This is a genomic window from Reyranella sp. (assembly GCF_050185545.1).
In the GTDB taxonomy this organism is placed as follows: Bacteria; Pseudomonadota; Alphaproteobacteria; order Reyranellales; family Reyranellaceae; genus Reyranella.
Window position 1 is genome coordinate 17447 of record NZ_JBFWZI010000027.1, and the last position, 40971, is coordinate 58417.

The following is a 40971-nucleotide window of genomic DNA, read 5'->3' on the forward strand; positions in this document are numbered from 1 at the left end:
CGGCCTGCGTACCCGCATGGAGGATTTCCTCTATCTCGAGGCCGACCTGCTCGACGAGTGGCGCATTGAGGAATGGTTCGCGATGTTCGCCCCGGGCGCCACCTACGAGGTACCGCCGACCGGCGACCCCGACGAGACCGACCCGGCAACGTCGCTGTTCTACATCGCCGACGACTATGTCCGTCTGCGCGAGCGCATCGAGCGCCTGAAGAAGAAGGAAGCGCACTCGGAGTTCCCGCGCTCGCGGCAGCGCCACATGATCAGCAACGTGCGCATCACCGACATGGAAGCGGGCGTGGCCGAGGTGAGCTGCAATTTCGTCACCTACCGGGCCAAGCGTGGCGTCGTCGACACCTACTACGGCAAGCACCGTTATCGCATCGACTGCACCGGCCGGCCGTGGAAGATCAAGGCCAAGCGCTCGATCCTCGACATGGACATGCTCTATCCCGGCAAGCTCACGATCATCATTTGAGGTTTCGGTGTCCTCCCCAGCGCCGCCGGGAAGGAGAGTCGACGCCTGTCATGTTCCTCCCCCGACTACGGGGGAGGAAAGCGCGCCCCTTGAACCGTGGCCCCCGCGTCACGTAAGACGGACCGATGAAGATTGACCGCCCTGTCCGGTCCGAGCGGGCCACGCCGCCAGTCGACGAACCCGGGAAGGACAAGCAGACCAAGGCCGACAAGACCAGGGCGCGCCTGATCCAGGTCGCCAAGCGGCTGATCCAGGAGGACGGATCGGATCGCGTCACGCTGCGCCGCATCGCCGCCGGCGCCAAGATGGAGGCGGGCAGCATCTACTATCACTTCGACTCGCGCGACGAGATCATCCGCGCGGTGCTGGAAAGCGGTGTCGGCGATGCCCGCAAGGCGGTGATGCAGGCGATCGACGAGGCCGGGCCAGCGAGCTCGCCGCTCGACCGACTGCGCGCCGCGCTGCGCGCCCACCTCGCCTACACGCTGCAGGAGCATTTCTCGTCGCGCTTGAAGGCGATCCGTCGACTCCCGAAGCGGCTGCGCGACCATCACATGAAGCAGGAGCGCGAATATGCCGCCATCTTCGCCGACCTGCTCGCGGAGGCGCACAAGAAAGGCCTCCTGCGATCCGGCTTCAACCTTTCGGTGGTGCGCATGCTGACCATGGGCGCGCTCACCTGGGTCGCTGAATGGTACAGCCCGGACGGCCCGCTCTCTCCCGACGACGTCGCCGACGAACTGATGCGGCTGCTTGCCGGCGGCCTCATCAAGCCGGGCGCCGGCCCGATGAAGTGACAAGGCTCAGCTCGGCGGCGCGATCAGGAAGGCCTTGGAGGAGTTGAAGATCCAGGTCTCGACCAGCCCGGTGACCTGAGGCTTGCGGCCGAGCTCGCTCAGCGCACCGGCCAGACACATCCAGTTCAGGATCTCCTGCTGGCCGCTGTCCTCGACGGCAGCGCCCGGGCAGTTGCGCCAGGTCTGCCAGTCGGCGCTGCGCAGCGCCTCGAACATGCGCTTGTCGGCCGGCGTGTCGGGATAGAGGAAATGGTTCTTGGCCGTGAGGAAGGCGTGCGACCAGCCCGACGAGGCGAGCAGCGCCACCCGCCACGGCGAAGCGGCGAGGATGCGCGCTGTCGCGGCGCCGAGGTCGAACAGGCGGCGCGGCGTGGGCGCCGGCGGATCGAGGTCGGCCTCGCCGATCTCGCGGTCGAACACCGGCAGGCCGCCGCGCTGGGCGAGCACGCGCCGGCCATAGCAGTTGATGGCTACAGGTACGATCGGATAGCCGAAGCCGCGGCGGGCATAGTCGAGATAGAGGATCGCGTTGGTGAAGGCATGGCCCAGCGGATGGTGCAGGGGCTTGTAGGCATAGGCCGCATCGAAGCCCTCCTCGATCAGGGCACTCGCCAGGTGCTTGGCCGCCTGCCGATGGCCCGGCAGGTCGTAGGTCTTGTCGGTCTCACCCCAGACATTGTTCGGCGGCACGCCGAACGTGAAGCGGTCGTAGGCGCTGACGCAGTAGGGCGGCACGACGTCTTCCTTGAAGTTCTCGTACTGGTCGTCGCCCCAGATCAGCACGAAGTCGGGATTGAACGCGTCGAGCGCCGCCCGCGTCCTCTCCATCCAGGCGACCAGGTCGGCGCGATGGCGGGCGGCCGACGAGGCGCCCTCGTCGTTGCCCCATTCGGCCCGCATCGCCTCGGGCCAGCCGGCCGGCGTCCTGAGCGCCTCCGGCAGGCGCGGGTTGGCGAGCATGCGCTTCAGGATCCACGCCATGCGCTCGTCGGCGCCCCACAGCGGCGGATAATGCGAAATACCGAGAGCCAGGATTTCAGCCATGGTGTTTTCCTAACACTTGACAGAATTTCGCCGAGCTTCGGCCGGCCCGCCGCTGGCGTCAACCGCTTGGGCACCGATGCGTCCGGTGACTGCTCAGGTGCAGCGTACCACGACGGAAGCCGGTCCGCGCACCGTGCTGGCATCGCCGCGGGTCGGCATGTTGTCCATCGCCAGAACGCTGTAATTGCCATGGCTCTGGCGGCACATCGCGATGGCGCGATTCTGGCAATCGCCCGGCATGCTGCAATTGATCTGGATGGCCTGCTTGCCGTCCGACCAGGTGACGATCTTGGCGTCCGTTCGCGTCATCGGATCGTTGCCCGGCGTGGACTTGGCGTCGCCGCACGCCGCCGTCAACCCGGCAACGGCAAGTCCCAGAATCCAGCGCAGCGTCGATCGCGACATCGTATGTCTCTCCCCCATTGCCCGATCACCGTCGGGTGCATCGAGAGTACAGGCCGGCGCCCGATGCGTATAGTCTCGACCGGCTACCTGGTGTTGAGCCTGAAATCGCGCCACGACAGCAGCCCCGTGGCGTTCTCGAGCATCATGCCGTCGAGCTGCTTCTTGAACTCGGCGGCGCTCGGCCGCCAGATCATGGTGCCCTCTCCAGTCGCGCCTTCCAGCCGCGCCGTGCCGCCGGCGAGCTTGAAGGTGCCGCGGCAGCCCAGAAGCTCGTAGCCCTGGCAATCCCATTTGCCCCAGGCGGTGGCGCCGTCGGTAGCGGTGAAGGTGCAGGCGCCGTTGCCGCTCACCTTGTGGCTCGCCTGGTCGATCTTCGCCGAGGCGGCGCAGGCGACGCGGCCACTGTGGATCGGCCCCTCTTCGGTCTCGACGAAGAACGACCCGGCCAGCGTGCCAACCAGGACCACCTGCTTCTCGGCGGCGCGCACGATCGAACCGTTCGCTGCCACCACGGCGAAGGCGTTGAAGGTCTGCGGCTCGTCCTGGGCGAGCGCCGCCGCCGCGGGCACCAGCAGGGTGAGCAGCGCTGCATGAATCGTGTTCCTCATGGTGGTCCCGCTCACTTGAAGTCGACGATCACGGCGTCGGCGCCAAGCGACACGGCGAGCCCCTGTCGGCGCGCCCACAAGGACAGGATCACGCCGTGCGGATTCTCGAGCCACAACTGGCCGCCGCCCTGGTCGCCGAGGGCGGCGCCGTAGCGCGCCGAGCCATAGGCACCCGGAAACTGGTTGAGCTGGTGCAGGTTGAAGACATCGCCCGTTGCCTGGAGCTTCGACACGCCGAAGCCGCCAATGCCCAGGCCGCCGATCGAGAAGCGATAGCTGCGGCCCTGGTAGTGCAGCGTGCCGCCGCCGATCCCGCCGCTGCCGATGAAGGCAACCTGCACCTGCTCGATGTCCACGGTGCCCGACTTGACGCGCTGCTGCGCCCGCACCGGCAGACCGGTCAAGGCAGCGCCGGTGCCGGCGGCAGCCAGCAGGCGCCGCCGGCTCGTTCCCTTGATCAAGACCCGCCCTCCCGGTCAGCGCTCGACGACTGCCGTCGTCTCGATCTCGACCAGCAGGCCGGGCACTGCGAGCGCGCTCACCGCCACCAGGGTCGACGAGATGACCGAGCCGCGCAGCGCCTTGGCCAAGGCCTTGGTGACCGCGCCCATGTCGCGGATGTCGGTGACGAAGATGGTCATGCGCGTGACGTCGGCCAACCGCGCCCCGGCCGCCTTCAGCGCAGCCTCGATCTTGCGCATGGTGATGGTCGTCTGCTGGGCCGCGTCCTTGCCCTGCACCCGCCCCTTGGCGTCGAGCGACGTCGTGCCCGACACGAACACGAACGACCCACTGCGCACCGCCCGCACGTAGAACGGCACCACCTCGGTGCCGTCCGGAAACAGATTCTTCGCCATCGCTTTGCTCCTTTTTCGTCTCCTCCCCAGCTCTGCTGGGGAGGTGTCCGCGCCTAAAGGCTTTTGGCCGCTCTGCGGCCAAAATGCCGATGCGGACAGAGGAGTCATGGTCTTCCGGACCGCGGGCGTCTCGCCCGCTCATGAAGAGAGCGGGCGAGACGCCCGCGGTCCGCATGAGCCATGATCCCTCCGTCGCCGTAAGACGGCGACACCTCCCCAGCGGAGCTGGGGGGAGAATGATTGCGGCGCCCTGACTAGCACGCGCCGGCATGCGTAGTACAAAGTCGCATGTGGAGAGGGAGCCCCTATGTCGCTCGATCGCTATCGCACCGCCATTGTTACCGGCGCCAGTCGTGGCATCGGCGCGGCGACGGTCCGGCAGCTGTGCATCGGCGGGCTCGAGGTCTATGCCGTGGCGCGCTCGGCCGACGATCTCAGCGACCTCGCGCGCGAGACCGGCTGCCGGCCGCTGGCGCTCGACGTCTCGCACCGTGACGCCGTGCTGAGCGCGCTGAGCGGCCTCGACGCCGACATCCTGATCAGCAATGCCTCGGCGCCAGTGCACGCCGCCGCCTCATGGCAGACCGCGCCGGACGACATCGACCTGCTGCTCGACGTCAATCTCAAGGGCACGCTCAACTGCCTCGCCGCGACCGTGCCCGGCATGAAGGCGCGCGGGCGTGGCCATATCGTGCTGATGGGCTCTATCGCCGCCGCCCGACCGATTCCCGGCATGCCGGTCTATGCCATGACCAAGGCGGCGCTCAACAATCTCGGCCAGACGCTGCGGCTCGACCTGCATGCCTCGGGCGTGCGGGTGAGCGAGATCGCGCCAGGCCGGGTCGAGACCGGCGCCCATGTCGCCCTGCTCGACGATCCAGACGAGGGTCGGCGGCGCTTCTACGAAGGCTTCGAATGCCTGCAGCCCGACGACATCGCCGAGGCGATCATGTTCGTGCTGGGCGCCCCGCAGCGCATGGATGTGAGCTACATGGAGATCGTCCCGACCGACCAGTCCTACGGCGGCTCGCAGTTCCACCGCCGCGGTGGCCGGTAGAGCGGTATCCGATCCCGACGGTGCGGTCCCGGACAGCACCATCCAGACGAGCCGGATGCGGTCGATCGCGATCGGACATAAGCTGGACCCGATTCCAGAAAGCCTGGAGCACGATCTCCCGCCCGGCCGACTGCAGTCGGACGGAACGGGCACCAGGCGCGTCGCTTGCATACCCCGAGTTCACCATGAGCCCGACCAACCTTGCCGCTATCCTCGATCCTGCAGCACCGGACGACCGTCCGCTGATCATCCAGCTCTCTCCCGAGGGCAACGAGCAGCTGCGGCTCGCCTACGGCGAGGGCCGGGCGCGCATTGCCGCCCTGGCGCGCGGCCTGCTGAAGCGCGGGCTCGCGCGCGGCCAGGCCGTCGCCATCGTCGCCGCCAACAGCGCCGACTACCTGCTGCTCTACATGGCGACGATGGCGGCCGGCCTGGTCTCGGTCTGCGTCAACCACAAGCTGCCGCGCGAGACGGTGGCGCACATCATGAAGGACTCGGCCGTGGCGCTCGCCGTCGCCGATGCCGAGCGTGCGCCGCTCGTCGCCCCGCTGGTGCCGACCGTGCCGATCGAGCAGCTCGGCTCGCTGCTCGATCCCGGCCCGTTCGTGCCGCTCGACATGGCGTTCGGGGAAACCGCCATGGTTCTCTACACCTCAGGGTCGACCGGCCTGCCCAAGGGCGTGCCGCTCAGCCACGGCGGTTACCTCTGGGCGACCGGCGCCACGCCCGAGCAGCGACCCGGCATCGAGGGCAGGAAGGCGATCATCGCCGCCCCGCTGTTCCACATGAACGGCCTGTTCAGCGCCAAGCTGGTCATGATCAACGGCGGCACCATCGTTCTGATGACCGCCTTCACCGCGGCGGGCTACATCCGCGCCATCGACCGGCTGCGCATCGACATGGTCACCTCGGTGCCGACCATGCTGGCCCTAGTCATGCGCGAGACCGCGGCGCTAGCGAACGCCGACCTCTCCTGCGTCAGCGTGGCCGTGACCGGCTCGGCGCCGTCGACGCCCGAGTTCTTCGAGCAGATGCACCGGCTGTTCCCCAACGCCGACACCGCCAACAGCTGGGGCACCACCGAATCGGGACCGATCGCCTTCGGCCCGCACCCCCAGGGCATCGCCAGGCCGATGGGCGCACTGGGCTATCCGCGTAAGGGCATCGAGGTGAAGCTCGTCGGCGACGATCCCGACCAGGGCGTGCTGCACATCCGCACGCCGGCGCTGATGACCGGCTATCTCAACCGCGAGGCCGACACGAAGAAGCGCCTGATCGACGGCTGGTACGACACCGGCGACGTCATGCGGCGTGACGCCAACGGCTTCGTCTTCTTCGTCGGCCGCGCCGACGACATGTTCCAGTGCGGCGGCGAGAACGTCTACCCCGGCGAGGTCGAGAAGCTCCTGGGCCAGCACGCCGACGTGGCCCAGGTCTGCGTCGTGCCGGTGGCCGACGAGATCAAGTACCAGCTCCCCGTGGCGTTCGTCGTGCCGAGGCCCGGAACGTCGCCGAGCGAGGACGCACTGCGCCGCTTCGCCCTCGACAACGGACCGGCCTACGCCCATCCGCGCGCCGTCTGGTTCGTCGACGAGCTGCCGCTCGCCGGCACCAACAAGATCGACCGCAAGGCGCTGATCGACCGTGCCGCCGCCACCTATGCCCGGGATACTGCGAAGCGGGTGTAGTACGCCCGAGACTTACCGCGACCCGCAAATCAGGCCAATCGCCGCCTGCCCAAAACTGTAAGTGAATGAAGAGCTTTTGGCGGACCCGGCGAGATTCGAACTCACGACCTCTGCCTTCCGAGCCCGAAAAGACGGTTTTCGCCACAGTTTCTTTTCGTACGCTAACACGCGCTAAGGCACTGTCGCGGTTGATCTTTTCTGGATGGGCGCACCGAAGCCAGTAACCTGTGATGACCCTGAACCGGGAGCGGCATTGCCGCCGGAGTATGTCACATGGCGAGGCTCAGCAAGCGTGCTGTCCATCAGGCCCTGGCAGGCGAGCAGGACTATTTCATCTGGGACGACGAACTGCGCGGCTTCGGGCTACGCATCTTCAAGTCAGGGAAGCGCAGCTACCTGGTACAGAATCGCGCCAAGGGTCGCACGCGACGGGGTTTGGGGTACCTATAGCGAAGCACTCATCACGCGCGATCGAACCTCATGATGTCTTCGCGGAAGGAGGACAGGAGACGGTGCGTGGCTCCCGAGACCTTGCGGCGGCTGTGGCCGGCGCCGTCCTGTGCCGCCGTGACAAGGGCATGAGCCCGCTCCGCTTCGACCAGCAGGCGTGCGAGCGTACGTCTCTTCGCCTCGTCGGTCTCCCCTGCCAGCATGGACTGGCAGTGCGCTATGTTCTGACGCCAGATGAATTGGTCGAAGCTATCGGTCATCGCGGGAAGTTCGACACGCTCCACGCCGTGCAAGCAGCAAGCCTACCAATTCGGCGAGCGCTGCTGAAGATGGAGCGCATCGCGTACCGCTGCGCGGTCGGCGCACGACCGCTCAGGAACCGCAGCGCGGCCTACCTCGAGACCTGCAGGTCACGCAGCCATGCAAGTCTCGTGATCGCCTGGCCGGCAAAAGATTGGACGCGCAGTGCGGTAGACTCGTCCTTGGTCGCCTCGGCAACGCCGAGATACCCCTCGACCAAGCGCTCGGCCACTGCTGCGATGTCGAGCGTGCCGCCGGTCTCTCGTCGTGGTTCTGGACCGACGGCGAGCTCACGAGACATGGCGTCAGCCTGAACCGCGAGAGCCTCGGCGCGTTCGCGATCGGGGCCGGCGAGCCGGGTCGCCAAGGCAGCAAGTTGCCCGGCCATCCACCGCTCGAGAAAAGCGGCCTCGGCCAGCCGATCGTCGATGGAAAGGGCGGCATCGGGAAGATGTCGACGGCGTTCGGCATGATAGGCCTCCCGACGGGCCTGCCGGAGCAGCGACACGTGGTGCAATTCTTCGCGAGCCATGCTTTCTGCCGCGGCCCGAAGCTCCGGCGTCGGCGCTTCGGAGGCAACGTAGCTCCAGAAAGTGAAGGCACGCTCCTCGTTGCGCACGGCCATCGACAAGACGCGATAGGCGGTGGCGGTCTTCGATGCGGCGAGCTCCGCGCCTTCCTCGTCTAAAATTTCCGGCAGAACCCATTTGATCGCCGCGGAGTCGGGAGGCTTGCCGATGCGCTGCTGAGCCCAGCGCAGCACGCCGGCCTCGTGTCGACGTTCCTCCTCGGCTAGCCGTTCGAACAGTTCGGCGAGTTGCGGCGTGCGATCTGCCCGGGCGCGAATCGCCAGTTCGGCGTAACGCTTGGCCGCTTCGTGCTCGAGCGCCTGTGCAATGGCGCATATCTCTTCAATCGAGAGAACCGGTGCGCCCGGCGGTGTCTTCAGAAGCGACAACTTCCCTCCGCATTGACGACCGGACCAAGAGTGAGAAAAGTGTCAATATCGGTCGTGGCAAAACTTTGGCCGAGCCAAGGCGTTGCCGCCAAGGGCGAAGCGGAGGATTTGTTTTGCCTGGAGGAATGCATCCAGCATGGCGCGGGCTGGTCGCGCTGCTCTGTGCGACCGTGCTCGCGGCTTTCCTCTGCGCCAGTGCGAACGCGGCTGGCCGGGTGCAGGAGTTCCTGTCCAAGGCGCAGCCCTCCGAGATGGTGCCTGATGCCGACCGCTTCGGCGCTCCGCAGGGCGATCCTCCACTGGTCCCTGTATACAAAGGCGACGAGTTACGCGGATACGTTTACCTGAACTCGGACTTCACCAATGCCGTCGGCTACTCGGGCAAGCCGATCCATCTGCTGGTCGGCATCGATCCCAAGGGCGTGGTCAGGGGATTGAAGCTGGTCTCCCACAGCGAGCCAATCGTGCTCGTGGGCATTCCCGAGCGTCGCGTGATCGACGCGATCAACAGCCTCGTTGGCAAGGAATTCGGGCCGGTCGCGTCCGGTGCCGAGCGGCCGCCGCAGGTGGACATCGTGAGCGGAGCCACGGTGACGGTGCTGGTGATGGGCGACAGCGTTGTGCGCTCTGCCGTGCGCCTGATTCGCAGCGGCCGGCTGGGCGGCACGGCCGGCACCACGACAACGGCGGCGGCACAGGCCGCGAGATCGCTCGATCTTCAGCAAGACGAGATACGTGATTGGCAGAGCCTGGTAGGCGACGGGTCTGTGCGACGGCTGCATCTCACTGTGGGCGACGTCAACGATGCCTTCTCCAAGGCGGGCAGTGCCGCGGCCGCGCAGAATGCCGAATCGTCGGACGCGGACGATACCTTCATCGATCTCTACGTTGCCCCGGTCTCGGTGCCGTCCATCGGCCGGGCGATGCTGGGCGAAGACGCCTACCGGCAGCTCGCGCAACGCCTGAAGCCGGGCCAGCAGGCAATCGTGGTGGCCGGCAACGGCCTCTATTCGTTCAAGGGCTCGGGCTATGTGCGCGGCGGCATCTTCGACCGCATCGAGCTGATCCAGGAAGGCGCCGGTGTCCGCTTTCGCGACCGCAACCACACCCGCCTGGGGGACCTGGCCGCCGACGGCGCGCCCGAGTTCCGCGAAATCGCGCTGTTCGTCGTGCCCGACGATTTCTCGCTCGACCTTGCCGAGCCGTGGCAGCTTCAGCTGCTGGTGCAACGGAGCGTGGGCGCTCGCGACAAGGCCTTCATCGCCTTCGATCTCGGCTACACTCTGCCGGAGCGGTACTTCAAGCGCGACCCGCGCGCCGGACCGGCATCGCCATCGCCCGCGCCATCCGATGCGGCGCCCGCTCTCTCCGACCTCGAAGAGCCGCTCTGGCAGCGAATGTGGAGGAGCAATGCGGTGTCGATCGGCGTCACGGCCGCCGCACTGATGGTGCTTACCGCCATTTTCTTCTTCCAGAGCGCGCTGGTGCGGCGCCCTGCGGTCTACACGTGGGTGCGGCGCGGCTACCTCGCCTTCACCCTGGTGTGGCTGGGCTGGTTCGCCAACGCACAGCTCTCCGTGGTCAATGTCGTCACTTTCACCAATGCGTTGATCACCGACTTCAGCTGGGAATTCTTCCTCGCCGCGCCGCTGATCTTCGTCCTATGGGCAGCGGTTGCCGGCGGTCTGCTGTTTTGGGGGCGCGGTCCGTTCTGCGGCTGGCTCTGCCCGTTCGGCGCTTTGCAGGAACTGCTGAACAATCTCGCGCAGTGGCTCAAGGTACCCCAATACAGGGTGCCATGGGGCGTGCACGAGCGCCTTTGGCCCGTCAAATACATCATCTTCCTTGGCCTCTTCGGCCTCTCCCTGTACTCGCTTCCCATGGCAGAGCGGTTCGCCGAGGTCGAACCGTTCAAGACGGCGATCATCCTCAAGTTCTGGCGCTACTGGCCCTTCGTCCTGTATGCTGTTGCGCTGCTGGTTGCAGGCCTGTTTGTCGAACGCTTTTTCTGCCGCTATCTTTGTCCTCTTGGTGCGGCGCTCGCAATCCCAGGCCGCATCAGAATGTTCGAATGGCTGAAGCGCTGGCCCGAATGCGGCTCGCCTTGCCAGCGCTGCGCCAAGGAATGCCCGGTGCAGTCGATCCACCCCGAAGGTCAGATCAACGTCAACGAATGCATCTACTGCATGCATTGCCAGGAGCTTTACCACGACCCCAACCGTTGCCTGCATAACGTGCAGCTTCGCCTCAAGCGCGAGAAGCGCGCCGCCATACGGGCCTCGTCTGCGCCGGCGCGATCGGGTCTCACCGAAACCAGTGCGTAAGGAGAAAAGTCCATGACCAACAGGAAGCAGACGACACCTCGCCGCCGCGACGTCCTTAAGGCCAGCGCCATTGCCGGCGCCGCGGGAGCCGCCGGAGGCTTGGGGACCGCCCGGATGTTCGAGGCGGGGCAGGCGCAGGCACAGACACGGCCGCCGCAGCAACAGCAGCGCCAACAACAAGGCCGGCCGGGCGCGCAGAAGTACGAAGTGAAGCCGGGCGAACTCGACGAGTACTATGTCTTTTTTTCCAGCGGCCAGACCGGCGAGCTGCGCATCGTGGGCCTCCCCTCCATGCGCGAGCTGATGCGCGTGCCCGTCTTCAATCGCGACAGCGCCACGGGCTGGGGCCAGACCAACGAGAGCCTGAAGGTGCTGACCGAAGGTCTGACGCCTGAGGCCCGTGAGTTCCTCAAGGACAGGGGCGGCATATACACCAACGGCGACCTGCACCACCCGCACCCTTCCTTCACGGACGGGACGTACGACGGCCGCTACGTGTTCGCCAACGACAAGTCGAACAGCCGGGTCTGCCGCATCCGGCTCGACGTCATGAAATGCGACAAGATCATCCAGATTCCGAACCAGGCTACCGTGCATGGCCTGCGCGTGCAGAAGTTCCCCAAAACCGGATACGTCTTCTGCAACGGAGAGGACCGTGTGCCTGTCCCCAACGACGGCAAGATCCTCGACGATCCGAAGAAATATGTCGGCATGTTCACGGCGGTCGACGGCGAGACCATGAAGGTCGCCTGGCAGATCCAGGTCGACGGCAACCTCGACAACGTCGATGCCGACTATCAGGGCAAGTACGCCTGGTCGACCTGCTACAACTCCGAGGAAGGCGTGACGCTCGCCGAGATGATGGCCAAGGAACAGGACTGGGTCGTCGTCTTCAACCTCAAGCGCATCGAAGAGGCGGTGAAGAAGGGCGACGTGCAGATGATCGGCGGCGTGCCGGTGCTGAACGGCCGCGCCGGCTCGGCTTTCACGCGCTACATCCCGATTCCCAACAGTCCGCACGGCATCAACACGGCGCCTGACGGCATCCACTTCGTCGCCAACGGCAAGCTTTCGCCGACCTGTACGGTGTTCGATGCGCGCAAGCTGGACGACCTCTTCGACGACAAGATCAAGCCGCGCGACGTCGTCGTCGCCGAGCCGGAGCTGGGGCTTGGCCCTCTCCACACGGCGTTCGACGGCAAGGGCAATGCGTTCACGACGCTGTTCCTCGACAGCCAGGTCGTCAAATGGAACATCGAGCGGGCCAAGCAAGCCTATCGCGGCCAGAAGGTCGACCCCATCATCCAGAAGCTCGACGTGCACTATCAGCCCGGACACAACCACAGCTCGATGGGGCAGACGAAGGAGGCGGACGGCAGGTGGCTGCTGTCGCTGAACAAGTTCTCCAAGGACCGCTTCCTGAACGTCGGGCCGCTGAAGCCCGAGAACGACCAGCTGATCGACATCTCCGGCGACAAGATGGTGATCGTCCATGATGGCCCGAGCTTTGCCGAGCCGCACGACGCGACCATCGTCCATCGCTCGAAGATCAATCCCCTCCACATCTGGAAGCGGGACGATCCGTTCTTTGCCGACGCCGTGCAGCAGGCCAAGGCGGACGGCGTCAAGCTGGAGGTCGACAACAAGCTCGTGCGCGACGGCAACAAGGTCCGCGTCTACATGACGTCGGCGGCCCCGGCGTTCGGTCTCGAGAGCTTCACGGTGAAGCAGGACGACGAGGTCACCGTCTATGTGACCAACGTCGACGACGTCGAGGACCTCACGCACGGCTTCTGCGTCGTGAACTACGGCGTCAACATGGAGATCGGGCCACAGCAGACCTCTTCGGTGACCTTCAAGACGTCGCGCGCAGGCGTCTACTGGTACTACTGCACATGGTTCTGCCACGCCATGCACATGGAGATGCAGGGGCGCATGCTGGTGGAACCGAAGAGCGCCTGAGCCCATGCGGCTTCGGTCCGTGTTGTGGCTGGCGATGCTGGCGGCGGGGCTGGCGGGCCCGGCCCTTGCCGAACGGATCGTCGTGCCTGCGGGCCGATCCGACCTGCAGCAGGCGATCGACGGCGCAGCAGAGGGCGACACCATCGTGCTCCAGGCCGGCGAGCATCGTGGCCCGCTGCGGCTGCCCCGCAGGATGGTGCTCGAGGGCGAGCCCGGTGCCGTGCTGCGCGGCTCGGGCGTCGGTAGCGTCGTCACCCTGACCGCCCCCGACAGCGTCGTTCGCGGGCTGACGATCCGCGATTCCGGCCGCGACCTCGAGAAGATGGACTCCGGCGTGTTCATCGCCAAGACCGCTGTCCGCTCCGTCGTCGAGCACAACAGGATCGAGGGGAACCTGTATGGTGCTTACATCCACGGGGCCGACGGCGCGATCGTGCGACGGAATGAAATCGTCGGCATACGGGAAGGCCGCATGAATGAGGCGGGCAACGGCGTGTCGGTGTGGGACGCCCCCGGTGCCCAAGTGCTGGAAAACGACGTCAGGTTCGGTCGCGACGGCATTTTCTCCATCGCCAGCCGCAAGAACGTGTTCAGCGGCAACCGCCTCCGCGACCTGCGGTTTGCCGTCCACTACATGTACACCAACGAAGGCGAGGTCTCTCACAACGTCTCCATCGGCAATGCCGTGGGATATGCCGTGATGTTCTCGCATCGGCTGATCATCCGCGGCAACGTGTCGGACGGCGACCGCGACCGTGGCTTCCTCTTCAATTTCGCCAACGGCTCGCAAATCGCCGGCAACCTGGTCGTCGGGCGCCTTCAGCCGGCCGAGCGATGGACGCGTGCCGGCCAGCACGACAGGGAAGCGCGGGAGCACGGCATGCTGGACGACCGGGCGTCGACGGCGTCTGCAACGGGCATGCGCATCGGGCCGGAAAAGTGCGTCTTCATCTACAACACCAACAATAACCGGTTCCGCGACAACTGGTTCGAGGGATGTGACATCGGCATCCACTTCACCGCCGGATCCGAGGGCAACGAGCTGGTGGGCAACGCCTTCGTACGCAACCGCAACCAGGTGAAGTATGTCGGCTCTCGATATCTCGACTGGTCGAAGAACGGCCGCGGCAACTACTGGAGCGACAATGCTGCATTCGACCTGAACGGCGACGGCATAGCCGATACGGCCTACAGGCCGAACGATCTCGTCGATCGTGTGCTGTGGACCGTGCCTCAGGCCAAGGTGCTGGCCAACAGCCCTGCCGTGCAGGTGGTCCGGTGGGCGCAGACGCATTTCCCGGCTTTGCTGCCGGGCGGCGTGATCGACAGCCATCCGTTGATCGCGCCGCCCACGCGTCCCATGGCGGCCGAGGCCCGCCAGTGAACGCGAACGTCGAGCTACGGGACGTCTCCAAGCACTACGGCCGCATCGAGGCCGTACGCGGCGTTTCCTTCGACCTGCCCGCGGGCGAAACGATCGCACTCGTCGGCCACAACGGCGCCGGGAAGACGACCTTGCTCAAGCTGATGCTCGGCCTGATCCGCCCGACGGCCGGTACGGTGCAGGTGCTCGGCGAGGCCCCCGCGCGCGGCGAATTCGAGGCACGGCGACGGCTCGGTTACTTGCCCGAGAACGTAGCGTTCAACCCCGCCCTCACAGGCCGCGAGATCCTGTCCTTTTACGCTCGCCTGAAGCGCGAGCCGACGGCCCCGACATTGAGGCTGCTGGAAAAGGTTGGGCTGGAAGGCGCCTCGCATCGCCGGGTCGGCACCTACTCCAAGGGCATGCGGCAGCGACTCGGCCTCGCCCAGGCCCTGATCGGCGAACCGCAGCTCCTGCTGCTCGACGAGCCGACGACGGGCCTGGATCCGGCCTTGCGGCTCGGCTTCTACGAAATCGTGCAGGAGCTGCGCGATCGGGGCGCCACGGTCGTGCTGTCCTCGCACGCGCTGACGGAACTCGAGGAGCGCGCCGATCGTGTGATCATCATGAATCGCGGCATGATGGTCGCCGACGGCTCGCTCGACGAGTTGCGGCGCCTGGCGCGTCTGCCGTCGCGCATCAGGCTTACCATTCCTGCGGCATCTATGGATGCGGCCCGCGAATGGATGGGCAAGAAGGAAGGCTGGCGGGACGTCGGCGCCGGTGTCGTCGAATTCGACGCCTATCACGACCGCAAGCTCGCCCTGCTTCGGCGGGCGACGCAGGAGGGCACGCCCGTCCAGGACGTCGACGTCGTTCCTCCGACACTCGACGAGCTCTATGCTCACTTCCTGCGCGGCCAGGAGGCGGCAGAATGAGGAACCTCCTGATCATAGCCGGCAAGGAGATCCAGGAGGCGCTGCGCAATCGCTGGGTGCTGGCGACGACGCTGCTGCTGGCAGCGCTCGCCCTGTCGCTGACCTTCCTCGGCAGCGCGCCGACGGGAACGGTCGGCGCGGGCGCCCTCGACGTGGTGGTCGTCAGCCTCTCCAGCCTGACCATCTTCCTGGTGCCCCTCATCGCTCTCCTGATCTCGCACGATGCCATCGTCGGCGACATCGAGCGCGGCACGCTGCTGCTGCTGCTGAGTTATCCCGTCGGCCGCGGCCAGGTGCTGCTGGGGAAATTCGCCGGCCACCTCGCCATCCTCGCCTTCGCGACGGTGCTGGGTTACGGCGCGGCGGCCGTCGCCCTCGCCGCCAGCGGCGCCGAGGTCGATGGCGCGAGCTGGGTTGCGTTCGCCGCCATGGTGGGATCGTCGATCCTCCTGGGGGCCGCCTTCGTCGCCATCGGCTATCTGGTGAGCGCCCTGGTGCAGCAGCGAGGCATGGCTGCCGGCATCGCCGTCGGGGTCTGGCTGCTGCTGGTGCTGATCTATGACATGGCCCTGCTCGGCCTGCTGGTTGCCGACCAGGGAATGACGATAACCGGCGGTGTGCTCAATGCCCTGCTGCTGCTCAATCCGGCAGACGTCTATCGCATGCTCAACCTGACCGGCTCGGCCAATGTCAGCGCCTTCTCCGGCATGGCGGGCCTGGCCGACAGCGTGACGTTGGCGCCCGTCCACCTGTTGGCGGCGCTCGCGGCCTGGACCGTCGTGCCGCTGGCGATCGCCGCCTTCATCCTGTCGCGGAGAGAACTATGAACAAGCCTGCCTTGCTTGCGCTGTTCGCGGTGCTCGCGATTGCGGGCTGCAAGAAGGAGGCGGACCAGGCGTCCGTCGCGCCGCAGGCGCTGACGGCCGACGCGGTCGGCTACTATTGTGGCATGAACCTGGTGGAGCATGTCGGCCCCAAGGGCCAGATCCTGCTGGCCAGCCGCAAGGAACCGGTGTGGTTCTCCTCGGCACGAGACGCGCTGTCCTTCAGCATGCTGCCGGAAGAGCCGAAGGACATTCGCGCCATCTACGTCTCCGACATGGCGAAGGCCACAAGCTGGGAAGATCCGGGTGCCGCCAACTGGGTCGAAGCCCGCAAGGCCTTTTTCGTCATTGGCAGCGACTTGAAGGGCGGCATGGGCGCGCCAGAGACCATCCCTTTCTCCGACCGTGCGGCAGCCGAAAGATTTGCCGGCGAGCATGGCGGGCGTGTCGTCGCCTTCAGCGAAGTGCCGCGCGACTATGTGCTGACGGCGGCCGAGCCGTCGTTGCACAGACATTGAGGAGAAAGCCAATGGTCCCGATCAATCGGCGGCGCTTCATCGGCATCGTTGCCGGCGCGAGCGCGAGCCAACTTTCGCTGGCCCGCGCCGACCTGGCCGTTCGGGAGGCCGCCACCTGGCGTGGAGCTATTCTCGGCGCGCCGTCGTTACTGCGAATCCATCACCCCGATCCTCTGGTGGCGGAGAGGCTCATCAGCCTGTCGGTCGGCGAAGCGCAGCGGCTGGAACGCATCTTCAGCCTCTATCGGCCGGACTCGGCGCTGGCCGAGCTCAATCGGCGGGGCGCGCTCGCGGCGCCGCCGGCCGAGTTGGTGCGGCTCCTGTCGGATTGTCGGCGTTATCACGAATTGACGCACGGCGTCTTCGATCCGTCGGTTCAGCCGCTATGGAAGATTCACGTCGAGCATTTCTCCCGGAGCGGGGCCGGCACCGCGGGCCCGTCGTCGGAGGCTCTCGCGGCGGCCTTGGCCAAGGTGGGATTCGCCCATGTCCAGTTCAGCCGCGATCGCGTGGCCTTTTCCAAGCCCGGCATGTCCCTGACCCTCAACGGCATTGCCCAGGGTTTCATTACGGATCGCGTGGTTGACATTCTCCGTGAGCGCGGGATCGACCATAGCCTGGTCGACATGGGCGAGATCCGCGCCATCGGTCCCCGGCCGGACGGCGGACCGTGGCGGGTCGGCATCCCCGGCGACGAGGCAGCAGTGGACCTTGTCGACAAGGCCGTGGCAACATCGAGCGGCTGCGGCTTTGCGTTCGACCCCGAGGGCCGGTTCAACCATCTGTTCGATCCGGTCACGGGACGTTCGCCCGATCCTGGCCGCAGTGTGACCGTGATCATGTCGACGGCTGCAGAAGCCGATGCGCTGTCGACCGCGATGAGCTTGATGCCGGACGAGGCCGTTCGGCAGCTTTTGGAGGATCTTCCCCATGGCCACGCGTACGTCGGGCGGGCGGATCACCGCGGGAACCACCGTGGAAAGCCGTCGTTCCCGCTCGAATAGCAGCAATGGAGCGGTTCATGCGCCTCATATCGACCACTCTTGCGGCTCTGGTGACCGTCGCGACAGCAGCCGGCGCACAGGATGTCGCCAGCGGCGAAAAGGTGTTCGCCCAGTGCAAGAGTTGCCACCAGCTCGGCGAGACGGCGAAGAACGCGGTCGGCCCCGTCCTGAATGGACTGTTCGGGCGCAAGGCGGGCACAGTCGAAGGCTTCAAGTACTCCGATGCCAACAAGAACTCGGGCATCACGTGGGACGAGCCGACCTTCGTCGAGTACATCAAGAATCCGAAGGCGAAGGTTCCCGGAACCAAGATGATCTATCCTGGCCTCAAGGACGATCAGAAGATCAAGGATCTGGTCGCCTACCTAAAGCAATTCGATTCGAAGGGCCACCGGGCGGCCAAGGCGGAGTAACAGCTCACATCTTTCCTCCGTCTGTCGCGGATGTGGGCGGAGTCGACAATTGCCCGCAGATGAATCGAGAAGCGCTCAGGGCTGTTCGAGCCCGACGACATCGGGCTGTGACACGATTGGCATGATTGCCAACGGAAAGTAAAACAAATGCGAAGATCAATAGTGATGGCATTGACCTTGGCGCCACTCGCTTCTCCGACGGCCGCGCAAGATCTGTCGGTCGGACGCAGCTTGGCCACACGCTGGTGCATGGCGTGCCATGTTGTCGAGCCGGAACAGACCATGGCCACCGACAACGCACCCAGCTTCCGCGCAATCGCGAGCCGGCCGGGCACTACGCCGGAAACGCTGGACCGTTACCTGTCGAGAAGTCATACCCTGATGCCCGATTTTATGCTGAGTTTGCAGGAGCGTAACGCTCTGGTCGCCTACATCTTGAGCCTGCGCTAGCGCAGCCGCCTTGGTCCATGCAAGAACGTCACTCATTTGTCGTTGGAGCGCAAACCGGCTTGACGGCTACACTTGATCGGTAAGCAAAGCGCAATACGTCGCTACCCAAAGCGCCGCCGAACGGCCAGTCCGCTCGCTTGAGTATTCGCATCGCATACTGGGCAATCAGGCCAAACCGCGGCGGCGAGGAAATGCTCGGCAAGCTAGCGCTGCTTGGCGGCCAGAGCACGAGCCATGACGTCGCCTCTGTCTTGTCTCGAAAGATTCTCAGCGAGCGGATCGATCCAGCTGCGTCCGCGAAGTGAGCTGCTTCCAAATGATTTGCAGAGGATACGACAATCGCCAGAGGTCCGACTGGACCTCGCCCCTGCATGGCATAGTTACGGACCCAAGCGTCAATCGCCTTGAGTTCATCGACTGACATTGTTGCCTTAGCAGCAGTTGCATCGAAAAGCTTGGCATACGGCATAGCCCCAGCCGCGGCTATGTTCTCGAGGTATCCAAGGACATCCGCAGCAGACAGGCCTTCTTCGACGAAGGCCGCGACGCGTCGCGTGCCATGGTCGATGTTCAAGTGCACGGGCATTCTTATGGCGAAGGATAGGCCACCAAAGTTAAACTGTAAGCAAGTACTCGACGGGGTGCCAGTGCCTGCAACTCAGGCACAAAATGGCCATCAGAAATTCGTCGCACGTCGGTTGGCGTGGACGTAGCAACCTTCGGGCGACCGGCGTAAGTCCGGCGTTTTGCGCGCTGCCGCGCCATTGATGCCAAGATGGCGTGGTGCGCTGGACTCGCTAGCCATGATCTGCTCGGCAAGTGCGCGCGGAGTCCTCGCCGACTGCAAGTGGATACTTCCTTGCGGCGATCAGCGACTTGATCTGTATCAAGGCAGCTGGGCAGGTCCGCAATCAACCTGTTACCGGTTAACTTCCTTCCAACTTTGGCGTCTTGGGAGGCCTTGGAAAAGGAGGGATCATGACGACGCTCCAGGAGCTGCAGCAAACGATTTCGCGTTTCGTGAAGGGAGGGCGCAAGCGTCGGCAGTTGAAGCGTGAGCTCGCGCAACTCGCTGCCATGGGCGAACTTGACGCCGTCCTGGCTGACGTTGGCCTTGTGCGCTCGCAGGTCCAGCCCCTCATCGCAGGATCTGCCGACCCCAATGAGCGGCTGGACAAGATGCTCGACCGGCTGGGCATCGACGTCGCCCGGTTGCCTGTCGAATCTCTGCGGGACATGGCGTGGGCCTGCATGAACTGTCGGACCAAACGCCATTGCCGCCAATGGTTGTCCGACAACAAGGGGCCGGACTTCCACAGCTTCTGTCCGAATGCTGCAGAGTTCGACAACGCCTTGTGGAGGCAGCACCCGGAACTGGCTTCGTCGAGGGCTTCGCCCGCGGGTTGCGACCCGCGCGAACTTACCTTCTACCCGCGCACCGACGAGCTGCGACGGATGCAGGCCGACGCCCGTCGGCGTGAAGTCCGCGTTCTGCTCGACTCCGCCATGTAGGACCGAATGAAGGAGGACTTCAAAGATCAGGACTTAGCACGGTAGAGGATAAGGCCAACCATGGCGCCAGAACGCCGACGATGCGGCGTTCGGCAACTGCTCGGAGGCGGGACCAGCGAACCGTTGTAAGCAAAAGCGAACATCAATATCAGCGTTAGCCAGGACGAGAGGCCGGCGGTGAAGCCGATGGCGAGCCCGACCGCGGCAGACAGCAGCATCACCACCGTGATAGCGCGGTAGCGACCGAGCTTGAGCGCCAGCTCGTTGCCGAGAATGCTGACCGGCGCGGCAAGGGCGGTGAACAGCGCGCTCACCACAAGGGCGCCCAACGGCGCGCCGCCGCTCGCGGCGACAAGGCCCCAGAAGGCAACCAGGCACGTACGCACGCCGTAGAGTTCGAAGCAGTGCCAGCCATAGCCGAAAGAGTGGCCGAGCACGGCTTGGTTCCTGAGCGCGGGCACGAGATGAAGCAGCGGGCCGCACGGGGCGCCGGCGCGACCGGCGTCAGCGACCCCGCGATGAAGGTCATGATCAGCGGAGGCAGGCCGGTGAGGATAAGGGCACAGCGCCAGCCCGCGGCCTCCGCGGTGAGCTGGCAGGCGAGGAAGGAGATGCCCACGCCGAAGGAGAAAGCCGCAGTGTAGACGGTGATGCTGCGCGAACTCTCCCCCGGGTCGAGCCGATCGGTCAGCAACTTCAGTCCTGGCACGTAGGGCCGGCGAAGCCCAGCCCTGTCAGGCCCCCAGAGGAGCATCGCCGTGCCGGTCGCATTCAGCAGCGAGCCGATGCTGAGGGTGGTGAAGATCGGGGCTGCGAGCACATAGCCTATGGCATAGGCACTCGCCATCAAGCCCGCCTCGCCGTAGGCTGAGGCCCCATTCGGGAATGAGGAACGCCGGCATGGTCGACGGCTCGGCGACGTGCGGCAGTAGCCCGCCGATCTGCCTCACCGGTACCTTGCCTAATGGAATGTCGCGGCGGTAGGTCAACGGCATCCATGCATCGCGACGACACGACTTCGTCGCGTGCGAGACATGAGCGCAATACGACGTGGCCCGCTTCGCGACGCTGCAATACGCGTCCTACTGCTTCCGCAGTGCTTCCGCGGCCCAATCCGAGCATCGAGAGAACAAAGGGCGCTCTCGCCAAGTACCTAGAAAACCTGCGATAAAATGGCGGACCCGGCGAGATTCGAACTCACGACCTCTGCCTTCGGAGGGCAGCGCTCTATCCAGCTGAGCTACGGGTCCAACGTGGCGGAACATACCGGAGCGGCGCGGCGGGCGCAATGCGGCCGCCTCGCGGCCGCGCGCCCACTCTACGCCTCTCGATGACCGGGGGGGAATGCTCCCCCGGCGTCAATGGCCGTCCCTTCGTGGGCGTCTCGGCCATCGTATCGCAGCGACACAAATTACCCTACGTCGCAGTTTGCTCATGAGGCGCATGCGACGGAGGCGCGTCGCCGCGATGCATATGCCTTCCGTTGACCGACCGAATGCTCCGCACTGGTCCCATTCGTTCCTGCCCCTTCACCAATTTCGCCTACTCTAAAAGCAAGGACGGCGCTGGCGCGTTTGCGTCAGGGAAGGTGGCGTGACCCCGTGTGTTGCCGTCGAGAAGACAACAGACCGCGGCCGGTTCCGGCAGCGGCGGGGGCGCGGGGTGTCATGAATCAGGCTGCCTCACCGGGCAACGGCCGGGCATTTCCGTCGCCGGTCGGGGCTCGACCCGCTCGTCGCCATCGGTCTCGGCGTCGCGCATCTCTTCTTTCTCATTTCCGGCGTCGTCGACTACCGCAACCTTCAAACCCTGCGCGACAATCATCTGAAAGCCGCCCACTCCGAGGACGTCCTCGCCGTCCTCAACGAGTTACTGTCCGATCTGCAGGATGCCGAGGCCGGGCAACGGGGCTCCTGATCACCAACAACGACCGGTCTCTCGGGCACTACAACGCCGCCCTCGCCCAGCTGACGAGCGACAACCCCACCCAGCAGGCCAAGATTCCGCGCCTCAGACAGCTGGTTTGCGCCAAGCTCGCCGAGTTCAATGACACGATCGAGCTGCGCCAAACCCAAGGCTTCGACGCGGCACTGGCAGTCGTGATCTCCGGCCGCGGAAAGGCCGCCATGGACGCGATTCGCGCCCAGGTCTAGGCCATGGAAGAGGTAGAAGTCGGCCTGCGCGTCAAGGCGCGGCCGAAACCAACGATGCCCACCGCGTCGAGGATCGAACTGTGCTCGGCCGCCGCGTCGCGTGGCCAGCGCCCTGTCGCGTCAACGCCGAGATACATGTACGGCGATCAGGCTCATGTGAAGTCACGGTTCCGGAGTTCCCGCTCCGGGTCTACGCCGGTCCCGTGGGTGGGAAGACGACTGTCGAGCCACTGCAGGCGATGCGCCCTTACGGTGAGACCTTGCCGTTGGTATCGACCGTCACACGCAATTCCTGGTCGCCACGCTTGGCGGTGCCCCGCCACATTCCGTCGGCGCCCTTGGTCAGTGGGCCGACACTCGTGTATCCGTCGCGCAGCACCAGTTCCCGCGCTTCTCCTTCGGAAGCGGGCGGACCGCTCATCCGTTGATTGGCGATGTTAGGTGGCGGCCGATCGACGTTCGGACTGGTTTGCGCATGCGTCGCGGAGGCGATGCCCAGGGCCGAAAGACCAACGACAAGCCCAGAGAAGAGATGCTTCATGACGTGTTCCTTTGGCTGCAAGCACTGGTCCCAACGGTCGCCGCCGCCGATCCGTTGCCTGGAGGCTCGACCTCGACGGCAGCCGCTGTCGCATCTGAATGCGCCCGCTACCTGCAACCTCGCCCTGACAGCGGTGTTTCACCGGCAGGCTTTTGCCGACAGGAGGTTCCCCATCATGGTGTCAGCCAGAGTCTTGGCCGCCGCCGGACTCGGTCTTGCGCTATCCGCATGCGGCTATTCGCACACCACGGAAGTCGTGCGGCCGCCGCCTGCCGCAGTTGCCTACGCGGCACCTGTGCCGGTGACCACGACCTACGTAACCCCGGCACCGGTGACCTATGTCACCCCGACGCCGGCCGTACCTGCCGCCTACTACCCACCCGCCATCACACCGCCAGCCGGCGTCGAGGCTTTCCGCGACGAGTACGGCTTCCGCTACGACGGTCAAGGGAACCGGCTCGACCGCTACGGCAACATCATCAGCCCCTACTCGACCCGCCCCTGAACAGAAGCGCGCAAAGCTGGCCGTGCTTCGTGGGTCCGCCGAATGTCGGGTTTTTCAGGTGCTTCGACTGCAATGCGCCTCGCAGCTCGGCTTTGACGTGCGCCCGCCGATCGCCGCTCAGGAAATCGTCAGGATGTAGCGCGCCAGAACGCCTCCCTCCTGCGGTGACAGGCGCGAGGGGGCGCCATAGAGCTTCACTGTCGCCGCGCAAGCATCGGCGTCGGACAATTGCTCGAGCCTCCGGAGCCCTTCGAAGTCCCGTTCCTGGTAACCCGCCTTGACGAACAGCTGCCCTACCTGGTCATCCGACGGCAGGGGACGCGGGCTCGCGGTCTTTCCATTGCGATAGGCGATCTCCTGCGTTTCGAGCGTGCGCTTGAAGATTTCCTGGGCCCCCCTGTCCAGCTTGTCCGGTCTTTGCATGCCGCGCTTTCCAAGCTCGCTGCACAGCGGCACGCTGGTTCGCTGAAGATGGCTTGCCAGATCCTGAAACGCCTTGACGGCGTTCAACGCATCCTCATCGCTTGCCTTGCGCAAGGCGGGAATGATGAACCGTTGGCGAATGCTTGCGCCGAGCTGCCAGAGGCGATCGGGGCCCGTCTTCGCCGGATTCTTGAGCTCCGCTTCCGCCGCCGAGCGCACCTCGCCTTCGAGGGCAGGGCTTTCGGAAATCACCAGGCCGATCAGCGGCTGTTGTCGTATCGCCGCCATTGCCTTGTCCACGTCGCCGGCAGACGGCGTTCCGGCAGCCAATCTCAGATAGTGCTCACCCACACCACCAAGGATGCCGGCCACCGTCGCAACGAGAATGATCAAGGCGAATTGCGACAAGTTCGCCAATCGGCCCCTCGCCGGATGCCGGTGGCGTAGATACGCCCCGAGCACCAGGCCCGAGACGATGCCCAACAAGACTCCAAGATTGTCCATGTCACCCTCGAGGATCCTCGCCTAAAGTAGCGGTCACGCATGGCACAACAACGGGTTCAGCGGCGGCTTGCAGCCATCCTGGCCGCCGACATCGCGGGCTACAGCCGGCTCATGGGCCGCGACGAAGCCGGCACTGCACGGCAGCTGCGTGATCACCTGGCGGCCGTCCACGCCGTCATCGAGCGGCACGAGGGCCGCATCGTGAAGACCATGGGCGATGGCCTGCTCATCGAGTTCCCCTCGGCCGTGGCCGCCGTCGAGGGTGCGATCACCCTGCAGCGGCGGATGGAGCGCCGCAATGCCCGGCAGCCGGCCGACCGGCGCATGCTCTTTCGCATCGGAGTCAATCTCGGCGACGTCCTGGTCCATGGCGACGACGTCCTGGGCGACGGCGTCAACGTCGCCGCCCGCCTGGAGAGCCTCGCGGCAAGCGGCGGCATCTGCCTGTCGCAAGCCGTCTACGAGCAGGTCAAAGGCAAGATCGACGCGCGGTTCCGCGATCTCGGCAGCCACCGGCTCAAGAACATCGCCGAGCCCGTCCGGGCCTATGCCGTCGAAACCGGTGCGGGCTCGTCAGCGCTCGCCTCGGCGGCCCTCCCCCTGCCCGACGAACCGTCTATCGTCGTGCTGCCATTCGCGAACCTGAGCGACGATCCCGAGCAGGCCTTCCTCGCCGACGGCATATCCGAGGACATCACGACGGCCCTGTCACGGCTGCGCTGGCTGTTCGTCATCGCCCGCAACTCGGCCTTCGCCTACAAGGACAGGAGCGTCGATGTCCGCGCGATTGCGCGCGAGCTCGGCGTCCGCTATGCGCTCGAGGGCAGCGTGCGCCGAGCCGGCGAGCAAGTCCGCATTACCGCCCAGCTGGTGGATGCCGAGAAGGGCGGTCATATCTGGGCCGAACGGTACGATCGCCGGATGGACGACATCTTCGCCGTCCAGGACGAGATCACCGGCAACATCGTCGCCTCCATCGAGCCGCATCTCTACGCGCGCGAGGGCTATCGCGCCGCCTCGAAGCCGCCGGAAAGCGTCGACGTGTGGGGCCTGGTCGTCCGCGCAATCGGCCTCGTCAACCAGTTCGGCCGCCGCGAGAACGAGGAGGCGCAACGCCTGCTGCACCGCGCGCTCGCGATCGATCCCCGCTATGCACGCGCTCATGCGATCCTGAGCTGGGCGCTGTGGTGGGCGACGCTCTACCACTACATCGAGGACCGCGACGCCGGGTATGGAGAGAGCGCCCGGCATGCCCAGGAGGCGGTCAAGCTGGACGCCGGCGAGCCTTGGGCCAGGCTGATGCTGGGCCTAAATCTCAGCACATCGGGCCAGCACGAGCGCGCGCTGGCGGAGCACGAGGCCGCCCTCGTCCTCAACCCCAATTTCGCCCTCGGCCGGACCACCTATGGATGGGCCCTGCTGCGGGCTGGCCGCTTCGACGAGGCGATCGCCGAGACCGCCAAGGCGCTGCGCATGAGCCCCCTGGATTCGTTTTCCGGGCTCTACACGACGATCCACGGCCTTGCCCTGCTGGGCGCCCGCCGCTTCGCCGAGGCGTTGCCGCACCTGCGCGCGTCGGTCGCCGCCGACGCGGAATTCGCCGGGCACTACAATGCGCTGATCAGCTGCTGCGGTCATCTCGGCCTCGCCGACGAGGCCGCCGAGTTCATCGCCCGCCGCAACCGTGTCGGCCCGCCGCTGCGCGTCTCGGTGCTGCGCCACAACCTGCGCCACTTCGCGCACGGCGAGGTATTTGCCGACGGCCTGGCGAAGGCCGGGGTACCCGAGTAGGGGCAGATTTCCGGGCGAACCTCGGGCCTCATGTCACTCCCCGTTGCGGGACCGATGCGGGGGGAGGGACTTGGGTTGTCCAACGCCGCGGGTTCGCGCCGGTCGCCAATGGAGCAACGGCGGCCTTCACCGCCATCGTCATTGTCGAGCTGCTGCGCTACGTCATGAACGCGCGGCCTATTGCTGCCGACAAGGTCTTCGCGGCCGTCTCGGCCTACGTCCTGCTCGCGGTCATGTTCGCCACGCTGTTCTCCCTCCTGCAAGTCAATCAGCCGAATGCCTTCCACGTCAATTCGGTCACGAGCCGGATGGCAAGCTCGGCTGGTCGGCGCTGATGTACTTTTCGTTCACCGTGCTGACGTCGACCGGCTTCGGCGAGATCACGCCGACAACCCATCAGGCGCGCAGCCTGATCGTGGTCGAGCAGGTGCTCGGCTTCATGTACGTGGCCTTCCGATCGCCCGACTCGCCAACCTCTACCGCGAGCGATGGCGCGACTGAGACCGGCCGGCGTCACCGCTGCGGAAGAGGCTTGGCGCCACCCGGCATCGGCCTGACCTCCCGAGGCAGCGGAGAGTCGGGCTGCCGTTCACTAAGCTCCTGCTCGCTGCGGGGCATCGGCATGATCGCCTGGTTCTTCGAGTTCGGTCCGGCCGTCGCGCCGGTGCCGCCGACGATCCCGGGGCCGGACTCGGGCATGCGCGAAGGATCGTCGCGAAGATCGACTCCCCGTTGCTGGGCGATGGCTGGCGCCGCCAGCGACAGCGCGGCCGACATCACGACCGCCAGGCCGGCAATCCTGGATTTGGGCATGCGAGCCTCCTGCATCACAGGGACAACAGGACGCCTGGTCCCGGGTTCCGCGATGCAGGCACCCGCGCGCCGACGCTTCGCGGACGGCGCATTCGGCTTATGAAAACGTGCCGTCATCGCGAGCGGCACCGCCCGATTAGGCGCTGTTTACGGCGCCATTGGCGGCGCAGTCGAGAGACCTTCCCTGTGTCGGCGCGCGGATCACCGTGCTTGCGCGGCCGGCCGCGCTGATTTCCTTGCGATGCACCGCGACATCTAGGAGGATGTCGCATACGCTTGAATTCGCGTCGTCATCGTCAGCTGATCGCAGGAGTTTCCCGCGTACCGCACACGGCGTCAGGTCAAGTAGCGTCTCCTGCAAGGCGGATGAAACCGGCTCGCGACACGGCTGGGGGAGAACGCTCGATGCCTGCACAGCGAAGGCTCTGTGAGCAAGGGGCATGGCCGGGGAACAGGCGATCCCTGATCGGCGCCCTCGCGTCGATGGGTTGAGCGCATGCCAGCCGTGCTCGTCCTGTGCTGCGTCGGCCTGCTGCTCGCGGCCGCCGCGATAGGCACCGCGATACCGCGCCGGCCGGCCGCCCGGCCGATCGTCTACGGCACGTGCCTGGTCGCCACGCTCGTCGCGCTGGCCAGTGCCCTGTACGCTCTGGGCGCGCCGGCGCCCGCCTCGACCGTCACCCTGCCGCTCGGCCTGCCGTGGCTCGGCGCCCATTTCCGCATCGACGCGCTCGCAGCCTTCTTCCTGGTCGTCGTCGATCTGGGCAGCGTCGCCGCGAGCCTCTACGCCCTGGGCTACGGAAGGCACGAGCCGGCGCCCCACCGGGTGCTGCCGTTCTTTCCGGTGTTCCTCGCCGGCATGAACCTCGTCGTCCTCGCCGACGATGCCTTCACTTTCCTGCTGTCCTGGGAGTTCATGTCGCTCGCCTCGTGGGCGCTGGTGATGGCCCATCATCGCCTGGCCGACAACGTGCGAGCCGCCTACGTCTACCTCGTCATGGCTAGCTTCGGCACGCTGTGCCTGCTGCTGGCCTTCGCCCTGCTGGCCGGCCCCGACGGCGCCTACGGCTTCGCGGCGATGCGCGACCAGAGGACCACTCCCCTGACCTCGGCCCTGGTGCTCACCTTCGCCCTGCTCGGCGCCGGCTCGAAGGCGGGCCTCGTGCCGTTGCATGTCTGGCTGCCGCTCGCCCATCCCGCGGCGCCGAGCCACGTGTCGGCGCTAATGAGCGGCGTCATGACCAAGGTTGCCGTCTACGGCTTCATCCGCATCGTGCTCGACCTGCTAGGGCCGCCGGAATGGGGATGGTCCATGGTGGTGCTGGCGCTGGGCGGCGTCACCTCCCTGCTGGGCGTGCTCTATGCCCTGATGCAGCACGATCTCAAGCGCCTGCTCGCCTATCACACCGTCGAGAACATCGGCATCATCTTCATCGGGCTCGGCCTGGCGATGGCGTTCCAGGCCTACCAGGTGGGCTGGGCCGCGGCGCTGGCGCTCACCGCGGCGCTGTTCCACGTGCTCAACCACTCGCTGTTCAAGAGCCTGCTGTTCTTCGGCTCGGGAGCCGTCCTGACAGCGACCGGCGAGCGCGACATGGAGCATCTCGGCGGCCTCATCCATCGCATGCCGATGACCGCGTTCACTTTCCTGGTCGGCTGCATGGCGATCTCGGCGCTGCCGCCGCTCAATGGTTTCGTCTCGGAATGGCTGACCTTCCAGGCCATCCTGCAGAGCCCCGACCTGCCGCCGTGGGGCCTCAAGATCCTGATCCCCGGCGTCGGCGCCATGCTGGCGTTGTCGGCGGCGCTGGCGGCGACCTGCTTCGTCAAGGCCTTCGGCATCACCTTCCTCGGCCGGCCGCGCTCGCCCGCCGCGCAAGGCGCGCGCGAGGTCGACGGCTTCTCGCTGGCCACCATGTTCGCGCTCGCCGGCCTCTGCCTGCTCGCCGGAATCCTGCCCGGCCTGGTGATCGACGGGCTCGCTCCCGTGGTCGGCGCGCTGCTCCACGATCGCATGCCGGTGCAGGTCGCCGTGCCGTGGCTCTCCATCGTGCCGATCGCCGAGGCGCGCAGCTCCTACAACGGCCTCCTGATCTTCCTGTTCATCACCGTCTCGGCCTCGCTCGCGGTCTATGCGATCCATCGCTTCGCCTCGCGCGCCCTGCGGCGCGCCCCGCCATGGGATTGCGGCTTCCCCGATCCACGACCTATCACCCAGTACACAGCGGGCAGCTTTGCGCAGCCCATCCGCCGCGTCTTCGGCACCAGCGTGTTCCTGGCCCGCGAACACGTCGACATGCCACCGCCCGGCGATCGTCGTCCGGCGCGCCTCACGGTCGAGCTGCGCGACCTGGTGTGGGAAACGCTCTATCTGCCGATCGCCGCCGCTGTTGATGCCGCCGCCGGCCGGCTCAACATCCTGCAGTTTCAGACCATCCGGCGCTATCTCAGCCTCGTCGTCGCGGCCCTGGTCGCCCTCCTGCTGGTGCTGGCGATATGGCTCTGATCCATGACCTCCTCGTCCAGGGCGGGCAGCTCCTGCTGGTGCTGCTGATGGCGCCGCTGCTCACCGGCTTCGTGCGCAAAATCAAGGCGCGGCTGCTGCGCCGGCAGGGCGCGCCGATCATCCAGCCCTATCTCGACCTCGCCCGGCTCCTGCAGAAGGACGTCGTGCTGGCCGACGGCGCCTCGTGGCTGTTCCGAGTAGCGCCCTACCTGATCTTCGCCGCCACCTGGGTGGCCGCCGCCCTGGTGCCGACCTTCGCCACCAGCCTGCTGTTCAGCTGGACCGCCGACCTGATCGCCATCGCCGCCCTGCTGGGCAGCGTGCGCTTCTTCATGGCGCTGGCCGGCCTCGACGTCGGCACCAGCTTCGGCGGCATCGGCTCGAGCCGCGAGATGATGATCGCCTCGCTGGCCGAGCCCGCCATTCTGATGATCGTCTTCACGGTTGCCCTGGTGGCGAAGTCGACGCAGCTTTCCACCATCTCCGACGTCATGCTGTCGGCCGATGTTGGCCTGCGCCTCTCGCTCGGCCTGGTGCTGGTCGGGCTGATCATCGTGGCGATCGCCGAGAATGCCCGCATTCCGGTCGACAATCCGGCGACCCATCTCGAGCTCACGATGGTCCACGAGGCCATGGTGCTCGAATATTCCGGCCGTCACCTCGCGGTCATCGAGCTCGCGGCGTCGCTGAAGCTCCTGCTCTACGTCTCGCTGATCGCCTGCATCTTCACGCCATGGGGCCTGGTCAGGGCAGACGCCGGGCTCGGCGCCTACCTGCTGGGCGCCGCGGCGTGGGTCGGCAAGCTCGCGGTCGGCGGCGTGCTGCTCGCCCTGTTCGAGACTGTGATCGCCAAGATGCGGGTGTTCCGTGTGCCCATCTTCCTCGGCGCGGCGCTGATGCTCGGCCTGCTCGGCACCCTGCTGCTGTTCGTCTCGCGGGGGCTCTAGATGGACGGCCTGCAGTTCGATATCGCCCATGCCCTGGCCGGCGGGCTGGTGCTGGTGAGCTTCATGATGCTCTACCAGACCCGCCTCTACGCGTTGCTCAACATCTTCGCCCTGCATTCGATCGTGCTCGCGCTGTCGGTCGGCTGGCAGGCCTACATCCAGGACGCGCCGCACCTCTACATCACGACGGCGATCGCCATCGTCTTCAAGGGCATCATCATCCCGGTCGCGCTGCACCGCATCATCCAGCGGCTCGGCATCCATCGCGAGATCGAGACGGTGTTCGGCATCGGTCCGACCATGGTGCTGGGCATCGCCTTCGTCGCGCTCTCGCTCGCGGTCATGCTGCGCGTCACCGCCGAGGCCGACCGGCTGGCGCGCGAGGACGTGGCGATGGCGCTCTCCGTCGTCCTGATCGGGCTCCTGATGATGGTGACGCGGCGCAATGCGGTGAGCCAGGTGGTCGGCTTCATGTCGACCGAGAACGGCCTGATCCTGGCGGCCACCGGCGCCAAGGGCATGCCGTTCGTGGTCGAGATGAGCGTCGCCTTCTCGGTCCTCGTCGCCTTCGTCGTCATCGGCATCTTCCTGTTCCGCATCCGCGAACGCTTCGACACCGTCGACGCCCAGGCGCTCGACCGCTTCCGCAGGACGCAGCAATGAGCCTGCGCGTCCTCGGCCTCGACGGTCTCGACGCCATCCTGGTGATCCCGGCGGCGGCGGCCGCGGTGCTCGCCGTGATCCCGAGCTACCGGATCGGCGCCCGCATCAACGTGCTGGCGGCGCTGCTGACGCTGCTCGCCTCCCTGTCGCTCCTGCTGCCCGACCGGCCCGAGCCGGGACGCTACCTGTTCGTCGACGATCTCAACGTCGTCTTCATCGTGCTCACCACGTTCATCGGGCTCACGACCAGCGTGTTCAGTGCCACCTACATCGCCCACGAGCTGGAGATCGGCCGCCTGACGCCGCAGTACCTGCGCTTCTATCACGCGATGTACCAGGTGCTGATGTTCGCCATGAACCTCGCCCTGGCGGCGAGCAACATCGGGCTGATGTGGGTCGCGATCGAGATGGCCACGCTCACCACCATCCTCATGGTCGGCATCTACCGCACCCACGAGGCCGTCGAGGCGGCCTGGAAGTATTTCATCCTGGCGAGCGTCGGCATCGCGCTCGCCCTGTTCGGCACCATCCTGGTCTATCTCGCCGCCCAGCCGGTGATCGGCCCCGGCGTCGACGCCATGGTGTGGACCTACCTGGTCGAGGCGGCGGCGCGCTTCGATCCGGCGCTGCTCAACGCCGCCTTCATCTTCCTGTTGCTGGGATACGGCACCAAGGTCGGCCTGGCGCCGCTTCACGCCTGGTTGCCGGACGCCCACGCCGAGGGTCCGACGCCGATCTCCGCGGTGCTGTCCGGACTGCTGCTCAACGTCGCGCTCTACGCCGTGCTGCGCTTCAAGATGCTGCTCGCGGCCAACGCCAACGCCATCGCGCCGGGGCCGCTCATGGTGACGATGGGGCTGGTATCGCTCCTGTTTGCCGCGTTCATGCTGTACCGCCGGCGCGACATCAAGCGCATGTTCGCCTACTCCTCCATCGAGCACATGGGGATCATCACCTTCGCCTTCGGCATGGGCGGCCCGCTCGCCAACTTCGCCGGCCTGCTGCACATGACCATGCACAGCCTGACCAAGTCGGCGATCTTCTACTCGGTCGGCCACATCGCGCAGATCAAGGGAACGCAGAGAATGGCCGAGATTCGCGGCCTGACGGAAACCCATCCCGTGCTCGGTTGGGGCCTCGTGCTGGCCGTCTTCGCCATCGCCGGCATGCCGCCGTTCGGCATCTTCCTGAGCGAGTTCCTCCTGGTGAGCACGACCTTCGCCCGCGAGCCGCTGCTCGCCATCCCGCTTCTGATCGGCCTCCTGGTGGCTTTCGGCGCCCTGCTGCTGCGGCTGGGCGGCATCGCCTTCGGCGAGCCGGTGGGCAGCACGAAACCGGCCGAGGCGTCCTACGTGCCGCTCTATGCCCATCTCCTGCTGGTGCTCGGTGCGGGCCTCTACCTGCCGCCTCTGCTGGTGAGCTGGTTTCAGCACGTGGCCGGGCTGCTGGGGTAGGCGATGGCGCAGATTACCGACATGACCGACCTGATGCGGCAGGGCCACTTGGCGGTCGATCATCGTCCGTGGCCGCGCGTCCGTGTGACGCCGGAACTCTGGCGCGACGCCACGCTTCTCCTCGGCACGCCAGACTGGTCGCTGCTCGGGCTGTGGGGTGAGAGGGCCGCGGTCCACATGGCGCTCCTTCACGAGCCGTCCGGCGGAATCGGGGTGACGAGCCTCGACTGCCCGCACGGGACCTTCCCCTCGGTCGCCCGCAGCCATCTACCGGCGCTGCGCCTGGAGGCCACCATTCGCGACCTGTTCGGCCTCGCCGCGGACGGAACACCCGAACCCCGCCCCTGGCTCGACCATGGACGATGGGGTTTTGGCCAGCCGCTCGGCGCGGCGCACAGGCCACCGGAGTCCCGCGCCTACGAGTTCCTGCCGGTGGAAGGAGAGAGCCTGCATGAGATTGCCGTAGGTCCCGTGCATGCCGGCATCATCGAGCCGGGCCATTTCCGCTTCACGGCGAACGGCGAGACCGTTGTTCGTCTCGAGGAACGCCTGGGCTACGTGCACAAAGGCATCGAAGGCCTGATGGCCGGCGCCGACATCGAGCGCGCCGCCCGACTGGCTGGCCGCACTTCGGGCGACAGTACCGTCGCCTACGCCCTGGCCTTCGCCCGAGCCGTCGAGGCTGCGCTCGGGATCGAGCCGCCGCGCCGTGCCGTCTGGCTGCGCGCGCTGATGGCGGAGCTCGAGCGCCTGGCCAATCACTTCGGCGACATCGGCGCAGTCTGCAACGACGCCGCCTTCGCCCTGATGCACACCCATTGCGGCGTGCTGCGCGAGCGCGTGCTGCGGGCGGCCGATCTCTGCTTCGGGCACCGCCTGATGCGCGATGCCGTGGTGCCGGGCGGCGTCTCGGCCGATCTCCGCAGCGAGGGCATCGTCGGGCTGAGAGCCCTTCTGGACGAGATCCGGCGCCGTTTTCCGGCCCTCGTCGAGCTCTACGACAACACCGCGTCGCTGCAGGATCGCACCGTCGCGACCGGCGTCCTGAAGGCCGAGCTGGCACGCCAGTATGCCTGTGGCGGCTATGTCGGCCGCGCGTCGGCGCGCGGCTTCGACGCCCGCCGCAGCCCCGGCTATCCGCCCTACGACACCCTGCGCTTCGACGTGCCGGTGCTCGATGCCGGCGACGTCAACGCGCGCGTCTGGATTCGCATCCGCGAGGTCGAGCAGAGCCTGTCGCTGGTCCAGCAGCTCCTTGATCGTCTGCCTGCGGGCGACAGCCGTACCGACATCCCCGCTGCAAGCGGCGCCACGCGCGAAGGCGCTGCCCTCGTGGAGAGCTTCCGCGGCGACATCCTGGTCTGGCTGCGGCTCGCCGGTGACGGCCGGATCGAGCGCTGCCATCTGCGCGATCCGTCGTGGTTTCAGTGGCCGCTGCTGGAGGCCGCCGTCGAGGGCAATATCGTCGCCGACTTCCCGCTGTGCAACAAATCCTTCAACTGCTCCTACTCGGGCCATGACCTGTAGAGGCAACCGGCATGCGCAGGATCATCTTCGAAAGTCTCGTGCACGGTCCCCTGACCGAACCCTCGCCTGGCGCCGACCCGGCTGCCCTGGCCGAGGTCGCCGCCGCCCTTGCACGGGTCGCGCGCCGGCGCTTCGGCCGGTCCTTGGCAATTCGCGAGGTCGATGCCGGCTCGTGCAACGGCTGCGAGCTCGAGATCCATGCGCTGAACAACGCCTTCTACGACGTCGAGCGATTCGGCCTGCGCTTCGTCGCCTCGCCTCGCCATGCCGACGTGCTGCTTGTCACCGGCCCGGTCACCAAGAACATGCGCGAAGCGCTCGAGCGGACGTGGGTGGCGACGCCCGATCCCAAGTGGGTGGTGGCCGTGGGTGACTGCGCGGTCGATGGCGGGCTGTTCGCCGGCGGCTATGCCTGCGTCGGCGGCGTATCCCAGGTGGTGCCCGTCGACCTTCACATCCGCGGCTGCCCGCCGCGGCCCATCGACCTGATCAAGGGCCTGCTGGCCCTTGTCGGGGACGGGTGAGCGGTATGGAATCGAACGCGTATGGACGATGGCGAGGCCCCGCCCCGACGGGGCCGAGGTCTTCGCCTTGCTTGGTTGCGCTGCGTTGCCTCACGATTGGTCCGCGCCGGGCGGAGCTGCTGGTGGAGGAACAGCCATGGCCGACAAGTCACAGTTGGATGTCCTCAAGAACGGCGTAGTCGCCTGGAATGCGTGGCGGGAAGCGCACGCAGAGGTGCGCCCTGATCTCGCCCAGGCCCATCTGGTCGGCATCGACCTCATGGGAGCGAATTTCGCCGGCGCCGATCTCCGCAAGGCCGACCTGCGGGGCACGAACCTGAGCGACACCGTGCTGGTCGAGGCCCGGCTCGATGGCGCGAATTTTTTCCGGGCCACCCTCGAGCGCGCCGACCTGGCCGGCGCCAGCCTGGTCGGCGCGCAATTCCTGACGCGCGGCCAGCTCGTGGCCGCGCACAACTGGCAATCGGCGCTGCGCGACCCCGATCTCGCCTGCGGCGCCCCGATCCCGCACCAGCCGCCGTGACCCGGATTTCATGCCGCTCATGCTCTTCCGGACCGCGGGCGTCTCGCCCGCTCATGATCAGGATCAAGAGCGTGAGCGGGCGGGACGCCCGCGGTCCGGAAGAGCATGAGCGCCTTCACGCAATCGCGTCGGCGAGATCGCTCATTGTACGCACCAGGATGTCGGGCTGATGCGGCGTGATGCCGAATGGCCTGCTGCGGCGGTCGATGAAGGCGGTGCGCATGCCGGCCGACTTCGCGCCGATGCAATCGAAGGCATGGTTGGCGACGAACAGGACCTGGTCCACCGGCACGCCGATCAGCTCCGCCGCCTTGGTGTAGGTCGCGACATGCGGCTTGAACGAGTTCGCCTCGGCGACGGAGATCACGCGATCGAACGGGATCCGGTGATACGCCTTGGCCGCCTCGAGCATGTCCGGGTCGCCGTTCGACAGCACCACGAGCTTGTAGCGTGACTGGAGCCGAGCGAGCGCCTGAGGCACCTCGGGAAACGGCTTCAGCTTCTCGATCTCGCCAACGAGGTAGCGGACTTCGTCCGTCGTGTAGGGGATGCCGGCCCGATCCATCACGTGGGCGACCGCGCGATGGCCGATCTCCCGGTAAGGCGTGTGCTCGCGATGCAGCAGCGCGTCGATCATCGAATTCTCGAAATGGGTGCGTCGCCACCAGGTGACGAAGGAGTCCGGCTTTCCCTCCCAGCCCTTTTTCGCGAGGAACGGCGTCGCGACGGCCGTCAGCCCGCCCTGCATGTCGACCACCGTGCCGTACTGGTCGAACATGCAGACCTTCACGCCGTTGCGGATCGCGTCAGGGCTCATGGGGCGTCTTCCTCGTCAGAGCGGAGCATTCGCATTCAGCAAAAAGCCGTCATCCCGAGCGGAACCGCCTGAAGGGCGGCGCAGTCGAGGGACCCTTCTCGCAGATTCTGCAACAAGAAAGGTCCCTCCACTACGCCTCGCTGCGCTCGGCTCCGGTCGGGATGACGGAGAAAATGTCAATTGCGAACGCCCCGTCCCTCAGGCGGCCGGCTTCGGCCCGGCCGAGGGCGGCGTCACGACACGGCGGCCGACCAGAGGGGCGTTGCGGATCGAGTCGAGATTGATCTCGGGCATCGCCATGCCGAGGTTGCGCACGACGCTGTTGGCCAGCTCGTTGTAGCTCGCGAAGTTGCGGCGCAGCCGGCTGCGCCATACCGGCACGCCGCCGTTGGAATGCAGCTCGTAGACCGATTCGCGCTGATCGAGCGCCGAGCCGACATGATCCCAGGCCATCTGCAGGAGCGCCGAGCGCTGCGCCGCCGTGTAACCGCCGCCGCCGAACGACTCGGCGAGTCCGGCGGCCAGCGCGGGATCGGCGAGGTCGCGATCGGTCGGCGCGACAACCAGCGAAGAGCCCGGCAGGATGCGCAGGATCTCGCTCACCAGTGGCCGCGCCTTCAGCATCGCGAGGCTGCCGGCGGCAAGGTGCGCATGGTTGGGCGAGCAATTGCCTTCCGGCGTGAACTCCGGATCGCGCTCGGCGGCGACCTGGCAGCTCCGCACGGTCTGCACGGCGGTGACCAGGTCGAGCAGGTACTCGATCGTCTGGTCGTGCGCGGCCAGCCCCATGGCATGGGTGCAGGCGAGCGCCAGACCCAGTGTGAACTCGGCCTTCGACAGCCAGCAATAGAGCTGGTGCCAGAGCAGCCAGCGCGCAACCGGCTCGGCCATCGGCTCCACGAGGAACACGCGCTCCCACGGCACCAGCACCTCGTCGAGCCACATCTGGCCGTCGAGCTCGTCGAAGCGGTTGCTGAGCGGCGCCGAGAAGGGACTGGCGTCGCGGGCCGAGGACTTGCGGCAGATCACCGTCACGCCCGGCGCGTTCACCGCGACCGTGAAGGTCGCCCGATGGCCCTCGTAATCGACACCGTTGAGAGCGCCGATATAAACGTCCTCGGCATAGGCTGGGCTGGTGTGCATGCCGATCTTGCCGCTGATCACCATGCCGGCATCGGTCTGGCGCACCATCCGGAGCGACGCCCGCTGGGTTGGGTCCTCGCGCAGCCGGAAACCGATCGGCGCTGCCCCCGCGGCAAAGGTGAGGAAGCGGCCGGTACGGGCGATCGACGCGCGCTGGGCCTCTGCGTTGGCCACCTGCTGTGGCGAGGCGTTGCGCAGGCAGACCGCATGCAGCACGCCGAGGGCTATCATGTGGCCATAGGCCGGCGTGTGGGTGATGTTGCCGCCACTGAGGAAGGTCGTCGCGGCGAAGCTGCGTCCCATGCGGACCAGGTCGTCGGCGGTCTTCGGCACCAGGTAGCCGAGCGGTGCGCGCGTGCCGCCCTGGCACGGTGGCGTCAGCAGCGTGTCCTGCCAGGCCGGGTCGAGGTGCCGGTCGTACCAGGCGACGTATTCCTCGACCATCGCCCGGGTCGCCGGATGCGTGGTGACGTCGTCGACCCGGCCCTCGCCCAGCACGAAGACGCGACGGCCGTCGCGCAGGCTGGCACGATACTCGGCACCCGTTCGCATCGCCGCCATGATCAGGCTCCGTTGGTCGCCGTGCCGGCGGATTGCAGGGCGCGCCACACGCGGTCGCTGGTCGCCGGCATGTCGAGCTCGCGCACACCGCGCTCGGCCAGCGCATTCATGATCGCCAGCATGACCGCCGGCATGGCCCCGACGCAGCCCGCCTCGCCGGCGCCCTTCACGCCCAGCGGATTGGTCGCCGTCGGCACGGGATTGCCCACGATCTTCATGCTGCACATCGTGTCGGCGCGCGGCATGGCGTAGTCCATGAAGCTCGCAGTCAGCAGCTGGCCGGAATCAGGGTCGTAGACCACCCGCTCCATCAGGATCTGGCCCATGCCCTGCACCACGCCGCCATGGATCTGCCCCGCCAGGGTCAGTGGATTGATCACCGTGCCGACATCGTCGACCACGAGATAGGCGAGCAGCGCCACCTCGCCGGTGTCGGGATCGACCTCGACCTCGCAGACATGGCAGCCGTTGGGGAAGGTGTCGCGCTTGGGCGCGTAGGTCGCGTCCTCGTAGAAGCCGGGCTCGAGGCCGGGCGGCAGGCGGGCCGGCTGGAAGGCCGCCATGGCGACCTGCTTCAACGTGAGGCTGCGGTCGGTGCCGACGACGGAGAACTTGGCATCGGCGAAGGCGATGTCGGCTTCGGCTGCCTCGAGCAGATGCGCGGCGAGCCGCTTTCCCTTGGCGATGATCTTCTCGGCGGCAAGGCTGAGGGCCGTGCCGCCGGTCACCATCGAGCGCGAGCCATTGGAGCCCATGCCGAAGGCGACCCGATCGGTGTCGCCGTCGATGAACTGCAAGTCTCCAGGCGCAATGCCGAGCTTGTCGTGCAGGATCTGCTTGAAGACGGTCTCGTGGCCCTGGCCGTGGGTCTTGGTGCCCATCAGCATCATCGCCGTACCGCTCGGGTTGAAGCGAATCTCGGCATATTCCGGCGTCGGTCCGGCAGCCTGCTCGATGGCATTGGCGAGCCCGATGCCGCGCAGCTTGCCATTGGCGCGCGAGGCCTCGCGCCGCTTCGCAAAGCCCGCGTAGTCGGATGCCGCGAGCGCCATATCCATGTTCTTCTCGAACTCGCCGCAATCGTAGAACGGACCGAGCGGCGCCCGGTAGGGCAGCTTCTCCTTGGGGATGATGTTGCGGCGGCGCAGCTCGATCGAATCGATGCCGAGCTGCTGCGCCGCCACCTCGACGATGCGTTCGATCAGGTAGGCCGCCTCGGGCCGGCCCGCGCCGCGATAGGGCGCCGTCGGATTAGTGTTCGACAGGACGGCGTCGATCGTGACATGCGCGGCGGGGATATCGTAGACGCCGGTCACCGTGCCGATCTGGCCGAACGGCGTCAGCAGCTGGCGGTCGGAGGCGATGTAGGCGCCGATGCTGGCCAGCATGTGCAGCCGGAGTCCGAGGATCTTGCCGTCGGCATCGAGCGCGAGCTCGATGTCACCGATATTGTCGCGGCCGTGCTCGTCGGCCATGATCACCTGCGAGCGCTCGCAGCTCCAGCGCACCGGCCGGCCGACCTTCCTGGCCGCCCAAAGGGTCAGGCGGTGATCGACATACTGCCAGCCCTTGGCGCCGAAGCCGCCGCCGACGTCCTGGCAGACGACTCGGACTTTGCTCTCCGGCACCTTGAAAATCATGTTGGCCAGCATGTTGCGAACGCGGTGCGGGTAATTGACGTCGGCGTAGAGCGTGTAGCGATCGTCCCCGGCATCGTAGGTGCCGATCGAGCCGCGGGGCTCCATGTACTGGGCATGGACGCGGGTGATGACGTAGCGCCGGCGCACGACATGCGCGGCACGCGCGAACGCCTCGTCGGTCGCCTTGCGATCGCCGCGCTCCAGCGTGTGCGAGATGTTGTCCGGGTTTTCGTCCCACACGCGCGGCGCGCCGGGCGCCGCGGCCGCGCCGACCTCCGTCACCGACGGCAACGGCTCGTAGTCGACCTCGACCAGCTCGGCGGCGTCCTTGGCCTCGTCGAGCGTATGGGCGATCACCAGCGCCACCGGATCGCCGACATAGCGCACGCGATCGATCACCAAGGCCGGACGCTGCGGCGCGAACATCGGCGAGCCGTCCCGCTTCTTGCGCGGCATCGCAGCCTTCGGCATGCCGAGCCCGTCGGCGGCATAGTCGGCGCCGGTGAAGACGGCGATCACGCCGGGTGCACGCGACGCCGCCTCGGTCGAGATCGAGCGGATCGCCGCATGGGCGTGCGGCGAGTGCACGAACACCGCGTAGGCCTGACGCGCCAGGCTCTGGTCGTCCTGGAAGCGCCCCTTGCCGGTCAGCAGCCGCACATCCTCGAACCGCCGCACGGGCTGGCCGATACCGAACTTCATCGTATTGTCCCCATCACACGAAGCGGCTGGTGATCGTGCCCAGCGGGCCGTAGTCGATATGGAACACGTCGCCTGCCCGCGCCTCGACCACGCCGGTGAACGAGCCGCCGAGGATGAAGTGTCCCGGCTCCAGCGCGATGTCGAACGGCGCCAGCTTGTTGGCGAGCCAGGCGACGCCGTTGGCCGGATGATTGAGCACCGCCGCGGCGACGCCCGACTCCTCGATGACGTTGTTGCGATGGCACAGGACCGACACCCAGCGCAAATCGACGTCGAGCGGCTTGAACGGACGGCCGCCGATGATCAGCGCCGCATTGCCGGCATTGTCGGCGATGCTGTCGAGCACGCAACGCGGCTTGCCGGTGTCGGGGTCGATCCGGTGGGTGCAGCCGTCGACGATCTCGGCGGCCGGCACGACGTAGTCGGTGGCATTCAGCACATCGAATATGGTGCAGTTCGGCCCCTTGAGCCGGCGGCCGATGACGAAGCCCAGCTCGCATTCGAGGCGCGGCTGGATGAAGCGGCTCATCGGGATCTCGGCCCCGCCCGAATAGAACATGTCGGCCAGCAGCGCGCCGTAATCGGGCTCTTCGATGTTGGCCTGACGTTGCATGGCCCGCGAGGTCAGCCCGATCTTGTGACCCTTGATCTCGTTGCCGCCGGCGACCTTCAGCGCCACCCAGCGGCGCTGGACGGCATAGGCGTCGTCGACCGTGAACCCCTCGTACTGGACGGAGGGCGGCCTGATCCTGTGCCGGCCCTTCTCCGCAGCGTCATAGGCGCGGGCGATCACATCGATGGTTGCCGAATCGAGCATGCGGATGGGTCCTTAGGGTTTGTTTGCATTCCTCCCCGGCTTCGCTGAGGAGGTGGCCCGTCATCGGGCCGGAGGTGTCATGGCTCTTCGCGGGCGTCCCGCCCGCTCATGAGAAGAGCGGGCGGGACGCCCGCGAAGAGCCATGACACCTCCGTCGCCGTATGACGGCGACACCTCCCCAGCGAAGCTGGGGAGGCGATTCAAAACTCAGCCGACGACGGCGGTGAAGTCGGCCTGGACCAGGGCGCGGCTGTCCGGCGGCAGGGTGAGCGTGTGACGCGCCGGGCGCGCCTCCGGATCGGGAAACATCTTTACCCATTCGCCATTCAGCGCCGCGCGCTGTGCTGCCGGATTCTTCACCCAGAAGGTGATCTTGATGATGTCGTCGACCGTCGCGCCGGCGGCCTCGACGTCGTGACGGATGTGGGTGAACACGTTGGCGACCTGCTGCTCCAGCGAATCGGGCAGAT

At 66.6% G+C, this 40971-nt stretch carries 43 protein-coding genes, 1 tRNA gene and 2 pseudogenes; 27 read left to right on the top strand and 19 right to left on the bottom strand.

The window, feature by feature from the left end; all coding sequences use genetic code 11:
• Both AB7O82_RS10290 and AB7O82_RS10295 read left to right on the top strand, forming a co-directional pair.
• The coding region (locus AB7O82_RS10290) for an aromatic-ring-hydroxylating dioxygenase subunit beta (protein ID WP_428619322.1) at positions 1 to 475 on the top strand (475 nt) is incomplete at its 5' end.
• Positions 476 to 600: 125 nt separating this feature from the next.
• A complete protein-coding gene (locus tag AB7O82_RS10295) occupies positions 601 to 1272 on the top strand; it encodes a TetR/AcrR family transcriptional regulator (protein ID WP_428546959.1) in 672 nt (223 codons plus the stop codon).
• Positions 1273 to 1278: 6 nt separating this feature from the next.
• On the opposite strand, the gene AB7O82_RS10300 is transcribed toward AB7O82_RS10295, so the two are convergent.
• The 5 genes from AB7O82_RS10300 to AB7O82_RS10320 all read right to left on the bottom strand — a co-directional run bounded on the left by AB7O82_RS10300 (position 1279) and on the right by AB7O82_RS10320 (position 4186).
• A complete protein-coding gene (locus AB7O82_RS10300) occupies positions 1279 to 2316 on the bottom strand; it encodes a hypothetical protein (protein WP_428546956.1) in 1038 nt (345 codons plus the stop codon).
• A 93-nt stretch (positions 2317 to 2409) separates the two neighbouring features.
• A complete protein-coding gene (locus tag AB7O82_RS10305) occupies positions 2410 to 2721 on the bottom strand; it encodes a hypothetical protein (RefSeq protein ID WP_428546953.1) in 312 nt (103 codons plus the stop codon).
• 83 nt (positions 2722 to 2804) lie between these two features.
• Positions 2805 to 3329 (bottom strand): hypothetical protein, encoded by a 525-nt coding sequence (locus AB7O82_RS10310; protein ID WP_428546950.1) that lies wholly within the window; start codon positions 3327 to 3329, stop codon positions 2805 to 2807.
• Between the two features lie 11 nt (positions 3330 to 3340).
• Positions 3341 to 3790: a hypothetical protein gene (locus AB7O82_RS10315; protein WP_428546947.1), complete on the bottom strand. Its 450-nt coding sequence runs from the start codon at positions 3788 to 3790 to the stop codon at positions 3341 to 3343.
• Positions 3791 to 3805: 15 nt separating this feature from the next.
• Positions 3806 to 4186 carry a Rid family hydrolase gene (locus AB7O82_RS10320; RefSeq protein WP_428619325.1) on the bottom strand — a complete coding sequence of 127 codons (381 nt, stop codon included), beginning with the start codon at positions 4184 to 4186 and terminating at the stop codon, positions 3806 to 3808.
• 307 nt (positions 4187 to 4493) lie between these two features.
• Here AB7O82_RS10320 and AB7O82_RS10325 point away from each other — a divergent pair, with 307 nt between their 5' ends.
• From AB7O82_RS10325 to AB7O82_RS10335, 3 genes and pseudogenes are all read left to right on the top strand, one after another.
• Positions 4494 to 5243 (top strand): SDR family oxidoreductase, encoded by a 750-nt coding sequence (locus tag AB7O82_RS10325; protein WP_428546579.1) that lies wholly within the window; start codon positions 4494 to 4496, stop codon positions 5241 to 5243.
• Between the two features lie 185 nt (positions 5244 to 5428).
• Positions 5429 to 6931, top strand: a complete 1503-nt coding sequence (locus tag AB7O82_RS10330; protein WP_428546582.1) for a class I adenylate-forming enzyme family protein — start codon at positions 5429 to 5431, stop codon at positions 6929 to 6931.
• Positions 6932 to 7204: 273 nt separating this feature from the next.
• A pseudogene (locus tag AB7O82_RS10335) lies at positions 7205 to 7363 on the top strand (integrase); the annotation flags it as partial.
• Between the two features lie 29 nt (positions 7364 to 7392).
• Here AB7O82_RS10335 and AB7O82_RS10340 read toward each other — a convergent pair.
• Together AB7O82_RS10340 and AB7O82_RS10345 are read right to left on the bottom strand one after the other, a co-directional pair.
• Entirely contained in the window at positions 7393 to 7674 is a 282-nt protein-coding gene (locus AB7O82_RS10340; RefSeq protein ID WP_428546585.1) for a hypothetical protein, read from the bottom strand.
• A 98-nt stretch (positions 7675 to 7772) separates the two neighbouring features.
• Positions 7773 to 8639: a ferritin-like domain-containing protein gene (locus AB7O82_RS10345; RefSeq protein WP_428546588.1), complete on the bottom strand. Its 867-nt coding sequence runs from the start codon at positions 8637 to 8639 to the stop codon at positions 7773 to 7775.
• A 125-nt stretch (positions 8640 to 8764) separates the two neighbouring features.
• On the opposite strand from AB7O82_RS10345, the gene AB7O82_RS10350 reads away from it, so the two are divergent.
• From AB7O82_RS10350 to AB7O82_RS10390, 9 genes are all read left to right on the top strand, one after another.
• On the top strand, positions 8765 to 10963 hold the full coding sequence (locus AB7O82_RS10350) for a 4Fe-4S binding protein (RefSeq protein WP_428546635.1): 2199 nt from the start codon (positions 8765 to 8767) through the stop codon (positions 10961 to 10963).
• Positions 10964 to 10975: 12 nt separating this feature from the next.
• Complete coding sequence (nosZ, locus tag AB7O82_RS10355; protein WP_428546591.1) at positions 10976 to 12925, top strand: TAT-dependent nitrous-oxide reductase; 1950 nt, start codon at positions 10976 to 10978, stop codon at positions 12923 to 12925.
• Positions 12926 to 12929: 4 nt separating this feature from the next.
• The gene (locus AB7O82_RS10360; protein WP_428546594.1) at positions 12930 to 14309 is read left to right on the top strand and encodes a nitrous oxide reductase family maturation protein NosD; all 1380 of its coding nucleotides are present in this window, start codon (positions 12930 to 12932) and stop codon (positions 14307 to 14309) included.
• Positions 14306 to 15226: an ABC transporter ATP-binding protein gene (locus tag AB7O82_RS10365; protein ID WP_428546597.1), complete on the top strand. Its 921-nt coding sequence runs from the start codon at positions 14306 to 14308 to the stop codon at positions 15224 to 15226. The genes AB7O82_RS10360 and AB7O82_RS10365 overlap by 4 nt, the downstream gene beginning before the upstream one ends.
• Positions 15223 to 16053, top strand: coding sequence for an ABC transporter permease (locus AB7O82_RS10370; RefSeq protein WP_428546600.1), 831 nt, complete (start codon positions 15223 to 15225; stop codon positions 16051 to 16053). The genes AB7O82_RS10365 and AB7O82_RS10370 overlap by 4 nt, the downstream gene beginning before the upstream one ends.
• Positions 16050 to 16568 carry a nitrous oxide reductase accessory protein NosL gene (locus AB7O82_RS10375; protein ID WP_428546603.1) on the top strand — a complete coding sequence of 173 codons (519 nt, stop codon included), beginning with the start codon at positions 16050 to 16052 and terminating at the stop codon, positions 16566 to 16568. Before AB7O82_RS10370 ends, AB7O82_RS10375 begins: the two co-directional genes overlap by 4 nt.
• A gap of 11 nt (positions 16569 to 16579) precedes the next feature.
• A complete protein-coding gene (locus AB7O82_RS10380; protein ID WP_428546606.1) occupies positions 16580 to 17572 on the top strand; it encodes an FAD:protein FMN transferase in 993 nt (330 codons plus the stop codon).
• A gap of 17 nt (positions 17573 to 17589) precedes the next feature.
• Positions 17590 to 17985, top strand: a complete 396-nt coding sequence (locus AB7O82_RS10385) for a c-type cytochrome (protein WP_428546609.1) — start codon at positions 17590 to 17592, stop codon at positions 17983 to 17985.
• 165 nt (positions 17986 to 18150) lie between these two features.
• Positions 18151 to 18435, top strand: coding sequence for a c-type cytochrome (locus tag AB7O82_RS10390; RefSeq protein ID WP_428546612.1), 285 nt, complete (start codon positions 18151 to 18153; stop codon positions 18433 to 18435).
• A 28-nt stretch (positions 18436 to 18463) separates the two neighbouring features.
• Here AB7O82_RS10390 and AB7O82_RS10395 read toward each other — a convergent pair whose 3' ends face one another.
• A complete protein-coding gene (locus AB7O82_RS10395) occupies positions 18464 to 19009 on the bottom strand; it encodes a hypothetical protein (protein ID WP_428546615.1) in 546 nt (181 codons plus the stop codon).
• A gap of 404 nt (positions 19010 to 19413) precedes the next feature.
• On the opposite strand from AB7O82_RS10395, the gene AB7O82_RS10400 reads away from it, so the two are divergent.
• On the top strand, positions 19414 to 19947 hold the full coding sequence (locus AB7O82_RS10400) for a DUF6455 family protein (RefSeq protein WP_428546618.1): 534 nt from the start codon (positions 19414 to 19416) through the stop codon (positions 19945 to 19947).
• A gap of 26 nt (positions 19948 to 19973) precedes the next feature.
• On the opposite strand, the gene AB7O82_RS10405 is transcribed toward AB7O82_RS10400, so the two are convergent.
• The 3 genes from AB7O82_RS10405 to AB7O82_RS10415 all read right to left on the bottom strand — a co-directional run bounded on the left by AB7O82_RS10405 (position 19974) and on the right by AB7O82_RS10415 (position 21786).
• Complete coding sequence (locus AB7O82_RS10405; RefSeq protein ID WP_428546621.1) at positions 19974 to 20384, bottom strand: hypothetical protein; 411 nt, start codon at positions 20382 to 20384, stop codon at positions 19974 to 19976.
• A 736-nt stretch (positions 20385 to 21120) separates the two neighbouring features.
• Positions 21121 to 21197, bottom strand: a tRNA-Arg gene (locus tag AB7O82_RS10410).
• Between the two features lie 415 nt (positions 21198 to 21612).
• Positions 21613 to 21786, bottom strand: coding sequence for a hypothetical protein (locus tag AB7O82_RS10415; RefSeq protein ID WP_428619335.1), 174 nt, complete (start codon positions 21784 to 21786; stop codon positions 21613 to 21615).
• A 77-nt stretch (positions 21787 to 21863) separates the two neighbouring features.
• Between AB7O82_RS10415 and AB7O82_RS10420 the strand changes: the two genes are divergently transcribed.
• Positions 21864 to 22100, top strand: coding sequence for a CHASE3 domain-containing protein (locus tag AB7O82_RS10420; RefSeq protein WP_428546638.1), 237 nt, complete (start codon positions 21864 to 21866; stop codon positions 22098 to 22100).
• A gap of 247 nt (positions 22101 to 22347) precedes the next feature.
• On the opposite strand, the gene AB7O82_RS10425 is transcribed toward AB7O82_RS10420, so the two are convergent.
• Positions 22348 to 22641: a hypothetical protein gene (locus AB7O82_RS10425; protein ID WP_428546624.1), complete on the bottom strand. Its 294-nt coding sequence runs from the start codon at positions 22639 to 22641 to the stop codon at positions 22348 to 22350.
• Positions 22642 to 22816: 175 nt separating this feature from the next.
• Here AB7O82_RS10425 and AB7O82_RS10430 point away from each other — a divergent pair, with 175 nt between their 5' ends.
• Entirely contained in the window at positions 22817 to 23146 is a 330-nt protein-coding gene (locus AB7O82_RS10430; RefSeq protein WP_428546626.1) for a hypothetical protein, read from the top strand.
• A 117-nt stretch (positions 23147 to 23263) separates the two neighbouring features.
• Here the strand turns inward: AB7O82_RS10430 and AB7O82_RS10435 are convergent, their stop codons facing one another.
• Complete coding sequence (locus AB7O82_RS10435; RefSeq protein ID WP_428619328.1) at positions 23264 to 24073, bottom strand: hypothetical protein; 810 nt, start codon at positions 24071 to 24073, stop codon at positions 23264 to 23266.
• Between the two features lie 39 nt (positions 24074 to 24112).
• Between AB7O82_RS10435 and AB7O82_RS10440 the strand changes: the two genes are divergently transcribed.
• From AB7O82_RS10440 to AB7O82_RS10450, 3 genes and pseudogenes are all read left to right on the top strand, one after another.
• On the top strand, positions 24113 to 25864 hold the full coding sequence (locus tag AB7O82_RS10440) for an adenylate/guanylate cyclase domain-containing protein (protein WP_428619329.1): 1752 nt from the start codon (positions 24113 to 24115) through the stop codon (positions 25862 to 25864).
• Between the two features lie 164 nt (positions 25865 to 26028).
• Positions 26029 to 26199: a hypothetical protein gene (locus tag AB7O82_RS10445; RefSeq protein ID WP_428541947.1), complete on the top strand. Its 171-nt coding sequence runs from the start codon at positions 26029 to 26031 to the stop codon at positions 26197 to 26199.
• Positions 26199 to 26255 (top strand): annotated as a pseudogene (locus tag AB7O82_RS10450) (ion channel); the annotation flags it as partial. The gene AB7O82_RS10445 and the pseudogene AB7O82_RS10450, both read left to right, overlap by 1 nt.
• A 122-nt stretch (positions 26256 to 26377) precedes the next feature.
• Here AB7O82_RS10450 and AB7O82_RS10455 read toward each other — a convergent pair.
• Positions 26378 to 26677, bottom strand: coding sequence for a hypothetical protein (locus AB7O82_RS10455; RefSeq protein WP_428542025.1), 300 nt, complete (start codon positions 26675 to 26677; stop codon positions 26378 to 26380).
• 496 nt (positions 26678 to 27173) lie between these two features.
• Here AB7O82_RS10455 and hyfB point away from each other — a divergent pair, with 496 nt between their 5' ends.
• The 7 genes from hyfB (at position 27174) to AB7O82_RS10490 (ending at position 34821) form a co-directional block, all read left to right on the top strand.
• A complete protein-coding gene (hyfB, locus tag AB7O82_RS10460) occupies positions 27174 to 29183 on the top strand; it encodes a hydrogenase 4 subunit B (RefSeq protein WP_428541950.1) in 2010 nt (669 codons plus the stop codon).
• Entirely contained in the window at positions 29174 to 30130 is a 957-nt protein-coding gene (locus tag AB7O82_RS10465; RefSeq protein ID WP_428541953.1) for a respiratory chain complex I subunit 1 family protein, read from the top strand. The genes hyfB and AB7O82_RS10465 overlap by 10 nt, the downstream gene beginning before the upstream one ends.
• Positions 30131 to 30793: a hydrogenase-4 component E gene (locus tag AB7O82_RS10470; protein WP_428541956.1), complete on the top strand. Its 663-nt coding sequence runs from the start codon at positions 30131 to 30133 to the stop codon at positions 30791 to 30793. It begins immediately after the preceding gene.
• Positions 30790 to 32247: a hydrogenase 4 subunit F gene (locus AB7O82_RS10475; RefSeq protein WP_428541959.1), complete on the top strand. Its 1458-nt coding sequence runs from the start codon at positions 30790 to 30792 to the stop codon at positions 32245 to 32247. The genes AB7O82_RS10470 and AB7O82_RS10475 overlap by 4 nt, the downstream gene beginning before the upstream one ends.
• Before the next feature lie 12 nt (positions 32248 to 32259).
• Positions 32260 to 33774, top strand: coding sequence for a nickel-dependent hydrogenase large subunit (locus AB7O82_RS10480; RefSeq protein WP_428542022.1), 1515 nt, complete (start codon positions 32260 to 32262; stop codon positions 33772 to 33774).
• Positions 33775 to 33785: 11 nt separating this feature from the next.
• Entirely contained in the window at positions 33786 to 34298 is a 513-nt protein-coding gene (locus AB7O82_RS10485) for an NADH-quinone oxidoreductase subunit B family protein (RefSeq protein ID WP_428541962.1), read from the top strand.
• Between the two features lie 136 nt (positions 34299 to 34434).
• Entirely contained in the window at positions 34435 to 34821 is a 387-nt protein-coding gene (locus AB7O82_RS10490) for a pentapeptide repeat-containing protein (RefSeq protein WP_428541965.1), read from the top strand.
• Between the two features lie 115 nt (positions 34822 to 34936).
• Here the strand turns inward: AB7O82_RS10490 and AB7O82_RS10495 are convergent, their stop codons facing one another.
• The 5 genes from AB7O82_RS10495 to AB7O82_RS10515 form a co-directional block, all read right to left on the bottom strand.
• Positions 34937 to 35638, bottom strand: coding sequence for a haloacid dehalogenase type II (locus AB7O82_RS10495; protein WP_428541968.1), 702 nt, complete (start codon positions 35636 to 35638; stop codon positions 34937 to 34939).
• Between the two features lie 198 nt (positions 35639 to 35836).
• Entirely contained in the window at positions 35837 to 37342 is a 1506-nt protein-coding gene (locus tag AB7O82_RS10500; protein ID WP_428541971.1) for a 4-hydroxyphenylacetate 3-hydroxylase N-terminal domain-containing protein, read from the bottom strand.
• 2 nt (positions 37343 to 37344) lie between these two features.
• The gene (locus tag AB7O82_RS10505) at positions 37345 to 39684 is read right to left on the bottom strand and encodes a xanthine dehydrogenase family protein molybdopterin-binding subunit (protein ID WP_428541974.1); all 2340 of its coding nucleotides are present in this window, start codon (positions 39682 to 39684) and stop codon (positions 37345 to 37347) included.
• A 13-nt stretch (positions 39685 to 39697) separates the two neighbouring features.
• Positions 39698 to 40501 carry a 2-oxo-hept-4-ene-1,7-dioate hydratase gene (hpaH, locus tag AB7O82_RS10510; protein ID WP_428541977.1) on the bottom strand — a complete coding sequence of 268 codons (804 nt, stop codon included), beginning with the start codon at positions 40499 to 40501 and terminating at the stop codon, positions 39698 to 39700.
• A gap of 207 nt (positions 40502 to 40708) precedes the next feature.
• The coding region (locus tag AB7O82_RS10515; protein WP_428619332.1) for a RidA family protein at positions 40709 to 40971 on the bottom strand (263 nt) is incomplete at its 5' end.

Bases quoted from the DNA above. Each gene is read 5' to 3' on its own strand.
- AB7O82_RS10295 (WP_428546959.1), top strand. From the start codon at position 601: ATGAAGATTGACCGCCCTGTCCGGTCCGAGCGGGCCACGCCGCCAGTC.
- AB7O82_RS10300 (WP_428546956.1), bottom strand. From the start codon at position 2,316: ATGGCTGAAATCCTGGCTCTCGGTATTTCGCATTATCCGCCGCTGTGG.
- AB7O82_RS10305 (WP_428546953.1), bottom strand. From the start codon at position 2,721: ATGTCGCGATCGACGCTGCGCTGGATTCTGGGACTTGCCGTTGCCGGG.
- AB7O82_RS10310 (WP_428546950.1), bottom strand. From the start codon at position 3,329: ATGAGGAACACGATTCATGCAGCGCTGCTCACCCTGCTGGTGCCCGCG.
- AB7O82_RS10320 (WP_428619325.1), bottom strand. From the start codon at position 4,186: ATGGCGAAGAATCTGTTTCCGGACGGCACCGAGGTGGTGCCGTTCTAC.
- AB7O82_RS10325 (WP_428546579.1), top strand. From the start codon at position 4,494: ATGTCGCTCGATCGCTATCGCACCGCCATTGTTACCGGCGCCAGTCGT.
- AB7O82_RS10330 (WP_428546582.1), top strand. From the start codon at position 5,429: ATGAGCCCGACCAACCTTGCCGCTATCCTCGATCCTGCAGCACCGGAC.
- AB7O82_RS10350 (WP_428546635.1), top strand. From the start codon at position 8,765: ATGCATCCAGCATGGCGCGGGCTGGTCGCGCTGCTCTGTGCGACCGTG.
- nosZ (WP_428546591.1), top strand. From the start codon at position 10,976: ATGACCAACAGGAAGCAGACGACACCTCGCCGCCGCGACGTCCTTAAG.
- AB7O82_RS10360 (WP_428546594.1), top strand. From the start codon at position 12,930: ATGCGGCTTCGGTCCGTGTTGTGGCTGGCGATGCTGGCGGCGGGGCTG.
- AB7O82_RS10370 (WP_428546600.1), top strand. From the start codon at position 15,223: ATGAGGAACCTCCTGATCATAGCCGGCAAGGAGATCCAGGAGGCGCTG.
- AB7O82_RS10375 (WP_428546603.1), top strand. From the start codon at position 16,050: ATGAACAAGCCTGCCTTGCTTGCGCTGTTCGCGGTGCTCGCGATTGCG.
- AB7O82_RS10380 (WP_428546606.1), top strand. From the start codon at position 16,580: ATGGTCCCGATCAATCGGCGGCGCTTCATCGGCATCGTTGCCGGCGCG.
- AB7O82_RS10385 (WP_428546609.1), top strand. From the start codon at position 17,590: ATGCGCCTCATATCGACCACTCTTGCGGCTCTGGTGACCGTCGCGACA.
- AB7O82_RS10390 (WP_428546612.1), top strand. From the start codon at position 18,151: ATGGCATTGACCTTGGCGCCACTCGCTTCTCCGACGGCCGCGCAAGAT.
- AB7O82_RS10400 (WP_428546618.1), top strand. From the start codon at position 19,414: ATGACGACGCTCCAGGAGCTGCAGCAAACGATTTCGCGTTTCGTGAAG.
- AB7O82_RS10425 (WP_428546624.1), bottom strand. From the start codon at position 22,641: ATGAAGCATCTCTTCTCTGGGCTTGTCGTTGGTCTTTCGGCCCTGGGC.
- AB7O82_RS10430 (WP_428546626.1), top strand. From the start codon at position 22,817: ATGGTGTCAGCCAGAGTCTTGGCCGCCGCCGGACTCGGTCTTGCGCTA.
- AB7O82_RS10435 (WP_428619328.1), bottom strand. From the start codon at position 24,073: ATGGACAATCTTGGAGTCTTGTTGGGCATCGTCTCGGGCCTGGTGCTC.
- AB7O82_RS10440 (WP_428619329.1), top strand. From the start codon at position 24,113: ATGGCACAACAACGGGTTCAGCGGCGGCTTGCAGCCATCCTGGCCGCC.
- AB7O82_RS10445 (WP_428541947.1), top strand. From the start codon at position 26,029: ATGAACGCGCGGCCTATTGCTGCCGACAAGGTCTTCGCGGCCGTCTCG.
- AB7O82_RS10455 (WP_428542025.1), bottom strand. From the start codon at position 26,677: ATGCCCAAATCCAGGATTGCCGGCCTGGCGGTCGTGATGTCGGCCGCG.
- hyfB (WP_428541950.1), top strand. From the start codon at position 27,174: ATGCCAGCCGTGCTCGTCCTGTGCTGCGTCGGCCTGCTGCTCGCGGCC.
- AB7O82_RS10465 (WP_428541953.1), top strand. From the start codon at position 29,174: ATGGCTCTGATCCATGACCTCCTCGTCCAGGGCGGGCAGCTCCTGCTG.
- AB7O82_RS10470 (WP_428541956.1), top strand. From the start codon at position 30,131: ATGGACGGCCTGCAGTTCGATATCGCCCATGCCCTGGCCGGCGGGCTG.
- AB7O82_RS10475 (WP_428541959.1), top strand. From the start codon at position 30,790: ATGAGCCTGCGCGTCCTCGGCCTCGACGGTCTCGACGCCATCCTGGTG.
- AB7O82_RS10485 (WP_428541962.1), top strand. From the start codon at position 33,786: ATGCGCAGGATCATCTTCGAAAGTCTCGTGCACGGTCCCCTGACCGAA.
- AB7O82_RS10490 (WP_428541965.1), top strand. From the start codon at position 34,435: ATGGCCGACAAGTCACAGTTGGATGTCCTCAAGAACGGCGTAGTCGCC.
- AB7O82_RS10495 (WP_428541968.1), bottom strand. From the start codon at position 35,638: ATGAGCCCTGACGCGATCCGCAACGGCGTGAAGGTCTGCATGTTCGAC.
- AB7O82_RS10500 (WP_428541971.1), bottom strand. From the start codon at position 37,342: ATGGCGGCGATGCGAACGGGTGCCGAGTATCGTGCCAGCCTGCGCGAC.
- AB7O82_RS10505 (WP_428541974.1), bottom strand. From the start codon at position 39,684: ATGAAGTTCGGTATCGGCCAGCCCGTGCGGCGGTTCGAGGATGTGCGG.
- hpaH (WP_428541977.1), bottom strand. From the start codon at position 40,501: ATGCTCGATTCGGCAACCATCGATGTGATCGCCCGCGCCTATGACGCT.